Source organism: Isoptericola cucumis (genome assembly GCF_014635665.1).
Taxonomy (GTDB): domain Bacteria; phylum Actinomycetota; class Actinomycetes; order Actinomycetales; family Cellulomonadaceae; genus Isoptericola; species Isoptericola cucumis.
The window spans coordinates 57,672-114,410 of sequence record NZ_BMDG01000009.1; the positions used below are offsets into that span (position 1 = coordinate 57,672).

Below are 56,739 nucleotides of genomic sequence, written 5' to 3' on the forward strand. Positions count from 1 at the left end.
CCGGAGGAGGGCCCGGACTACGAGGTCTCCTACGACCAGCTGGTCGTCGGGCTCGGCTCCGTCTCCCGCACGCTGCCCATCCCGGGCCTCGCGGAGAACGGGATCGGCTTCAAGAACGTCGAGGAGGCCATCGCCGTCCGCAACCACGTGCTCAACAAGATGGACGTCGCGTCGTCCACCTGGGACGCCGAGGCGCGCAAGCGGATGCTGACCTTCACGTTCGTGGGCGGCGGCTTCGCCGGCATCGAGGCGCTCGCCGAGATCGAGGACATGGCGCGCTACGCGACGCGCAACTACCCGACGATCGACGCCGAGGACCTGCGCTTCGTGATGATCGAGGGCGCCGGCCGCATCCTGCCCGAGGTCTCCGAGCCCATGGGCCTGTGGGCGCTCGAGGAGATGAAGAAGCGCGGCATCGAGTTCCACCTCAGCACGTTCCTGTCGTCCTGCGTGGACGGGCACGTGGTGACCTCCACGGGCGTCGAGTTCGACACCGACACGATCGTCTGGACCGCGGGCGTCAAGGCGAACCCGGTCATCAAGGAGCGCTCGGACCTGCCCTTCGACCGGATGGGCCGCGTCACGGTGCTGCCGACGCTGCAGGTCGCGACCATGGACGACGACGGCAACGGCGAGGTCGTGCCCGACGCCTGGGCCGCCGGCGACTGCGCCGCCGTGCCGGACCTGCTGAACCCGGGCGGCTTCTGCCCGCCGAACGCCCAGCACGCGATCCGTGAGGCCACCCGGCTGGCGGACAACATCGTCGCCCAGTACCAGGGGCAGCCGATGGTCGAGTACAAGCACAAGAGCGTCGGCGTCGTGGCGTCGCTCGGCATGTACAAGGGCGTGGCGGAGCTGTTCGGCTTCCTCAAGCTGCGCGGGCCGCTGGCCTGGCTGGCGCACCGCGGCTACCACGTGATGGCGATGCCGACCGGCAACCGCAAGCTGCGGATCATGATCGGTTGGATCGGCCAGTTCATCATGGGCCGGGAGATCGTCTCGCTCGGTTCGCTGCACGACCCGCGCGACGAGTTCCGCAAGGCGTCCGTGCCGCCGAAGCCCGCGGGGGAGAAGGTCGAGCAGAAGGCCGAGTCGTCGGCCGCGCGCGCCGAGAAGGGCTGACCGGCCACCGGTACCGTGAGCGGGCGCCGGGTCGACCTCCACCGAGGCCGACCGGGCGCCCGCTCTCGTGTCCTGGCCCCACCAGCGCCCCCGTAGCCCAACTGGCAGAGGCAGCCGGCTTAAACCCGGTCCAGTCCCGGTTCGAATCCGGGCGGGGGCACCTTGCCTGAGGTCACGCCGTGTGCTGTCGTGTCACGGCGTCCGCCGCGCGGACGAAGGCGTCGACGACGCGGCGCACGGCGAGGCGCTCGGCCCGGTCGGGGCGCAGGACGGCGGAGACGTGCCGCGCGGACGCGACGCCGGCGAGCTCGCGCAGGGTGAGCCGGTCGCCGGTCGGGGTGGTGAAGCGGGGGAGCACGGCGACGTGCCGGCTGGAGGACACCAGGGCCTCGATGAGGCGGTTGTCGCGCAGCCGCTGGTCGATGCGCAGCCGGGTGCCGGTGACCCGCTCGAGTGTCTGCAGCACGGTGTCGAACGGGAAGCCGGGCGGCACGCCGATCCAGTCGCAGTCGGCGAGGTCGGCGGGGTGCACGACCTCGCCGGCCGCGAGCGGGTGGTCGGTGGCCATCGCGATGTCGAGCGGCTCGCGCGCCAGGGGGACCACCACCAGGCCGTCGGTGCCGGCGGGACGGACGCTGGTGAGGCTGTGCGCGACCACGACGTCGTGGTCGGCGGTGAGCCCGCCGTACTCGGCCTCGGCGATGTCGGTGTCGGTCAGGCGCAGCGTGATCGAGGTGCCGGCGAGGTCGCGCACCACCCCGGGCAGCAGGAAGGTCGCGGCGCTCGGCAGGGCGGCGACGCTGACCGTGCCGGACGGCTCGCCGTGGAACGCGTCCCAGCGGGCCTGCACCTGCTCGACGGCGGCGGCGACGTCTGCCGCGCCCTCCGCCAGCAGCCGCCCCGCCTCGGTGAGCCGCAGCCCGCGACCGGCCGGTTCGACGAGCGCCGTGTGCAGCTCGCGCTGCGCGGTGCGCAGCTGCTGCGAGACGGCGGACGGCGTGCGGTGCGTGGCCCGCGCGACCGCGGTGACGCTCCCGCGGTCGGCCAGCTCGCGGAGCAGCTCGAGGTGCCTCACGTCCATGAAGGCAACCTACAGCGTCGGTGAACCAATCATCGCTTGTCCTTCAGCATGTTCGTGGCGACGCTGGACGCATGCCCGTCCGCCACCGGCTGCTCGCCGTCCTCGTCGCCCTCATGTGGGGGCTGAACTTCATCGCCATCGACGTCTCCCTCGGGCACTTCCCGCCGTTCTTCCTCGTCGCGCTGCGCTTCGGGCTCATCGCCGTGCCGACGGTGCTGCTGGTGCCGTGGCCCGGGGTGCCGGTGCGCTGGCTGGTGGGCTACGGCCTCGGCTTCGGCACCCTGCAGTTCCTGTTCCTGTACTGGGGCATGGCGGCCGGGATGCCCGCCGGGCTCGCGTCCCTCGTGCTGCAGATGTCGGGCCCGTTCACGGTGGTGCTCGGCGCGACGTTCCTGCGCGAACGGGTGAGCGGACGGCAGGTGGCCGGCGTCCTGGTCGCCGTCGGCGGCCTCACGCTCGTCGCCTGGCAGCGGGCCGAGCACGCGAGCCTCGTCCCCCTCCTGCTGACCCTGGCGGGTGCGTTCGGCTGGGCGATCGGCAACGTCTGCAGCCGGCAGGCCCGGCCCGCCAGCCCGCTGCGCCTCACGCTGTGGATGTCGGTCGTGCCGCCGCTGCCGATGCTGGCCCTGTCGCTGGCCGTGGAGGGCCCGGACCGCATCGCGACCTCGCTCACCTCGTTCGACCAGCCCGGTGCCGTCGCCGCGCTGCTGGGGCTGGCGTACACGGTGCTGGTGGCGACGGTGCTCGGGTCGGGCGTGTGGACGTGGCTCATGACGCGGCACCCCGCCGGCGTGGTGGCGCCGTTCTCGATGCTCGTGCCCGTCGTGGGGATGACGGCGGCGTGGCTCGTGCTCGGAGAGCGCGTCACCGCCGGCGAGGGCGTGGGGGCCGCGCTCGTGGTCGGAGGAGTGCTGCTGGGCAGCAGCCGGGCGGGCGGCCTGCGACGCCTTCTGCCGACAGCGGAACGACGACGTCCGACGCCCGTCGCGCAGCCGTCGGGCGCCGGACGCGGGTAGCGTCGTCGGCATGACGACCGCGATGCGAGCCCCCACGGGCACGGAGCAGGTGCGTGAACCGCTGCTGCGCCACCTGGTGGGAGCGATCCTGCGTCGCGCGCGGCTGCGGCAGGGACGCACCCTGCAGGAGGTCGCGTCCGCGGCCCGCATGTCGACCGCGTACCTGTCGGAGGTGGAGCGGGGCCGCAAGGAGGCGTCGTCGGAGATGCTGGCCGCCGTGTGCACGGCGCTCGGCATCCGGCTCGTCGACCTGGTCGCCCAGGCCCACGACGCCCTCGCCGCGAGCGTGGAGCAGCAGCAGGTCCGCGTGCTCACGTCCACGCGCGACCGGTCGACACCGGTCCGCCACGTCCGCTCGGTCCCGACGTCGGGCACGGTCACCACGTCGGACACGGTCACCCTCGCCGCCTGAGCACCCGCCGCCGCAACGTGCGTGCTGACATGATCCTCAAACAGAGGTCTTAAGGATCATGTCAGCACGCACGTCGGTCGCTCAGGCCGCGGCGGGCGCCGTCAGCTTGCGCGAGGTGACGACGGCGTCCGCGACCCCGTAGTCCACGGCCTCGCGGGCCGACAGCAGCAGGTCGCGGTCGGTGTCCGCGCGCAGCCGTTCCACGGACTGCCCGGTGTGCCGCGCGAGCAGCGACTCCGTCTCGGCGCGCAGCCGCAGCACCTCGCGCGCCTGGATCGCCAGGTCGGACACCGTCCCCTGTCCCTGGGTGGACGGCTGGTGCAGCAGCACCCGGGAGTGCTCCAGGACGGTCCGCTTGCCGGGGGTGCCCGCGGCGAGCAGCACGGCCGCCGCCGACGCCGCCTGCCCCATGCAGGTGGTGGCCACGTCGGAGCGCACGAACTGCATGGTGTCGTAGATGGCCGTCATCGCCGTGGCCGAGCCGCCGGGGGAGTTGATGTACAGGCCGATCTCCGTCTCCGGCGACTCCGACTCCAGGTGCAGCAGCTGGGCCATGACGACGTTCGCCACGCCGTCGTCGATCTCCGTCCCCAGGAAGATGATGCGGTCCCGCAGCAGCCGGCTGAAGACGTCGGAGTAGCGCTCGCCGAGCGGGGTGCGCTCGACGACGTTCGGGATCGTGTAGCTCGACATGCGCTCCTGCATCACAGCCCCGCCCTCCGGCCGGCGGCCGCGGGACGCACGTCCTCGACCGACTCCACGATCCGGTCGACCAGGCCGTACTCGAGCGCCTCGGACGCGGTGAACCAGCGGTCGCGGTCGGCGTCGGCGGCGATCTGCTCGACGGTGCGACCGGTGTGCTTCGCGGTCAGCTCGTGCATGACGCGCTTGGTGTGCTCCAGGTTCTCGGCCTGGATCGCGATGTCGACGGCGGTGCCGCCGATGCCGGCCGAGGGCTGGTGCATCATCACGCGGGTGTGGGGCAGCACGTAGCGCTTGCCCTTCGCGCCGGCGGTGAGCAGGAACTGGCCCATGCTCGCGGCGAAGCCGAAGCCCACCGTCACGACGTCGTTCGGCAGCAGCCGCATCGTGTCGTAGACGCCGAGGCCCGCGGTCACGGACCCCCCGGGCGAGTTGACGTAGAGGGCGACGTCGGCCACGGGGTCCTCGGCCGACAGCAGCAGGAGCTGGGCCGTGACGCGGTTGGCCACCGCGTCGTCGATCTCGGTGCCGACGACGACGATGCGCTGGTGCAGCAGTCGCGCGGCGAGCTGGTCGTCGAATCCTGGAGGGGACGTGAGGGGTGTGCTCATGCCTCCACGGTGCGCTCACCGGCCCGGCGGTGGGAGGGGTATCTGCCCGCAGCGCATCTGCCGTGGGCAGAGGGACCCCTCCGCGGGCGGTCAGCGACCGCCCGTCCACCGCCGTCGCACCAGCACCAGCGCGAGCCCGGCGAGCACGAGCACCAGGGCCGCGGGGACCAGCCAGGCGTCGCCGAAGCCGGTCGCCGGCATCGGCCCGGAGCTCGGGACCACGTCGGACGGCGGGGCCTCGGCGCGCGAAGGGCCGTCGGCACGCGACGGCAGAGAGTCGCGCCCACCGCCGCCCGCGTCGTCGTCGCCCGCGCCGCCGCCGGGGCCGCCGTCGTTCCCGCCCGGCCCGCCGCCGTTCCCGCCGCCGTTCCCGTCGCCTGGCCCGCCGCCGCCGCCGTCGCCGTCACCCGGCGGGTCGGTCGGGTCGGGGCCCGGCTCCTCGGCCTGCAGGGGCGTGCCGCCGCCGAGCCAGGCGACGGTCTCCGCGCCCTCGGCCAGCGTGCCGACCGCGTCCTGCGGCTGCGCCTCGACGGGGACGCGACCCGTGTCGTGGCGCGCCCGCTGGACGGTGCGCGGGAGCTTGGGGTGGTCGCGCTCGAACTCGGCCTTCGGCGTCTGGTCGCGCGGGGCGTCGGGCAGCTCGATGCCACCCATCACCTCGACGTAGTACTCGGCGCTGCCGTGCTCGTACTCGTACCGGTACTGCACGGTCTGGAGCACGTCCATGAGCTCGTCGAAGACGTCCTGCGGGTCGTAGTCCGTCCGTGCCGGCCAGGCCGAGACGTCGCCGGAGCCGATGACGTCGTGGAACGCGCCGGGGCGCTTCGCGTCGCGGTCCTTGATCCACTCCGCCGCCACGCGGGCGGTGTAGACGCGCCGCAGGTCGGCGAACTCCGGGGCGGTGTTGACGTAGTCCTCGAGCGGCTGCTCGAAGTCGTCGACGATGCGCTGGGTGTTGCGCTCGACCATGTCCTTCGGGGCGGTCTCGGTGCAGGGCTCCTCGCCGGGCACCGTCCAGTCGATCTCGAACGGCTCGATCTGCACCTGCAGCGGGGCGTCGAGGATGTAGAGCTGGTCGCCGTCCGTGCGGACCTTCGCGGGCTGCGGCTCGATCCACAGCCGGGTCCAGTCGTAGCAGATCACCCCGTCCTCGGTGCGCTCCAGGGAGTCCCAGTGCTTCTTGCCCAGCTCCGTCTCGGGGTTCGACAGGTCGGTCAGCGACTTCTTCATCTCGAGGTCGGCCTCGAGGAGCACCCGACCGGCGTCCGTCGTGCCGAACTCCTTGTCGACGATGGTCTCCGGGGTGTCCGGGTTGAGGTTCACCCAGAACTGGCTGGAGTCGAGCGCGAGCCACGTGAACAGGGCGTCGGACGACAGGTCGAGCGCCGCCTCGCCGCCGAAGCCGGGCTCGGCCTCGCCGTCGTCGGGCAGCTCGTCGGCCGAGAAGGCGTAGCTGTAGTCGTCGTTCTTCGGGTCGTCGGAGACGTACTTCAGCTCGAGCGACCTCCAGTCGATGCCTCCCGGCCGCTGCGCGCCGAAGCCCGGTCGCCGCAGGTCCCGCGAGAGGTCGTTGCGGATCCGCTGGGCCTCGCGGGCGTCGGCGGCGTTGCGGCCCGACTCGGTCGCGAGCTGCTTCGCGGGTCCTGCGGTCGAGCGCCGGGGGCAGGCCGCGGCCGACGTCGACAGCGTCGACGGCTGGGCGCCGGGCTTGCACGGGGGGTTCATCGCGTTGCTCGGCGACTTCTGCGGATTCCTGGGCACGGCCGAGGAGTGCAGCTTGGTGTGCTCGATGCCGTACTGCTGGAGCAGCCGGAGCTGGCCGGGCTTCGGCTCCTTGCTGAAGATGTACACGACGCGCCAGCCCTGGGCCCGCAGCGCGCGGTCGGCCCGCAGCTGGTCCATGTTGAGCTGGGAGTTTCCCGACTTGAGCTCGTAGGCGATCTTGTGCTGGCGGTTCACCGAGTCGTACCGGCGCTCGTAGCCGAGGTTCTTCTCCTTCCAGAGCTTGTTGTCCTCGCACATCCAGTCGGCGCCGCCGAGCTTGAGCCGCTTGGCGACGTTCTTGTGGAAGCCGTCGCCCCGGGAGTCGTTGGAGATGGCGGGGATGTAGGTGTTCCGCCACCGCTCCCAGCCCCACTCGCCGTCGTAGGCCTTCCACCGGCGCAGCAGGTGGTCCTCGGTGCCCGGGTCGAAGTCCTCGTAGCTGCCCTTCAGCGCGTCGAGCTCCGCCTGGGTCGGTGCCTTGCGGTCCCGGAACTGCTCGGCGGGATTCTTGTACTCGTAGTCGTCGATCTTCTCGTCGTACGCGTCGGGCAGGCCGCCGCCCGGCAGGTCCGCGAGGTCGGCGACGCCCTCGATCCCGTCGACGAGCTCGTCGCAGCGCACGTTGAACTTCGGCGCGCCCTCGCTGTCGGGGACGAGGACGAGCGAGACGGCGAGCGCCATCGCCAGGGCGACGACGACGGCCACGGCGCGGTGGACCACGGTGCGCCTGCCCTGCTGCGGGGCGGGCGATTCGGTGTGAGGCTCGGGCAGCGTCACAACGGCTCCTCCTTGAGGCGTCGGTCGGGGTGAGTCGTGCCACGGGCACCGCGATCGACGGTAGCCCGGGGCACCGGGGCGCGCGACCGGTGCGCCCCGGACGTCATCGCCGGGTCAGCCAGCGCCGTCGGACCAGCATCAGAGCGAGCCCGGCGAGCAGGAGAGCGAGGGCCGCGTAGACCAGCCGGACGTCGTCGAAACCGGTCGCCGGCATGGGGTCCGAGTCGGGGACGACCTCCGACGACGGGCTGTCGGCGCGCGAGGGCAGGGACTCCCGCCCGCCGCCGCTCCCGGAGCCGTCGCCCGCCCCGTCACCGGATCCGGAGCCCCCGTCGCCCGAACCGCCGCCGGGGCTGCCGCCACCCCCGTCGCCGGGGTTGCCGCCACCCCCGTCGCCGGCGTTGCCGCCACCCCCGCCGCCGGGGTTGCCTCCGCCTCCGCCTCCGCCTTCGTCGCCGTCGTCCGGCGGGTCGGTCGGGTCGGGCCCCGGCGCCTCGTCGAACGTGCCGCCGCCGAGCCACGCGGTTCCGGTCGGCTCGTCGTCGAGCGTGGTGACGTCGTCCTGCGCGCTGACCTGCGGCGGCTCGCTCACGGCGTCGAAGCGCGCGTCCTGGACGGTCCGCGCCAGTCTCGGGTGGTCGCGCTCGAACTCCTTCTTGGAGGTCTGGTCGCGCGGGGCGTCGGGGAGCTCGATGCCGCCCATCACGTCGAGCGTGTACTCGAGGTCGCCGTGCTCGTACTCGTAGGTGTACTGCACGGTCTGCAGCTGCTCCATGAGGTCGTCGAAGACGTCCTGCGGGTCGTAGTCGATCCGGGCGGGCCAGGCGGAGACGTCGCCGGAGCCGATGATGTCGTGGAACGCGCCGGGGCGCTTCGCGTCGCGGTCCTTGATCCACTCCGCCGCCACGCGAGTGGTGTAGACGCGCCGCATGTCGGCGAACTCCGGGGCGGTGTTGACGTAGTCCTCGAGCGGCTGCTCGAAGTCGTCGACGATGCGCTGGGTGTTGCGCTCGACGATGTCCTTGGGTGCGGTCTCGAGGCAGGTCTCCTCGCCGGGCGGGGTCCAGTCGATGTCCATCTGCTCGATCTGCACCTGCAGGGGCGCGTCGAGGATGTAGAGCTGGTCGCCGTCGGTGCGGACCTTCGCCGGCTGCGGCTCGATCCACAGCCGGGTCCAGTCGTAGCAGATCCCGCCGTCCGGGCTCCGTTCCAGCGAGTCCCAGTGCTTCTTGCCCAGCTCCGTGTCCGGGTTCGAGAGCTTGGCGAAGGCCGCCTTCATGTCGTAGTCCGCCTGGAGCAGGACGCGCCCGGCGTCGGTGCTGCCGAACTGCTCGTCGACGATGGTCTCCGGGGTGTCCGGGTTGAGGTTCACCCAGAACTGGCCGGGGTCCAGCGCGAGCCAGGTGAACAGTGCGTCCGAGGACAGGTTGAGAGACGCCTCGCCGCCGTACCCCGGCTCGTCGGCGTCCTCGGGCAGCGTGTCCGCGGAGAAGGCGTACCCGTAGTCGTCGTCCTTCGGGGAGTCCGTGACGTACTTCAGCTCGAGCGACGTCCAGTCGATACCGCCGGGTGAGCGTGGGATCACGACCCCGCGGGGAGAGCGTCCCGTGAGCTGTCGTTCGATGCTCCGGGCCTCGGCAGCCTGGGCAGGGTTCTTCCCCGACCGTTGCGCCATGTACTCCACCACGCTCGTGGTCTTGGCGGACCCGGGCTTCATGGCAGACGTGGTCGAGGTCCGAGGGTTGGTCTGGACACCGCGGGCCTGGTGCGTCGAGTGGCTCGCGCCGAGTGCCCTCAGCCGCTGCGGGAGGCCGGGCGTCGGCCGCGCCCCTTTCATCGTCACGTGGGTGCGGTACCCGGCGCGGCGGTCCTGCAGGATCCGCTGCTCGAGATCCTTGCCGAGCGTGTTGCCCGTCATCGTGCGGATCGTCCGTCGCTGCGACTCGCTGAACGCCGTAGGCCGGTTGGGGTTGTCCCGGCGTTGTTCGAGCGGCGGGCACGCCCAGTCCCCGAGGTCGGCGCTCACCGGGAGACTGCGCAGGGCGGACTTCTCGAAGGCCGCGAGCTCCTGCACGCTGACCGCCCAGGACTGGTAGTGCGGCTTGTAGGCCTTCCAGTCCACGGGGTCGCGTGGGCGCGGACCCACCTGGCCGCCCTGCTCCCACTCGGTGATCTCGGAGAGTCGCTGCTGGTAGTAGTCGCGGTACGCCCACTTGGCGTGGTGCTCGGTACCGACAGGCTCCTCCAGCCATGCGTCCTTGTACTTCTCGAACTCGCCCTGGTGGGCGCCCTTCATGTCGTTGAGGATCTCTGACGCGGTGTCCTCCCACGTGTAGTCCTCGCCCTGGGTGGCGACGCCCTCCTCGTCCGGGGACGGCAGCGTGTCGAGGTAGCTGTTCGCCTGGTTCACGAGCTCTTTGCAGAAGGTCACGACGTCGGCGGAGGCCGGCGGGGCGGTCACGACGGTCACGACGGGCACGACGACGCCGGCGGCAGCGGTGGCCAGCGCGGCGCCGGCGGCGGCGAACCGCCGTCGTGCGACACGGCGGACGCCGGCCGGGGTGCGGGGCGGGCGGGGTGCGGGGTTCGAGATGGGCGCGGTCACGGACGGTCCTCCAGACGGCGATGTCTTCAGCAGTGGTGCGTCCTTCGTGCGGTGCCGCCTCCGCCGCGGATCGTTCGCCGGGCGGACTGTGAGGCGAGGCACACGTCTCAGGGACGCACGGGAGGCCCGTCCGTGACATCGGTTGCTAGAGGCAACTAAGGAGGCGTAACGTACCGACGTCCCCACCGCCCGCCCCGAGGAGAAAGGCCGCCCGTGTCCGGCGCCCGCAACGAACCGAACAAGACCGCCATCTACGCCACCGCGCTCACCGCGTTCTTCGCGATCGCCGGCATCGCCGTCGTCGACCCGATCCTCCCGGTCATCGGTGACGAGATCGGCGCGACCACGTGGCAGATCGAGCTGCTGTTCACCGCCTACATCGCCGTGATGGCGGTCGGGATGATCCCCGCGGTCCTCGCCACCGGGAGGTTCGGGTACAAGAAGATCCTGGGCGCGGGCGTCTCCCTCGTGGCCGTCGCCGCGATCCTGGCGGCACTGAGCACCTCCATCGGCCAGCTCGCCGCCCTGCGCGGCCTGTGGGGCCTCGGCAACGCGATGTTCTTCGCCACCGCGATGGTGCTGCTCGTCTCGCTCGCGAACGACCGCGAGTGGGTGGTCGGCATCTTCGAGACCTGCGTCGGCCTCGGGTTCGCCGTCGGGCCGCTCATCGGCGGGCTGCTCGGCAGCATCAGCTGGCGCGTGCCCTTCCTCGCGTGCGGACTGTTCATGATCGTCGCGCTGGCGATGTCCGTGACCAAGCTCAAGGACCCGGCGACCAAGCCCACCCCGCTGCGCGTCGGCCAGGTCTTCGCGCTCTTCCGCCGGCCCGCGTTCCTCGCGCTCGCCGTCGTGACCGCCACCTACAACTTCGTGTTCTTCGTCATCCTCGGCTACACGCCGATCTTCCTCGGCCTGGACGTCGTGCCGCTGGGCCTGGTCTTCACCGCCTGGGGCCTGGGCCTCGCGTTCGGCATCCTCGTCGTCGGGCACAAGCTGGCCCACACGATCGGGGCGGTGCAGACGCTCGGGGTTGCCGTCGGCGGCGTCCTCGTCATGACCGTGCTGCTCGCTCTCGGCCTGCCGACGGCGGCGTCGGTCGCCGTGCTGGTCGTCGCGGGCGTGTTCATGGGCATCGCCAACGCCATCCTCACCGACCTCTCCCTGGCGCTCGGCGATCCCGACCGCCGCGTCACGACCGGGGCCTTCAACCTCGTGCGCTGGGGCTTCGCCGCGCCCGCCCCCGTGATCGCCGGCCTGCTGCACCCGGTCGGGGAATCGGTGCCGTACTGGGTCGCGGCCGCGGTGCTGCTCGTCGGCGTCGTCGTCTTCGCCGTGACCGCGCACCGGATGGCCGGCCCGCTGGCCGAGCGCGTGCTGTGGTCGCGCTGGAACCGCCGGGCACGCGCGGTCGAGGGCACGCCCGAGGAGGCGATGGCGGAGCTGTGACGACCGGCGCGGTGCCGGGGCGGGTCGGGGACGCGGGTCCGTCTTTCGGACGATGCCGGCGGGAACCGCGAGCGAGTATCGTCCGTTCAGCCGTGCGTCACGACAGCGGAGTCGTGCCCGACCTTGCCGACCGCTGTCTGGAGTGAGCGTGTTCCGACTTGCCCGCCTGTCCCTGGCGAACCGCGCCGTCGTCGCCCTGGCGACGCTCGCGATCTTCGTCTTCGGGATCATGAGCCTGGGTTCCCTCAAGCAGGAGCTCATCCCGTCGCTCGAGCTCCCCGCCGGGGCCGTGGTCGCCACCTACCCGGGCGCGTCCCCGGAGGTCGTCGAGGAGCGCGTCACCGAGCCGCTCGAGGCCGCCGCCCAGGGCGTCGAGGGGATCGAGTCCGTCGGATCCACGGCCTCGACCGGCAGCTCCGTCACGACGGTGCAGTTCGTGTACGGCACCGACATGGACGCCGCCACCCAGCGCCTGCAGACGGCCGTGACCCGCACCCAGCAGCAGCTGCCCGAGGACGTCGAGCCGCAGGTGATCACGGGGTCGCTCGACGACCTGCCCGTCATCCAGCTCGCGGCCGCCGGCTCCGAGGGCTCGGGCGACCCGGTGGACGCCGCGGCGCTCGCGGACACCGTCGAGTCCGTCGTCGTCCCCGCGCTCGAGGACGTCGACGACGTGCGCTCGGTCGCCGTCACCGGCGGCGAGACCGACCAGGTGCTGGTCGACGTCGACACCGAGAAGGTGGCGGCCGCGGGCCTGACGACGCAGGACGTCGCCGACGTCCTCAAGGACAACGGCGTCGTGCTGCCCGCCGGCACCATCACCGACGACGACGTGACGTACTCGGTCCAGACCGGGTCGGGCATCGACAGCGTCAAGCAGCTCCGGCAGCTGCCGCTGGTCGCGGACCCGGCCGCGGCCGCGGCGCCGGGCGCGACGAGCACCGGCGACCCGACCGGCGGCACCACCGGGGAGATCGGCGACGGCACCGGCGCCCCGCCCACCGGGGCCACCGGGGCTGCCGAGGCCCCGCAGGCCCCACAGGCTCCCGAGCCCGTCGCGCTCGCCGACGTCGCGAGCGTCGAGGTCGTCCCCGTCGAGCCCACCTCCCTCTCCCGCCTCGACGGCGAGCCCTCGCTCGGCGTCGCCATCACCAAGACCCCCGACGGCAACACCGTCGACGTCTCGCACGCTGTCCAGGAGACCCTGGACGACCTCGGGCCGGAGCTGGAGGCGGACGGCGTGACCACCGCCGTCGTCTTCGACCAGGCGCCGTTCATCGAAGAGTCCATCGAGGGGCTCGCCACCGAGGGCGGGCTGGGTCTCGTCTTCGCCGTCCTCGTGATCCTCGTCTTCCTGCTCTCGGTGCGCTCCACGCTCGTGTCGGCCGTGTCGATCCCGCTGTCGCTGGCGGCGACCTTCCTGGTCATGAACGCCACGGGCTACACGCTGAACATCCTCACGCTCGGCGCCCTGACCATCTCGATCGGCCGCGTCGTCGACGACGCGATCGTCGTCATCGAGAACATCAAGAGACACCTGTCCTACGGCGAGGAGAAGAAGGCCGCGATCCTCACCGCCGTGCGCGAGGTGGGCGGCGCGATCGCGGCGTCGACCATCTGCACGGTCGCCGTCTTCGCCCCGATCGCGCTCGTGGGCGGCATGGTGGGCGAGCTGTTCCGGCCGTTCGCCATGACCGTGGCGATCGCCATGCTGGCCTCCCTGGTCGTGGCGCTGACGATCGTGCCGGTGCTGGCGTACTGGTTCGTCAAGACGCCCGCCGTCGCCGGCACCCCGGAGGAGGCCGAGCAGGTGCGCGAGGCCGCCGAGGCCAAGGAGCGCCGCGGCCTCTGGCAGCGTGCGTACGTGCCGAGCCTCGGCGCCGCGCTGCGCCACCCGTGGGTGACGCTCGTCGTGGCGGTCGCCGTCCTGGGCGGCACGCTCGCGCTGGTGCCGCGCCTGGAGACCAACTTCATCGGCGACTCCGGCCAGGACACCGTCACCGTCACGCAGACGTTCACGACGGGCGCGTCGCTCGAGGCGCAGGACGCCGCGGCCACCGAGGTCGAGGACGCGCTCGCCGGGGTCGACGCCGTCGAGAGCGTGCAGACGACCGTCGGCGAGGGCGACGCCGCGCAGGCCGCCTTCATGGGCGGCGGGTCGGCGCCGCAGGCGACGTTCGCGATCACGCTCGACCCCGAGGCGGACGGCGTCGCCGCGCAGGACGAGATCCGCGACGCGGTCGAGCCGCTCACCGACGGCGTCACCGACGAGGTGAGCGTCTCCGGCGGCGACTCCGGGTTCGGCTCCACCACCGTGGACCTCGTGGTGCAGGCGAACGACGAGGACGACCTGCGGGCCGCGGCCGGGCAGGTCACCGACGCCGTCTCCGACCTGGACGGCGTGGCCGAGGTCAGCAACGACCTCGCCGCCGCGCAGCAGGTCGTGCAGGTCTCCGTCGACCGCGAGAAGGCGGCCGAGCTGGGCCTGACCGAGACGCAGGTCTCGGGCCTCGTCGCCGGGGCCATGGAGCCGGAGCAGACCGTCGGCGAGGTCGACCTGGGGGACGGCCCGACCGACGTCGTCGTGAAGACCGGCGACGCGCCCGCGACCCAGGGCGAGATCTCCGACCTCGAGATCCCGACGGCGGCGGGCACCGTGCCGCTGACCGACGTCGCCACGGTCGAGAAGGTCGACGTCCCGACGTCGATCTCCCGCACCGACGGCGAGCGTTCCGCGACCGTCTCGGTCACGCCGCAGACGCAGGACGTGGGCACGCTCAGCACCGAGATCACGACCGCGACCGACGCCCTCGACCTGCCCGCGGGCGCGAGCGTCGAGGTGGGCGGCGTCGCGGCGGACCAGGCCGACGCCTTCGCCGACCTGGGGCTGGCTCTCGTCGCGGCGATCGCGATCGTCTACCTCGTCATGGTGGCGACGTTCGGGTCGCTGGTGCAGCCGCTGATCTTGCTCGTGTCGGTGCCGTTCTCGGCGACCGGCGCGCTGCTGGCCCTGCTCGTCTCCGGCACGCCGCTGGGCGTGCCGGCGCTCATCGGCGTGCTCATGCTGGTCGGCATCGTGGTGTCGAACGCCATCGTGCTCATCGACCTCATCAACCAGTACCGCGAGCGCGGACGAGGACTGGACGAGGCGGTGCGCGAGGGCGCCCGCAAGCGGCTGCGGCCCATCGTCATGACGGCGCTGGCCACCATCTTCGCGCTGACGCCGATGGCGATCGGCCTCACCGGGGGCGGGGCGTTCATCAGCCAGCCGCTGGCGCTGGTGGTCATCGGCGGCCTGATCTCCTCGACGCTGCTCACGCTGTTCGTGGTGCCGGTGCTGTACGAGCTCATCGAGCGGCGCAAGGAGCGTCGTCGCAGCCGGCGGGACACGCGCGCGGTGCGGCGGGCCGAGAAGGCCGCGGCGCGGGCGAAGGAGAAGGCGGAGAAGGCCGCGGCTCTCGCCCGGATGTCCGAGGGCTCGGCCTCCGGGTCGCCCGACCCCGCCTGACAGGCGCTGCCTGACGGACCCTGCCTGACCGGGCCCGTCGGTCCACCGGTCGGTGGACCGACGGGCCCACCGGCCGGTGGTCGACGCCCCACCGCCCGGTGGATGTGGGGAGCTCGCCCGGCTCCGTAGCGTCGGGGCATGAGCAGCCCGAGCACGGTCGCCGCGGCGACGCCCGCCCCGCCCGACGGCACGTCCCGCGCACCGGTCCCGGACGTGGCCCGGGGCCTCATGCTGGCCCTTGATCGCGCTCGCCAACGTGATGATCTACCTGCACGACCGGCCGTACGGGCTGCGCCAGCACGTCGTGGAGGACGGCACGGCGGACAACGTGACGACCGCGCTGCTGGTCACGTTCGTGGACGGCCGTGCGTACCCGCTGTTCGCCGCGCTCTTCGGCTACGGCCTGGTGCGTATCGCCGACCGCGCCCGGGCGCGGGGCGTCGACGAGCGCGGGGTGACGTCGGTCGTGCGCCGGCGCTCGGCCTGGCTCGTCGTCTTCGGCCTCGTCCACGCGCTGCTCGCCTTCTCCGGGGACGTCCTGGGCTGGTACGGGCTGCTGGGCGTGGTCCTCGCCGCGAGGACGCGGGCGAGCGACCGCGTGCTGCTGTGGTGGGCCGCGGTGTGGCTCGTCGTGGCGTCGGCGGTGCAGGGGCTGCTCTACGCCGACCCGCGGATCACCGACCAGCGGGGCTTCCTGTGGTCGTTCGCCATCGCCGACCCCTTCGAGGCGCTCGGGTGGCGAGCCGTCGAGTGGCTGATGACCCCGGTGGGGCTGCTGTCCGTCGTGAGTGCGGTGCTCGTCGGGATGTGGGCCGGGAAACGGCGCCTGCTCGAGCGGCCGGAGCGCCACCGGCCGCTGCTGCGCCGCGTCGCCGCGTGGGGGATCCCCCTGGGCGTGCTGGGCGGGGTCGGCACCGCGCTCGCGACGGTCCGGGTGTGGGAGCCCGCCGCCCCGGTGGTCGCGCTGCTGGCGTGGGCGCACGTGCTCACGGGCGTGCTGGGCGGCCTGGGGTACCTCGCGGCGATCGCCCTGGTCGTCTCGCGGCACGACCGCGGTCCCGTGGTGCTCGCGCTGCGGGCCACGGGGGAGCGGTCGCTGAGCGCCTACCTGTTCCAGACCGTGGTCTTCGCGTCACTGCTGCCCGCGCACGCCCTCGCGCTGGGCGCGACCATGGGCACCTTCGAGGCCGCGGTCCTGGCGGTCGGCACCTGGCTGGCCACCGTGCTCCTGGCCGTGCTGCTCGCGAGGCGCGGGCGGCCGGGGCCGGCCGAGGCCCTGCTGCGCCGGCTGCGCGGACGGGAGCCCGGTGGCCGGGAGCTCAGGCGTCCCGGCGCTTGAGGGTCACCGCCGCCGCGACGAGCAGCACGACCGTGTACCCGGCGAGCACGGAGTACCCGACCCACGGATCCAGCAGGACGTCGGACGACGGCCCGGTGGAGATGATCCGCTCGCCCGCGACGCTGGGCAGCAGCTTGTTCACCCAGTCGGTCCACGCGGCGTCGGAGGCGGCGACGACGATCGAGAAGATGATCGGCAGCACGAAGAAGATCGCCACCAGGGTGAAGATGGCGCCCGCGCTGTGCCGCATCAGCGCCCCCACGGCCAGGGAGAACGCGGCGACGGTCGCGAGGTAGAGCACGCAGCCGCCCAGGGCGCGCACCTGCTCGGGGTCGGACAGGTCCACCGTCAGGTTCGCCGCGTCGAGGATCGGCAGGGTCACCAGGTAGGCGACGCCGAGCGCGAGCGCGATCACCACCACGGTGGTGAGCACGATGACCACGAGCTTGGCCCACAGCGCGGGCAGCCGCTTCGGCACGGCCGCGAAGGTCGAGCGGATCATCCCCGTCGAGTACTCGTTGGTCACGATCAGCGCGGCGAGCACCGCGACGGCGAGCTGGGCGAACGAGTAGCCCAGCGTGATCACCGTGGTGCCGGACATGCCCAGGGACTGGAAGCCGGGGTCGTTGTTCATCCCCTCGGCCATCTCGGGGGTGTCGGCGGCGAGGCGCATCAGCGACGCCATCATGAGCGCGAACCCGATCATGACCAGCGCCGTGATGACGACCGTCCACACGGTGGAGCGCAGGGTGCGGAACTTGATCCACTCGGCGCGCAGCACGCGGGCGAACGTCACGCGGTGCACGACGACGGCCGGCGGCGTGGCGGCGGACGTCGTGGGGGTCGCGGCGGTCATCGGGCCTCTCCCTCGCTCGTGGCGGCCTGCTCGCGCGTGCGGGACGGCTCGGCGGCGGAGACCGCCGCGACGTCTTCGGCGTGGTACTCGACGGAGTCGGCGGTGAGGGCCATGTAGGCCTCCTCCAGCGTGGACGCCTGCGGCGTGAGCTCGTGCAGGACGACGCCGGCCGCGGCCGCGGCCTCGCCGATGCGCGCCGCCTCCAGCCCGGCGACGTCGAGGGCGCCGTCGTCACCGGCCGTCACCTCGGCACCGTCGCGCCGCAGCGCGTCGGCGAGCGCGGTGGCCTGCGGCGAGCGGACGCGCACCGTGCGCCGCGACGCGCCGTCGAGCAGCTCCTGCACGGACATGTCGGCGAGGATCCGGCCCCTGCCGATGACGATCACGTGGTCGGCGGTGAGCGCCACCTCGCTCATGAGGTGGCTGGACAGGAACACCGTGCGGCCCTGCCCGGCGAGGTACTTCGCGAGGTTGCGCACCCACAGCACACCCTCGGGGTCGAGCCCGTTGACCGGCTCGTCGAGGATGAGGGTGCGGGGGTCCCCGAGCAGCGCGACGGCGACCCCGAGGCGCTGCCCCATGCCGAGGGAGAACCCGCCGACCCGCTTGCGCGCGACCGGGGTGAGGCCGGTCAGCTCGATCACCTCGTCCACCCGGGCGGTCGCGATGCCGTGCGTCGCGGCGAGGGCCTGCAGGTGCTGGCGTGCCGTGCGCCCGGGGTGCACCGCCTTCGCCTCGAGCAGCGCGCCCACCTCCGCCAGCGGGGCGCGGTGCTGCGCGTACGGGCGGCCGTTGACGGTGACCGTCCCCGCCGTCGGCCGGTCGAGGCCGGTGATCATGCGCATCGTGGTGGACTTCCCCGCCCCGTTGGGGCCCAGGAACCCCGTCACGACGCCGGGTCGCACGGTGAACGTCACGTCGTCGACGGCGAGCTTCGGTCCGTAGCGCTTGGTCAGGCCGTGTGCTTCGATCATGTCGCCCCTCGGGGTGCGTCGTCGCGGGAGCACGGGTCGGAACGAGCCTACGGGCTGCTCGTGCGCGCCGTCACGGGCGAAAGTCCGATCACCGTCGGTGGGATCTGCGGGAACGTATCGCGGCGCCCGCGCGTTCCGTACGATGGATCGCAAGGCCAGCGACCCGGCTCTGCACGACCGACGACCCGTCGTCGGCACCCGGCAGCCGCGACCAGGAGGAGTTCATGAGCAACCCCGTCTTCTCGAACAGCGCCGTCTTCGGCGAGCCCCGCCGCACGGGCGCGCGCCGCGGGGGCACCGCCACCGCGCCGCAGCAGCCCCAGTACGGGCAGGTCGCCTACGGTGCCGGGGTCGGCACCACCGGCGCCCAGGCGGCCGACGCCGCGTCGCTCGAGAACATGTACCAGTCGCCGTCGGCCACGACGGCGGACACCAAGCGCCTCACCTACGACGACGTCATCATCAAGACGGGCGGGCTGCTGGCCCTGCTGGTCGTCGTCGCGGCGGCGACGTGGAACTTCGCGCCGCAGCTGTGGCCGATCGGCATGATCGCCGGCCTCGTGCTCGGCCTGGTCAACGCGTTCAAGAAGAAGCCCAGCCCCGCGCTCATCACGCTGTACACCGTCGCGGAGGGTGTGTTCCTCGGCGGCATCTCGCTGGCGTTCGGGTCCATCGCGGTGGGCGACTCCGGCACGTCCGCGTCGGTGATCGTGCTGCAGGCCGTCGTGGCCACCATGGCGACGTTCGCGGCCGCGCTGTTCCTCTTCAAGTCGGGCAAGGTGCGCGTCACCCCCAAGTTCACGCGCTGGCTGCTCGTGGCGATGGTCGGCTACCTGGCCTTCTCGCTGGTGAACGTCGTCCTCATGTGGACCGGCGTCGCCGGCGGCGAGTGGGGCCTGCGCTCCGGCCCGTTCGGGATCATCATCGGGCTCGTCGCCGTCGGGCTCGCGGCCCTGTCGCTGATCATGGACTTCGACTCGATCAAGCGCGGCGTCGAGCAGGGCGTGCCGGCCCAGTACGCCTGGTCGGCGGCCTTCGGTCTCATCGTCACCCTGGTGTGGCTGTACCTGGAGATCCTGCGCCTCCTCGCCATCTTCAACAGCGGCGACTGACGTCCGGGCCTCACCCCGGATCACGCGGCCGGTCACCCTTCGGGGTGGCCGGCCGTCGTCGTGCGGGACCGGGTGACGGCCCACGCCACGAGCAGCAGGCCGACGGCGGCCAGCACGCCGTGGGAGATGCGGACGGCGGGGGTGCCGAAGAACTGCGGCAGGTACAGCACGAGGCCTGCGGCCGTCACCAGGCCCGCCCGGCGGCCGCCCGTGCGCCACAGCGCGACGGCCACGAGCACGCCCGCCGCCGCCACGAGGGCCAGCCCGAGCGCGAACACGACCACGGCCGCGGGCTGGTAGCGCAGCACCTCGACGTCCGCGAGCAGGGCGGGGTCGCCCGTGCGCACCGCGGCCTGCGCGATCGTGCGGATGCCGAAGATCTCCGCGCCGTAGTGCAGCGCGCACAGGCCCGCGCCCAGCCAGGCGGTCACGACGGCCGCCGTCGCCGCCCGGGTGCCGTGCCGGCCGCCGGCCGGCGGGGTCCGGTCGCGCAGGACGGTGCGCAGCCCCAGGAAGGTCGGGGCGAGCAGGCCGAGCCCGGCGATGCCGCACAGGTGGGCGATCACCCAGCGGTCGGACGCGAGGTCGGCGGCGAGCGCGAGGCTCGGGACGGTCTCGTCCGGCCACGGCCGCAGGAGGGGAAAGGCCAGGAGGAGGAGCGCGGCGCCGACGGCGCCGAGCGCGGTCCAGCGGACGGCCCGGCGACCGGCCCGGCCGGCCTCGGTCGAGGGGCGGGTGGTGACGGCGGGCGTGGTCATGACCGCTCCTCGCGGGCGGTGGAGGCGGGCGCGTCGCCGAGGTCGGCGACGCCGGAGACGAGCATGTCGACCAGCACGTCGAAGCTGCGGTCGAGGTCCTCGGGCAGCCGGAATCCGGCGGCGAGCTCGAGCGTGACGAAGCCGTGGATGCCGGCGCGCACCGCGCGGACGGCGTCGACCGTGCGCGCCTCGGGGAGCCCGAAGCCGCGCAGGACGGCGCCGACGATCGCGACCACGCGGGCGCCCGCCGCGCGGTGCTCGGCCTCCTCCGGGGCGTCGGGGTCGGGGGCGAGCTGGGTGGCGGCGTACCGGCCGGGGTGCTCGCGGGCGTAGTCGCGCCAGGCCCCGGCCAGGGCGCGCAGGGCGTCGGGGCCGGAGCGGCCGACGGTCGCCGCGGCGCTCGTCGCCGCCATCTCCTCCAGCGTGACGACCGCGACGTGCCGCCGCAGCGCCGCCAGGGAGCCGACGTGCTTGTACAGGCTCGGCGTCGCGACGCCGGCCGTGGCGGCGACCTTGGCGAGCGTGAGGTCCGCGAGGCCGCGCGGGCCGCCGGCGTCCACCAGGTCGAGGGCGATGCCGACCACCGCGTCGCGGGAGAGGCCGGCCCTAGGCACGGGGGCCCCGCTCGTCGGCACCGTCGGCGTCCGCCGCCGGGAGCCCGGCGAGGAACTCGAGGACGACGGGCGCCACGACCTCCGGTGCCTGGTGCTGGGGGTAGTGACCGACGCCGGGCACGAGCAGCGCGCGGGCGTCGAGGGCGTCGCGCATGTCGGCGAGCGCGGCGCCGGCGTCCTTGTAGTCCGGGTCCAGCGCGCCGACGACGACGAGCGACGGCGCCTGGACCCGGGGGACGGCGGGCTCGACGACGGAGTGGTCGAGCGCGACGGCGAGGTCGCGGAACGAGCGCAGGTGCGCCGGGTCGGCCATGCTGCGGCGGATCGCGGCGACGTGCTGGTCGTGGCGCGGCGACCGGCGTCCCTTGGAGAACATCGACGTGTAGAGCCACGCCCAGGCGGCGGCGCCCCAGGGGCGCGCGAACGCGGCCCGGTACAGCAGGCGGTAGACCCGCTGCTGGGCGGGGGAGGCGGCCTCGCGCAGGTGCGGGGCGAGCAGCGCCAGCCCGCGGACGAGGTCGGGGCGCTCCGCGGCGGCCCACACGGCGGCCGACCCGCCCATGGAGCTGCCCAGCAGGACGGCGGGCCCGGCGTCGAGGTGCTCGACCAGCGCGACGAGGTCGGCGCCGGTGACGTCGTCGCCGTGGGCGGTGAACGTGGTGTCGGAGTCGCCGTGGCCGCGCAGGTCGGTGACGACCACGCGGTAGCCGGCGTCCGTGAGCTCCGGGACGAGGTCGTCGTAGGTGGAGCGCAGGTCGCCCATGCCGGGGACGGCGACCACGAGCGGGCCGGAGCCCGTGTCGGTGAAGGCGATGCGCCCCTCGGGGCGGCGGAGGTGCCGGAGGGTCCCACTCTGCTGAGTAGCCATAGCCCGTAAGCTACGCCCATTAGCCAGACGAGTCAAGGAAGGAATGGCGAAAAAAGTTCGAGGCGGTGTCGATCCCACGGTTCCCCGTTCGACCTGGGGATGAGAAGGTCACCACGAGGGTGACCGTCATCACACGAGGAGCAGGACGATGAGCAAGTACATGCTGATCATGCGGGGCACCGACGAGGGCCAGGCCGCCTACGAGCAGATCGACTTCGCGAAGGTCATGGAGGACATGGGCCGGTACAACGAGTCGATGATGGACGCCGGCGTCCTCGCCGCCGGGGAGGGGCTCTCCGACGCCTCCGAGGGGTCGGTGGTCGACTTCTCCTCCGAGACGCCGGTCGTCACCGACGGCCCCTACGGCGAGACGAAGGAGCTGTTCAACGGCTTCTGGATCGTCGACGTCGCGTCGAAGGAGGAGGCCATCGAGTGGGCCAAGCGTGCCCCCCTCAACGGCCCCGGCACGAAGCTCGAGGTGCGCCGCGTGCACGGGCCCGAGGACTTCCCGCAGGACAACGAGTGGGTGCAGAAGGAGGAGGGGTGGCGCGAGCAGCAGGCCGCCCGGTGAGCGAGCTCGTCCCCGAGCTCGCGGGCCAGGCGGGGGGCCGCGCCGACGACGGCGCGGCCTCCCGCCGCACGGTCGAGGCGGTCTGGCGGATCGAGTCCAGCCGCATCGTCGGCGCGCTCGCGCGGTACACGAACGACTTCGCGCTCGCGGAGGACGTCGCCTCCGAGGCGCTCGCGGAGGCGCTCGTGTCGTGGCCGCGCGACGGGATCCCCCGCGACCCGACGGCGTGGCTGCTCGCGACGGGCCGGCGGCGCGCGATCGACGCCTTCCGCCGCCGGTCCGGCCGGGACGAGCGGTACGCCGTCCTGGCCCGCGACCTCGGCGACGGCGGGGCCGTCACGGGCGGGCCCGGCACGCAGCGTGAGCCCGGCCCCGACGCCGACCTGCTGTGGGACCCCGACCGGATCGACGACGACCGCCTCGCGCTGCTGTTCGTCGCCTGCCACCCGGTGCTGTCCAAGGAGGCGCGGGTGGCCCTGACGCTGCGGGTGGTCGGCGGCCTGACCAGCGAGGAGATCGCCCGCGCGTTCCTGGTGCCCGTGCCGACGGTGCAGGCGCGCATCACGCGGGCGAAGAAGACGCTCGCCGCGGCCCGCGTGCCCTTCGAGGTCCCGGCGGCCGCCGACCGCACCGCACGGCTCGCGTCGGTGCTGAACGTCGTCTATCTGATCTTCTCCGAGGGGTCGTCGGCGTCGGCCGGCGAGGACTGGATGCGTCCCGATCTCGCGTACGAGGCCGTGCGCCTGGCGCGCGTCCTGACGCGGCTCGTACCCGACGAGCCCGAGGCGCACGGGCTCCTGGCGCTGCTGGAGCTGACCGCGGCCCGGTTCGCGGCCCGGACCGGCCCCGACGGCGAGCCGGTGCTGCTGGAGGACCAGGACCGGCGCCGGTGGGACACGTCGGCGATCCGCCGCGGCCGGGAGGCGCTGTCGCGCGCCGTGGCGGTGGGGCGCGGGCTCGGCCCCTACGGGCTGCAGGCCGCGATCGCGGAGCAGCACGACGTCGCGCCGTCCGTGGCCGCGACCGACTGGGAGCGGATCGTGCTGCTGTACGAGGCGCTCGGCCGGGTGGCGCCGTCGCCGGTCGTCGAGCTCAACCGGGCCGTGGCCGTCTCGATGGCCGCCGGTCCCGCCGCCGCGCTGCCGCTCGTCGACGAGCTGGTCGCGACCGACGTCCTGCGCGGCTCCTACCTGCTGCCGAGCGTGCGCGGCGAGCTGCTGGCGCGGCTCGGGCGCGCCGCCGAGGCCCGCGCGGAGCTGGAGCTGGCCGCGCGGCTGTGCGGCAACGTCCGCGAGCGCGGCGTCCTCGAGCGCAAGGCCGCGGCCCTCTGAGGGGGCGTGGCCCCGCGGGCCCGCGACGGCGGCGTCACGACCGAGGGGATCCGGCCGCCAGCACGGCCGCGAGGCCGTCCCGCAGGTCCGCGACGAAGTGTCCGGGGACCTCCAGCGACGGGAAGTGCCCCCCGGCGTCGGGCGTCGCCCACCGGGCGATCTGCCGGTACCGCTCCTGCGCCCAGGGGCGCGGGCACTTCTCGATGTCGCGGGGATACATGGTGATCGCCGCCGGGACGTCGACCCGCAGCCCGGGGTCCATCGAGGCGTGGCTCTCGGCGTAGATGCGGGCGGCCGAGGCGCCGGTCCGCGTCACCCAGTACAGGGTGACGTCGTCGAGCACGGCGTCCACGGGGATGGTCTCGAACGGGCTGTCGGCCGTGTCCGACCACTCGGCGAACTTGTCGAGGATCCAGGCGAGGAGCCCGACCGGCGAGTCGACGAGCGAGTAGCCGATGGTCTGCGGCCGGGCCGCCTGCTGCTTCGCGTACGCCCCTCGGGGGCCTTCGTAGAAGGCGCGGGTCTCGGCGGCCCACCGGCGCTCGTCGTCGGTCAGCCCGTCCAGGGGCAGCCCGGGCGGGGCGTCCGCGAACGTCGTGTGGATGCCGATGACGTGCTGCGGGAACCGGCCGGCGAGCACCGTGGTGATGTTGCCGCCCCAGTCGCCGCCGTGGGCGAGGAAGCGGTCGTAGCCGATCCTGCCCATGAGCGCCACCCAGGCGGCCGCGATCTTCTCGGTGCCCCACCCGGTGGTGGCCGGCCGGTCGCTGAAGCCGAAGCCCGGCAGCGACGGGACCACGACGTGGAACGCCGGCGCCTCGGCGTCCCGCGGGTCGGCCAGCTCCTCGACGACGTCCGTGAACTCGCGGACGCTGCCCGGCCAGCCGTGCGTGAGGACCAGCGGGGTGGCGTCGGCGCGGGCGGACCGGCGGTGCAGGAAGTGGATCCCCAGGCCGTCGACGGTCGTGCGGAACTGGCCGATCTCCTCGAGCCGGGCCTCGAACCTCCGCCAGTCGTACCCGGTGCGCCAGTGGTCGACGACGTCGACGAGGTCGCCGAGCGGAACCCCCTGGTCCCACCGGCGGGGGCCGGGCGGCGCGCCGTGGACCGTCTCCGGTTCGGGCAGTCGCGCCGCGGCCAGCCGCGCGCGGAGGTCGTCGAGCTCGGCGTCGGTCGTGCGGGCGGTGAACGCCTGCACGTCGCTGGTGGTGGGGCGGGGCATGGGGGCCTCCTCGTCGTGGACCGGCTCGTCCCTCGTCCACGCACCGAACCGGCTTAGACGGTTCTAGCAGCCGTCGGAGCGAGTCCGCAACCGGCTATGGTGGTTCCATGCCCGACCGGTTCCCCGACTTCCGCCTCGGCACGGTGCTGGCGACCAGCTTCACGGCGACCCTGACGGAGCGCCGTGGTGACGCGGTGGAGCGGATCCCCACGCCGGCCCGGCTCGTCGACTGGCTCGCGGTGAGCGGCCTCGCCGTGGAGTCGTGCACCCCGGCCCAGCTCGACCGCGCCCGGGAGCTGCGGGAGGCGATCCACGCCGCCGCCACGGCGGCAGCGCTCGACGACCCGCTCCCGGCGTCCGCCGTCGCGGTCATCAACGACCGCAGCACGCAGGGCCGGGCCTCGGCGGTCCTGACCCCCGAGGGCGACAGGCGATGGCGGCTGAGCCAGGGGTCCGCGCTGGAGGACGCCCTGGGCGTCATCGCCGCCGACGCGATCAGCGTCGTCTCCGGCGAGCGGGACGGCCGGCTGGCCCTGTGCGCGTCGCCGACCTGCCGGGCGGCCTTCTTCGACACCAGCCGGAGCCGCACGCGCCGCTGGTGCGACATGAACACGTGCGGCAACCGCGAGAAGAAGGCGCGGTTCCGCGCGGCCAGGCCGGCCGGCCCCGGACCGGGGACGCGGTCGAGCTAGCTGCGGCGGAAGCGGGGGAACGTCGCGACGGCGACGCCCGCCAGGGCGAGTGCGCCGCCCACCAGCGCCGCCGGCGCGGGAATCTCCGCCAGCAGCAGCCAGGACATCAGCACGACCAGCGGCGGCACGGCGTAGGTCGATGCCGCGGTGCGCCCGGCGCTCGCGCGCGACAGCGCGTACCCCCAGGTGGTGAAGGCGATCGCCGTCGGGAAGATGCCCAGGTAGACGACGCCGAGGACGGACGACGTCGGCGCGGCCGCGAGCTGTGTCACGAGGGCGGGCAGGAAGGGCAGGGAGGCGACCGTCCCCGCGAGGCAGCCCAGCCAGGTCATGGTGAGGGAGTCGACCTGGGGCAGCAGGCGCTTCTGCAGCGTGGCGGCCCCGGCGTACAGGACGGCGGAGGCCAGGCCGAGGACGACGCCCACGGCGTCGAACTGCCCCGCGGAGGTCGCGAGCGCGATGACGACGACGCCGGTGAACGCCACCGCGATCCCGACGAGCAGCCGGCGGGGGAACCCCTCGCCGAGCAGGGAGCCGGCGAGCACGGCGACCAGCATCGGCGCGAGGTTGACGAGCAGGGCGGTGGTCCCGGCGTCGAGGTGCTGCTCGGCGGCGTTGAGGGTCAGGTTGTACCCGCCGAACCACGCCACGCCCCAGACGGCGACGAGCACCAGCAGCCGACCTCGCGGCAGGCGCACCGGCGTCCGGCGCCGCACGCGGGCCACGCCGAGCAGCACGGAGAGGGCCGCCGTGCCGACCGCGATGCGGCCGAGCGTGAGAGCGCCCGCGTCCAGGTCGTGGCCGACGGCGCGGACGCCGACGAACGCGGACGCCCAGAGCACGACGGTCACGGCCATGGCGACGCCGGTGAGCGCGCCGCCCGCGGTGCGCGGGCGCGTCGGCGGCGCGGTGGTGGGGGAGGTCTCCAGGCTCATGCCGACGATCGTCTCCTGACACCAGGCGACAGCACCAGTTCACGTTTCTTCCGCATCGTTCAGTCTCGCTGTAGCGTGGTGGCCATGCTCGACGTCCACCGGCTCCGCATCTTCCGCTCCGTCGTGGCCAGCGGCTCCGTCGCCGCCGCGGCCGCCAACCTCGGGTACACGCCGTCCGCCGTGAGCCAGCACGTGTCCGCGCTGCAGCGCGAGACGGGCCTGCAGCTGCTCGCCCGCCACGGCCGCGGCGTGCGCCCCACCGCCGCCGGCCAGGCGCTCGCCGACCAGGCGGACGGGCTCCTCGCGCGGCTGGGGCAGGTGGAGACGTTCGTCGCCGACCTGCGCTCGGGCCGCTCGGGCAGCCTCGCGATCGCGTACTTCGCGTCGGTCGGCGCCGCGTGGCTGCCGTCCGTGGTCAGCTCGCTCACCGCCGCCTACCCGGGGGTGCGGCTCGACCTCGAGCTGACCGAGGAGATCCCCACCGACCCGTCCCGGCGCGCCGACCTGCAGCTCGCCGTCGCGCAGCCGAACTTCACGCCGGGCGCCGGGACCACGGCCCACCACCTGCTCGACGACCCGTACGTCGCCGTCATCCCCGAGTCGCACCCGCTGGCCGGGCGGGACGAGATCGAGCTCGTCGAGCTGGTGGGGGAGCGGTGGATCGACAACGACTTCGCGCGCGGCTGGTGCCGGCGCAACCTCCTCGAGGCGTGCCGCGCGGCCGGCTTCGCGCCGTCGTTCGCCGTCGAGGCCCACGACTACCAGACCGCGGTCTCCTTCGTCGGGGCGGGCATCGGCATCACCGTGCTCCCGGCGCTCGGTACCGCGCACCCGGTGCCGGGGACGGTGGCGGTGCCCGTCGTGCGCCCGGTGCCCGTGCGGTCGATCTACGCGCTGGTGCAGGACGCCGTCGCCGACACCCCGCCCGTGGTCACCGCGCTCGAGGCGCTCCGGGCCGTGGCGGCGGCGTCGGTGCGCGAGCCTGCTCCCGCGTAGGCTGGACGCGCAACTCCGCCGGGAGGCCCCGGCGGTTCCCGACGAATTCGAGGTACCCCGTGACCACGCTCCCCACCGCCACCGGCGGCTTCGGCGACAAGCCGGAGATCACGTTCCCCGCCGGCGACGCCCCCGCAGGCCTGCAGGTGCAGGTGCTCGCCGAGGGCACCGGCCCGGTCGTCGACTCGGGCCGCACCATCGTCGTCAACTACCTCGGCCAGACCTGGGGCGGCAGCGTCTTCGACAACTCGTACGACCGCGGCCAGACCATCGACTTCCCGATCGGCGTCGGCGCCGTCATCGGCGGCTGGGACAAGGGCCTCGTGGGCCGCAGCGTCGGCGACCGCGTGCTGCTGTCCATCCCGTCCGAGCACGGCTACGGCCAGCGCGGCGTGCCGCAGGCCGGCATCCCCGGCGGCGCGACCCTCGTCTTCGTGGTGGACGTCGTCGACGTGCGCTGACCTGACGCGCCGAGCCCCGTCGCCCTCGCCGGGCGGCGGGGCTCCGTCGTGTCAGCTCCGTCGTGTCAGCTCCGTCGTGTCACCGCCGGCGGGACCGGGTGACGGTGAACTTCGGGTTCTGCTCGATGTGCACGGTGGGCCCGACGGAACGGGTCAGCGCCTGCTTGTAGTGCAGCGCCGTGTTGAACACGCACCACAGCTCGCCGCCCTGCCGCAGCGCGCGGCCCGCCGCGGTGAACATCCGGTGCGCGGCGTCGGTGCGCACGGCGGCGCGGTCGTGGAACGGCGGGTTGAGCAGGATGAGGTCGACGCTCGCGGGCTCCAGGTCCTCGCCGGCGTCGCCCCGCAGGACCACGACGCGCTCGCCGACGCCGTTCGCCTCCGCCGTCGCGCGGGTCGACGCGACGGCCGCGGCCGACCGGTCCGTGCCGACCACCCGGGCGTCCGGGTAGCGCAGCGCGAGGACCGTCGCGAGCAGGCCGGTGCCGCTGCCGAGGTCCAGCGCGTCGTGCACGCGGTCGGGGGCGGGCCACTTGCCCGCCGTCGTGAGGAGGAAGCGGGTGCCGAGGTCCAGCGCGGGGCCGGCGAACGTGCCGCCGTGCGCGACGACGGTGACGCCCTCCGGCGGCGTCCCGCCCGCCGGCGTCGCGGCGGTCACCAGCTCGGCGTCCCGCAGGTCGGCGCGCGCAGGGCAGGACGGCGCGGCGTCGCGCGCCTCCGGCCGGACGCCGGTCGCGACGAGCACCCGGGACTTCTGCCGGGCCAGGCTGGCGCGGACGTCGGTGAACGACGCGGCCAGCACCTCGTTCATCGACCGCGTCATGTGCTTGACCCGGCCGCCGGCCAGGACGGTGACGTCGTCGGCGGCGTGCCGCGCGATCGCCTCCGCGATCTCCGTGAGCTCCGCGAGCGACGGCGGGAGCTGCAGCAGCACGAGGCGGGCGCCGCCCAGCAGGTGCTCGTCCAGCTCCTCGCGCAACGTGATCCGCAGGGTCGCGCGGTCGTCGCGGACCACGTCGAGCCGGCCGGCCTCGCGCACGTTCTGCTCGACCGCCGCCTCGGCCGTGACCGTGTCGACGTGCGCGCGGACGTCGGGCGCCCCGAGCGTGAGCGCCCCGAGCGTGAGCGCGCCGAACCGGTCGCCGAGGACGACGACGTGGCCCGGCCCGGCCTGGGCGAGCAGGGGCGTGGCCTCGTCGAGGAGCAGGCGGTCGGTGGCGTCGACCGCGACGGGGCCGTCGGGGCGGGAGCCGTCCTCGGGCCAGGGGGTCAGCCCGGCCAGGACCGTCGCCAGTCGTGCGGCGGGGTCGCCGAGGGCCGCGGGATCGGGCGTGGGGTCGGGCTCAGGGGTCAGGTGCACCCGACCAGTGTCCCCGACGCCGGCCGGATCATCCGCCCGGCCTGCTCGAAACGGCAGGACGCCGGTGGCCAGCAGCACTGCCCGGCCCCGCGTCCGCCATGGCCGGCGCGGAGCTGGCCGTCGACGGCGGGAGGTTCAGCGCTCGGTACGGCGCCGGGCCTCCCGCTCCGCCTTCTCGGCGGTCTTGGCCTTGACGCGGTCCTCCTCCTCGCGCACCGCGGCCGCCGTCGTCCGCTCGTCGACCAGCCACTGGGGCGGGTCCTCGCGCAACTCGTCGATCTGCTCCGTGGTGAGGGGCTCGGTGACGCCGCCGCGGGCGAGCCCGGCGATCGAGATGCCCAGGCGTCCCGCGACGACGGGCCGCGGGTGCGGGCCGTGACGACGCAGGTCGGAGAGCCACTCGGGCGGGTTCTTCTCGAGCTCCTCGAGCTCGGCACGGGTGATGCCGTGCTCCTGGAACTCGGGCGGGGTGGCGGGCAGGTACACCCCGAGCTTCTTCGCCGCGTTCATCGGCTTGAGGACCTGCTGGGAGAAGGGGGTTCCGGCCATGGGTACCAGGGTAGTCGCGACGACCGGCCGGTGACGCCCGCGGGTGACACCGGCCGGCGCCGCCCCCGTAGCCTGATGCCGTGAGCGAGCAGCCGGGCAGCGGCCCCGACGACGTCCCCGGGACGACCACCGACGACGGCGGGGGTGCGCGCTTCCGGCTCGGGTACGTGCCGGGCGCCACGCCCGGCAAGTGGGCGCGCACGTGGCGCGACCGGTTGCCGGACGTCCGGCTGGAGCTCGTGCTCCTCGAGGCCGCCGACACCGCGGCCGCGCTGGTCGAGCGGCGCGTGGACGCCGCGATCGCACGGCTGCCGGTCGACCCCGACGTGCTGCACGCCATCCCGCTGTACACGGAGCTGCCGGTGGTGGTCGTGTCGCGCGACCACCTGCTGGCCGCCACGACCGAGGAGGAGGTCGTGACCGCCGACGACCTCGCGGACGACGTCGTGTGGCTGGCCGCCGACGACGTGCTCTACCCGGGCGGCGACGGCGTCCCCGGCCGCGCGCCCGAGGCGTACGACGACGGTGCGGGCGGTGTCGTCGAGCCCGAGCGCCCGGCCACCGCGGCCGACGCGGTCGCGCTGGTGGCCACCGGTGCGGGAGTCACCGTGGTCCCGATGTCGCTCGCCCGGCTGCACCACCGCAAGGACGTCACGGCCCGGGTGCTCGACGGCGGCCCAGGCGCGCCGGTCGGGCTGGCCTGGCCGGTGGACGTGCCCGAGGACGTCGCGCCGCTGGTGGAGGAGATCGTCGGCATCGTGCGCGGCCGCACCGCGAACAGCTCGCGCGGCCGCGGCGCGCCGGACGAGGGCGCCGGCACCCGCGAGGAGCGCCGGGCCCGCCGGCGGGAGGCGCAGCGCGAGGCCAAGGCCGCCGGCGACCCCGCGCGCCGGACCCCGGACGCCGGGCGCCGCACCGGCCGCCCCGGCGCCGGCGGGCGGTCGCGCGGGCGGCCCGGTGGCGGCGGCCGGCCCGGTGGCGGCGGGCGCCCGGGCCCCCGGGGACGCCGGTAGCCCGGGCCCCGAGAGCCTCGGGAGAGTCAGCGGTCGCGGCGTGCGGCGAGCCGCTCGGCGCCCTTCCACGCGAGGGGCAGCAGCCCGGCGACGACCGCCGCCTTGACGATCCCCGGCACCACGAACGGGTACAGGCCGTTCGCGAGCGCCGCGGGCAGGTCGAGCCCGGCGACGGCGGCCAGCCACGGCACACCGACGAGGAACGTGACGCCGGTGCCGGCGAGGAAGGTCAGCAGAGCCTTGAGGAAGGTGCGCTCCCAGGCGCGCTGCGCCAGCCAGCCCACCAGGGCGGCCGCGCCGACGAACCCGACGATGTAGCCGCCGGTCGCGCCGAGCACGACGTCCATGCCGCCCGCGCCGTCGGAGTAGACCGGCAGCCCGACCATCCCGAGCAGCGCGTACAGGCTCATCGACGCCGCACCGCGCGCCGCGCCGAGCGACGCCCCGACGAGCAGCACCGCCATCGTCTGGCCGGTGATCGGCACCAGCGGCAGCGGGACGTAGAGCTGGGCCATCAGGGCGGTGAGCAGCGCGCCGCCCACGACGAGCCCGACGTCGGTGGCGAGGCTGCGGGGGAGCGCGCGGTCGGCGAGCAGGGCGGGCGCGGCGGGCTGGGCGATCGTGGACACGACGTGGCCTCTCGGTCGGTGACGTGCGGACCCCTCGACGCTACCGAGCAGGTCCGCGCAGGTCATCGGTGGGAAACCTCCTCGGTTCCGCCCGGTGGGTTGTGGAGGATCTCAGCGCAGCGCCCGCACCGCGTCGACGGTGTCGGCCTCGGCGGCGGTCTTGTCGTCGCGGTAGCGCACCACCCGCGCGAAGCGCAGCGCCATCCCGCCGGGGTAGCGCGTGGAGCGCTGCACGCCGTCGAAGGCGATCTCGACGACCTGCACGGGCCGCACGTACACGACGTGGCCCTCCCGCCCGGTCTCCAGGGCGAGGAACCGCTCCGTCTGCCAGGTGAGCATCGCGTCGGTCATGCCCTTGAAGGTCTTGCCGAGCATGACGAAGTCGCCGGTGGCGGGGTCGCGCGCGCCGAGGTGGATGTTGGACAGCATGCCGCGGCGCCGGCCGGAGCCCCACTCGACGGCCAGCACGACGAGGTCGAGGGTGTGCCGCGGCTTCACCTTCACCCAGGCCGCCCCGCGCCGCCCGGCCGCGTACGGGGCGTCGAGCGCCTTGACGACGAGCCCCTCGTTCCCGGAGGCGACCGTGTCGGCGAAGAACGTGGCGACCTCGTCGGGGTCGGTGGTCACGACCCGCGGGACCACCGCCTGCGGGGGCAGCACGCGGTCCAGGGTCGCGAGGCGCTCGGCTGCCGGTGCGTCGACGAGGTCGGTGCCGTCGTGGTGCAGGACGTCGAAGAACCGCACGGTGAGCGGCAGGCGGCCGCCCTCGCCGTCGGCCTCGTGGGTGCCGGTGCGCGACGCGGTCTCCTGGAAGGGCAGCGGGCGCCCGGCGTCGTCGAGCAGCAGGGCCTCGCCGTCGAGCACCACGGAACGCACGTCGAGCGACCGTGCGAGGGCGACCACCTCGGGGAGGCGGTCGGTGATGTCGTCCAGCGAGCGGGTGAAGACGACGACCTCGTCGCCGTCGCGGTGCACCTGGACGCGGATGCCGTCGAGCTTGGTGTCGGCGGCGACGGGAGCGCCGGCGAACCGTTCCATCGCGGCCGCGACGTCCGGGGCGGACGACGCCAGCATGGGGCGGACCGGCCGCCCGGGCACGAGGCGGAACGACTCGAGGGCCGGCTCGCCGCCCGTGAGCGCGGCCCGGGCGAGCGGCCCGGACAGCGCGCTGAACATCGCGGCGCGCCGGACGACGGCGAGGGGGACGTCGGCGGCCGCCGCGATGGCGTCCAGCAGCAGGGAGTCGAGCGCCCCCTGGCGCAGCTCGCCGAGGATCAGGCGGCGCACGAAGTCCTGCTCGTGGGCGGTCGCGCGGGAGAACAGCTCGTCCACCGCGGCGGCGCGGGCGGCCTGCGACCCGGAGCCGGCGAACGCCGCGAACCGGTCGAGCGCCGCGTCGACCTCGAGCGGTGTCAGCGACGGCTCGACCGCCGGAGCCGGGAGCCGGGCCAGCGTGCGCCAGCCGAGCCCGGTGCGGCGCTGCCGCGGGCGCCCGGACAGGAACGCCGCGACGACCTCCACCTCGTCGCCGGGCTCCGCCGTCCGCAGCGCCTGCGCGAGCAGCTCGCGCTTGCGCAGCCGCGAGCGCGTGGCGGCGACGGCGCCGTGGGTGGTGACCAGCTCGGTGAGCAGCACCCGTCGATACTGCCAGGGGCCACCGACGTCCGCGCGCGGTCGCTCAGACGCCGGCGTGCCGGGCGTCGTACTCGGCCCGGGCCCCGAGGACGGTCGCCGCATGCCGCCGGGCCCAGGCCTCGAGGGCCTGCATGGGCTCGTGCGCGGCGCGGCCGGCGGGCGTGAGGGCGTACTCGACGCGGGGCGGGACCTCGGCGTGCACCGTGCGGGCGACCAGGCCGTCGCGCTCCAGGCCGCGCAGGGTCTGGGTAAGCATCTTCTGCGAGACGCCGTCGACGCGGTGCGCGAGCGCGGAGTACCGCAGGGGACCGTCGGCGAGGGCGCCCACCACGAGCACGGCCCAGCGGTCGGCGACCCGGTCGAGCACGGTCCGGCTGGGGCACGCGCGCTGGTAGGGGTCGAACGGGATGTTCGTCACGGTCACTCCTCCTTGCCGGGGGTCGATCCTACGACCTATTCTCTCCGACGGATAGCCACTCTCCATCGGAGAGTATCGACGAGAGGAAGCAGCGCACCATGGCACGCATCACCGTGATCGGCGGCACCGGCTACGCAGGCACGCACATCGTCCGGGAGGCCGCCCGCCGCGGCCACGACGTCACGTCCGTCAGCCGGTCCCTCCCGGCCGAGCCCGTCGACGGGGTCCGCTACGACACGGGGTCCGTGCTCGAGGACGACACGCTGAGGGCGGCGGCCGCCGGTGCGGACGCCGTCGTCGCGACGGTCTCGCCGCGCGGCGAGATGGCCGGCGAGGTCGCCCCGGCCTACGCGCGGCTCGCCGACGTCGCCCGGGAGCACGGCGTGCGGCTCGGCGTGGTGGGCGGCGCCGGCTCCCTGCTGGTCGCGCCCGGCGGCCCGCGGCTCGTCGACACCCCGGAGTTCCCCGAGGCCTTCCAGGCGGAGGCGCGCGAGTTCGCCGGCATCCTCGACGACCTGCGGGAGCAGCCCGACGGCCTCGACTGGTTCTACCTGAGCCCGGCCGCGACGTTCGGCGCCTACGCCCCGGGTGAGGCCACCGGCACGTACCGCACCGGTGGCGACGTGCTCGTCACCGACGACTCCGGGCAGTCGGCCATCTCCGGCCCGGACTTCGCGGCGGCGCTCGTCGACGAGATCGAGAACCCCGCCCACCGCCGGGAGCGGTTCACCGTCGCGTCGTGACGCGCCCGCTCAGCGTGAGCGCGTGTGCCGGGGCGGCTGCGTCGCGCGGCGGGTGACGACCGCGTGCAGGACGTACCAGGCGACGAGGACGCCCACCACGACGACCACGCCCGACTGGTAGTTGCCCATGACGCCCTCGACGGCGTGCCACTGCTCGCCCAGCACGTACCCGAGCAGCACCAGCGTGCTGTTCCACACGGCGCTGCCGATCGCCGTGAGCGCCACGAACCGGCCGAGCCGCATCCGCTCCACGCCGGCGGGCACGGAGATCAGGCTCCGCACGATGGGGATCAGACGGCCGAGCAGGACGGCCAGCGTGCCGTGCCTGGCGAACCAGGTCTCCGCGCGGTCGAGGTCCTCGAGGCGGGCGAGTGGCGTGCGGACGACGATCCGGCGCAGGCGCTCGCGGCCGATCGCCGCACCGACCAGGTAGAGCCCGAGCGCCCCGACGACCGAGCCCGCGGTGGTCCACAGGACGACGGACAGCAGCCCGAGGCTCCCCTGGCTGGCGGTGAACCCGGCGAGCGGCAGGATCACCTCGCTGGGGATGGGCGGGAAGAGGTTCTCGAGGGCGACGGCGAGCCCGGCCCCGGGGCCGCCGAGGGTCTCCATGAGGCTCACGGCCCAGTCCGTGAGGCGGTTGACGATCCCGGGGTCGTCCGCGCCTGCCGTCGTGCCGGCCGAGATGCTCGTCAGGGGTCCTGTGGTCATGCCGTCGACGCTAGGGACGGCGAGGGCGGTGCCACATCGGGGCTTCGCGCACCGATCCCGCCGGAGAACCGCAGGTCGGCAGTGCGGTTCACCGCAGTACGGTGCGCCTGCCGGCTGGCTAGGGTGGGCCGGGTGGCCATCCCCAGCTCTGCCGCCCGGGCGACGTGCGGGGTCGTGCTGGGTGGGTGCCTCGTCCCGCTCGACGCCGCCGCGCTCTTCGCCGTCGGCGGGGCGTGGGCGGTCGGCGGGCTCGTCTCCGGCGCCCGCGCCTGGCGCGACCGTCTGCTCGACTCCGTGGTGCGGGTCCACGTCCGGCGCCTGGAGCGGTGGCTCGACCGGCCCGTCGGCCTCCCCGTCGCGCCCGCGCGCCGTGCCCGCTACCTGGCGGTGCGCCTCGTCGTCGGGCTCACGAGCCTCGGCGTCGTGCTGCTGCTCGCCTACGGCGTCCTCGCCGCGGTGCTCATGATCGCGTCGTGGGCGTTCGACGCGCGGGTCCCGGCCCTGTCGAACGACGAGGGGGAGCCCACGACGGGCCTCACGATCCTGTCGGCCGCCGTCCCCGGCGTCCTCCTGCTCTACCTGGCGGTGATGGGGCTGGTCGGCGCGGCCGCGCTCGAGCGGGCGGCCGCGGCCCGCTACCTGGGGACCGACGACCGGGCGGAGCTGGTCTCGCGCATCGAGTCGCTCGTGGCGTCCCGCGCCGGCATCGTCGCGGCCGTGGAGGCGGAGCGGCGCCGGATCGAGCGGGACCTGCACGACGGCGCCCAGCAGCACGTCGTCGCACTCGGCATGCTGGTCGACCGCAGCCGCCGAGCCGCGGACGACGGCGCGCGCGAGGCCCTGCTCGCGCAGGCGGCGGACGAGACGGACCGGCTCCTCGCGTCGGTCCGGGACGTCGCCTGGAGCGTGCACCCGACGGTGATCGACACGCAGGGCCTGCGCCCGGTGCTCGGCCGGCTGGCGGCGCGCGCCGCGCCCCGCGCGAGGCTCGACTTCCGCCTGGCCGGCCGGGTTCCGGCGGCGGTCGAGGCCTGCGTCTACTACGTCGTCGCGGAGTCGCTGACGAACGTCGCGAAGCACGCCCGCGCGTCGTGCGCCGACGTCGTCGTGACGCCCGGGGACGGGGAGGTGTCCGTGACCGTCTCGGACGACGGCGTCGGGGGAGCCGGCATGGGCGCGGGCCGGGGGCTCGCCGGGCTGGCGGCGCGCGCCGGGGCGCTCGGCGGGACGTTCGAGGTGCGGAGCCCCGCCGGCGGGCCGACGGTCGTGCGTGCGGTGCTGCCGTGCGGGTGATGATCGCGGAGGACTCCGCCTTGCTGCGGGAAGGGCTGCGCGCCCTCCTCACCGACGAGGGCGTCGTGGTCGACGCGGCGGTAGGCGACGGGGACGAGCTCCTCGCGCTGCTGGGTCGCAGCGCGCGCCCCGACGTCGTGCTCGTGGACGTGCGGATGCCGCCCACGCACACGGACGAGGGCATCCGGGCGGCGGTGGAGATCCGCCGCCGGTGGCCGACGGTCGCGGTCCTCGTGCTCTCCCAGCACGTCGAGAGCGAGCCCGCCCGCGAGCTCGTCACGGGCGAGGGCGCCGGCGTCGGGTACCTGCTCAAGGACCGGGTCATGCGGGTCTCGGAGCTGCTCGACGCGCTGCACCGGGTCGCGCGCGGCGAGGTCGTCGTCGACCCCGAGGTGGTGCGCCAGCTCTTCGCCGGCTCGCGACGCGCCGACCCCCTCGAGCGCCTCACCCCGCGCGAGAGCGACGTCCTCGGCCTCATGGCGGAGGGCCGGACGAACGCCGGGATCGGGGCCGTGCTGCACCTGTCGCTGTCCGCCGTGGAGAAGCACGGCAACGCGATCTTCACGAAGCTCGGCCTCGACGCCTCCGACGGCTACAGCCGCCGCGTGCTCGCGGTGCTGCAGTACCTGCAGGGCTGACGCCCCTGCCCTCGACCGGGGACGCCCCGGGTGGGACGATCGCGAGGTGCGGCCGGACGGCGCGGTGCCCGGCGACGTCGACGTTCCCGCCCGGGCGACCCGGAGGCCGGAGCTCGACGCGCTGCGTCTCGCCGTCGTGCTGGGGCTGGTGCTGTTCCACTCGGCCCTGGTCTTCGACGCCAGCGACCCGGACTTCTACGTGAAGAACGAGACCACGACCGAGGTCACGACCGTGCTCGCGGGGCTCGCCGTCGTGTGGGCGATGCCCGCGCTGTTCACCGTGTCCGGCTGGGCGGCGCGGCGGTCGCTGGCGCGCCGGTCGGTCGGGCGGTTCGTCCGTGAGCGGCTGCTGCGCCTCGGCGTGCCGCTGCTGGTCGCGACCGTGCTGCTGCTGCCGTTCCCCGTCTGGGTGCGGGAACGCACGCGCGCGGGGTCCGACCTGTCGTACGCCGAGTTCTACCCGCGGTTCTTCGACGTGCGGCTCGACCTGGCCGAGGCGCCGTTCGTCGTGCAGGGCGAGCACTTCGAGTCCGGTCACCTGTGGTTCGTCGTCCTGCTCCTCGCCTGGTCCCTGGTCCTGGCGCTCGCGGCGGCCGTCGCGCCGGGGGTGCTGGCGCCGGGCGGGCTCGACCGGGTCGCGCGGGCCGCGCAGGCCCGCGGCGCGGTGCTCGTCCCCGCGGTCCTGACCGGCGCCCTGTGCGGGATGCTCGGCCTGGAGCAGGAGTACGCCGGGTGGAACCGCTGGGCGTACCTCGTCTTCTACCTCGCGGGGGTGGTGCTCGGCGCCGACGAGCGGCTGCGCGCCGCCGTCCGGCGGGACGCGGCCCTCGCCGGTGCGGTCGGCGGCGTCGTCTTCGCCGGCGGCATGACGGCGTTCCTCGTGGCGGACGGCGCGGGTGACGACCCGTTCGTCGGCGGCGGGGCCACCGGCCTGGCGTTCCGCGTGCTCTTCGGGGCCGGCGGGTGGCTCCTGGTCGTCGCGCTCCTCGGCGGCCTCGACCGGTGGGCCGCGCGGCGGGCCGCCCGCCGCGACCCGGCGACCGCTACCGGCGACGGCCCCGACCCGTGGCGTGTGCGGGCCTACGCCTACCTCCTGGCCGCCGTCCTGCCCCTGTACGTGCTGCACCAGCCGGTCGTCGTCGGGGTCGCCGCGGCGGTGGTGCCGTGGCGCGCGCCCGTCGTCGTCGAGCTGGCCGTGGTCGTCGCGGCGTCGGCGGCGGTGCTCCTCGTCGTCTACGACCTGGGCGTGCGGCGCTGGCGCGTCACGCGACGCGCCTTCGGCATGCGGCCCTGACCCGACCGCGTCCTGCGGCCGGGCCAGGCCGCCGTGCGGGCGTCATGCGGCGTCGGGGAAGGGCACGCCCGTCGTCGCGTGGCAGCGGTACCCGTGCGGGTTCTTCGCGTCGGACAGGTACTCCTGGTGATAGTCCTCGGCGTAGTAGAACGGCCCCGCCTCTGCCGCGGGCCGCATCTCGGTCGTGATCGGGTCGTAGCCCTTGGCGGCCAGCACCTCGCCGTACCGCTCGGCGGTCTCGCGCACCGCCTGCTCCTGCTCCGGCGTCGTCCAGTACACGGCGGACCGGTACTGCGTGCCGACGTCGTTGCCCTGCCGGTAGCCCTGGGTCGGGTCGTGCCGCTCCCAGAAGGTCCGCAGCAGCTCGGCCTCGGAGACCTGCGCCGGGTCGTACGCGACCATCGTGGTCTCGGTGTGACCGGTGCGGGCGCTGCAGACCTCCTCGTACGTGGGGTTCGGCGTGGCGCCGCCCATGTATCCGACGGCGGTGCTCACGACCCCGGGCACCTGCCAGTAGATCTCCTCGGCGCCCCAGAAACAGCCCATCGCCAGGTACAGCACCCGCGTGCCCTCGGGCCACGGGCCCACCAGAGACGTGCCGAGCACCGTGTGCGGGCGCGGCGCGGGCAGCACCGGGGACTCGCGGCCCGGCAGCGCGTCCTCGGGCGCGATCATCGTGGTCCTGCCGGAACGGCCGAGCAGCTGGTCGAAGATCGAGTTCATCGCTTTACCTCCTGACACGGGGCCGGGCGCGGCCCCGACAGTCGGAACGGCTCGAGCGACGCGGATGTTCCGTCGTGGGGCGGGAGCTCATGGACGAGCCCTCTCAGCGGGAGAGGCCGACGTCGCCTGCGCCGCTGCTGCTGTCCCGGACGATCAGCTCCGGGCGGATGAGCCGTCGGAGCGGCTCCCCGGACCCGCCGGCGACCCGTTGCAGAAGGGCGGCCACCGCCAGCTCACCGACGAGCCGGGTCGGGAGGCGCACCGACGTGAGCGACGGGGTGGTCCAGTCGGCGAAGGACAGGTCGCCGTACCCCACGACCTTGACGTCGGACGGAACGGCGCGGCCACGTTCGTGCAGGGCCCGCAACGCTCCGAGCGCGAAGAAGTCGTCGCCGGTCACGAGCGCGTCGAAAGGCCGCGACGCGCTCAGCTGTTCGGCGACGACCCGGTAGCCCTCCTGCGCGCGCCACTGGGGGCCGGTGCCCTCGAACCGCCGGGTGGGGATCAGCAGGGTCTCGGCGGAGAGGTCCGACGCCATGGCCAGCGCCCTCTCGACGCCGGCCCGCCGCCGTTCGATCGTCGTGATCGCGAGGTCCTCCTCGACGTACAACAGGCGGCGGGCACCGGCGCCGATGAGGTGCCGCGCAGCGGCGTAGGTCCCGGCCTCGCTGTCCACCCCGACGAAGTCGGCGGGGGTGTCCGCGATCTCGCGCGACGTCGCCACGACCGGGATGCCCGCCGCGTGGACCCGCTCCCAGCAGTGCCCGGCCCCTTGGACGGGGATCGCGATCACACCGGCCGGCCGTGCACGGAGGATCTGCTCGGCGATCGCCTCCTCCTGCTCGGTGCTCTCTTCGGTCGCGTACAGGTCGAGCGCGTACCCAGCCGCTCGCACGCCCGTCTCGATGGCGGCGAGCAGCTGGGAGGCGAAGGGGTGGGTGACGGACGGCACGGTGATGGCGATCGTCTCCACCCCGGCGTGGACCGAGGCGGCCGGTGGGAGCACGTACCCCACCCGGACGGCCTCGTTCAGGACGAGCTGCCGGGTGCGTTCGCTGACACCGTCCCTGCCGCGCAGCGCCCGCGAGACGGTGTTCGGGGACAGGCCGAGTGCGGACGCAAGATCGTCCAACGTGTGACGAGTTCTTGCCATGCCCTCGTGCGCCCTTTCGTGTGTCGCCCTGACCGTGCGCGAGCCCGGCCTACTCCTTGAGGGCAAGGTACACGCGGGCGAGAGACGACGGGTCGCCGCTGCTCGGTGTGACGACCAGCCGGAGCCAGTGCCCGAAGTCGGAGACGGGAACCGTCATCACCCCGCGCATGGGTCCGGACAGTGCGGGCGACTCGTGGTCGACCCAGACGAGACCGTCGGCGGAGACCTGCGTACGCACCGACACCTCTCCGGCACCCTCGGACAGGAACTGGAGGAACCACCGGGCTTCGCCGGCCCAGGCGACCTCGAAGGGTTCGGTGGCGAACTCGTCCTCCACCACGATGCCGCGTTCGAGGACTGCGGTCTGAGATTCACGCACGGAGCTTCACCAATCTGCCGAGATGACGACGGAGTCGAGGTACAGGAAGTTGCGCTGGCCGCTCAGCGAGCGCACGGAGAAGTAGAAGTTGAGCAGGTTCTCGAGAGAGCCGTACCGCTCCTCGTAGATCGGCACGGGGACGTCGGACCAGTCCATGAGCCGATCATTGAGCTGGAGCTCGACGTTGCGCCGGGTCCGGGTGTCGATGACCCAGCGGAGGTAGTGCCAGTTGACCTTGGTGGGGACCTCGTTCATGCACAGCTCCTGCGGCTCCCCGTACACCTGCCAGTCGTCCGGGTCCGGCGCCGTGAAGTCGGCGGCGTAGGGGAGGTCCACCTTCCCCTCATAGTGCTCGCGGGGCGTCGGCTCCGGGACGGTCGGGTACTTCCACTGCCGCAGCATGTTCCCGTTCTCGTCCGCGTTCTGGTAGCGAGCGACGGTGTGGTACCGGATTCCGTCGTCACCACAGAGGTCCGTGGCCACGGTGAAGGCCCCGAACTGCGCCTCGGACGGATGGCTGTTCCCGTCCCAGGCCATGTCCCCGAACCCGTTCTCGGCCGCCGGGTCGACCACGGCCTCGGCCTTGTAGGCCAGATAGGCCTCGATCTGCAGGAGGCCCCGGCCGCTCATCGTGAGCCGTCGGATCCCCGTGGCCGTGTGCCCCGGGTAGGGGCGGGTGGCGAGCTTCAGCGCGTAGGTCCCGGACATGGCTCCGTGCGTGCCGACGTCGAAGAAGTCGCAGCTGGAGAGCTGCGGCGGACGGAAGTCGCGGAAGTGCCGGTCCAGCGAGGAGTACTCGCCCTTGCCGTTGTAGTTGCCGCCGAGCTCCACCCATCCGTGCAGGCCGGAGTTGAAGTCGTCGTGGGCAAGGATCCGCGGCAGCGGATCGAACTTCGAGAGCTGGGGGTCGGCGCTCCGCAGCGCGGTGCGCAGCGTCGACGCGAGGTCGTGGTCAGGCGAGCGGTCGATGGTCGGCATGACGATCACGTTAGGACAATCATGAAAAAAGTACAAGACTGTTGATTAATCGCCACGCGTGGCTAGGATGCCTGTGACCTGGACCACGTGGAAGGAACGACATGGCGACAACTCGCAGGCTCTCGCGAGCCACACTGGCCTCGACCGTGGGGACAGCCCTGGAGTGGTACGACTTCTCCCTGTACGGCACCGCCGCGGCGCTGGTGCTCCCGCACGTGTTCTTCCCCGGCGGGGACCCCGCGGTCGCGGTGCTCGCGTCGCTCGCCACCTTTGCCGTCGGCTTCTTCGCCCGGCCGATCGGCGGCGTCGTCATCGGGTTGCTGGGTGACCGCTTCGGCCGGCGTCAGATGCTGTTCGTGACGCTCTTGCTGATGGCCGCCTCGTCGACGCTGATCGGCTGTCTCCCGACGTATCAGCAGGTCGGGGTCTGGGCCCCGATCATGCTCGTGGTGCTGCGTGTCCTGCAGGGGCTCGGTGCCGGCGGGGAGTACGCGGGAGCGATGCTGCTCTCCGCGGAGCACGCCACGCAGGCCCGTCGAGGACTCAACGCGGCCGTGCCGAGCGCGGGCAACGCCCTGGGGGCGCTCCTTGCCACGGGCGTCTATTTCGTGGTGCAGGCCGTCGTGCCCCACGAGGCGTTCCTGGCCTGGGGCTGGCGGATCCCGTTCCTGCTCAGCGTTGTCCTCGCCGTGGCGGCGTTCGTCATCCGCCTGCGGGTCTCCGAGAGCCCGGAGTTCACCGGCGCCGGCGCGCAGGCCGTGCCGGTGCGAGACCGGTTCCGCGACGTGTTCCGTCTCGGCGGACGCCGCATCCCGCTCGCGATGCTCATGAGCATCGCCCCCAACGTGCTCTCCTACCTGCCGTCCGTGTACGCGCTCACCTACCTGTCCGCGACCGTGGGCGCGCCGGAGTGGATCGGGCTGGTCGGGATCATCATCGCGAACCTCCTGAAGCTCGTGACCATCCCCGTCGCGGGCTGGCTGTGCGACCGCTTCGGGGGGCGGCTGATCATGATCATCGGCAGCGTCGCCGGCGCGGTGCTCTTCTACCCGTTCTTCTGGCTGCTCGACACCGGTACGCCTCTCGCCGTCTGGGCCGGGCTGGTCATGATCTTCACGCTGTGCTGCGACCTGACGCTCGCCTCGCAGGCCACCATGCTTTCCACGCTCTTCGACGTGCGCGTGCGCTACACCTCCGTCACCTTCAGCCGCGAGATCACCGGTGCCGTCGTCGGCGGCACCATCCCGTTCGTCGCCGCAGCGCTCACGGCCGCGTTCGACGGGCTCCCGTGGCTCGTCGCCCTGTACTGCTCCGTGCTCTGCCTCGTGTGCGCCGTGGCCACGGCCTTCCTGCCCCGAAACCGACCGGTCGCCGCGGAGCAGGTCGCTCCGGGCGCGATCGCCGCGACCCACCACTGACGCGACCCGCCACTGACATCCATCCCAGGAGGAGAACCATGGGCAACCTTGCCGCCGTCATGACCCGCCCCGGCGCGATCGAGATCCGGGAACGACCGGACCCCGTCCCCGCACCGGGTCAGGCAGTCATCGCGCCTCGCGCCGTCGGGGTGTGCGGTTCCGACGTGTCGTACTTCCTCGACGGCCGCGTGGGCCCGTTCGTGGTCGACGGGGACTTCGTGCTCGGCCACGAGGTCTCGGCTGACGTCGTCGCCGTGGGCGAGGGCGTCACGAACGTCCAGGTCGGGGACCGTGTCGCCGTCGAGCCCAGCGTGCCCGACCGGGACTGCGAGCAGTGCCGGGCGGGGCGATACCACCTGTGCCCCCGGCTCGAGTTCCTCGCCACGCCCCCGGTGGACGGCGCCCTGATCCAGCGGCTCGCCATCGACGCCCGGACGCTCTTCGTGATGCCCGACTCGATGAGCTATGAGGCGGGGGCGCTGCTGGAGCCGCTCTCCGTGGGCCTGTGGGGCTGCCGTCGGGCGGCACTGGTGCCGGGGGACCGCGTCCTGGTCACCGGTGCCGGGCCCGTCGGCTTGCTGGCCGCGGAGGCGGCGCGGGCGGAGGGCGCGCTCTCGGTGACGATGTCCGACGTGTCGACGGAGCGGCTCGCACTCGCGTCTCGACACGGGTTCGAGACGTCGACCAGCGAGGAGCTGTCCGGCCAGGGGCAGGGTTACGACGTGCTGCTGGAGTGCAGCGGCGCTCCAGGTGTGCTCCGTCAAGGTCTCGAGCGGCTGCGACAAGGTGGCCGGGCGGCGTCGATCGGGATCGGCAAGCACGACGTCGACCTGCCCTTGCACACGCTCAACTGGAACGAGATCACCCTCGCGACCGTCAACCGCTACAAGGACACCTGGCCCCTGGCCATGGCCCTGGTCGCCTCAGGGCGCGTCAGCCTGGACGGCCTCCACACCCACAGCTTCCCCCTCGCCCGCACGGCCGACGCACTCCAGGTGGGGCGCACGGACCCGACGGCGGTCAAGTCGATCATCTACCCGCAGGAGGTGTGAGCGACCGATGACACCGTTCCGTCGCATCGCCGCCGTGGCCGTCGGAGCAGCCCTGGCGCTGGGTGTCGCGCCGGCGCAAGGACTGCCGTCCGGTCCGGTTCCGGGCCACGAGTTCATCCCCCCGGACAAGGCCCCGGAGACGCCCTGCGCCGAGGCGCCCTCCGTCACCGTACGGACCGGTGCTGTGTTCTCCGATCCCCTGCACGACCGCGCCGGCGCCGTGGCCGAACGGTTGTGCTCGTACTTCAAGCAGGCGGACGCCGGCTCCACCATCTCGCTCGCGGCGTTCGTCATCTCGGGCGAGGCGGGGGAGGACTACGTGGACCAGCTCCTCGCGGCCCACCGCCGGGGTGTGCACGTCCAGGTCGTGATGGACGGCTGGCAGGTCGAGAAACCGCCGGCCGCCCGGCTGATCTCGACGCTCGGCACCGACACGTCCGCCGGGTCGTGGGTGACCGTCTGCGCGCACGCCTCTCCGGAGGGCAACACGAGCTCGTGCCAGGGGACGAAGGGCATGCACAACAAGTTCGCCCTCTTCTCCTCGGTGTCCGGGCGCGAGGACGTGGTCGTCCAGTCGTCAGCCAACGTCACCGACGTCAACCACGTCAGCTATTGGAACAACGCCGTCACGGTCACCGGGGACCGGGGGCTGTATCGCGCCTACCGGGAGTACCACGCGGATCTCGTCCGCATGGAGCAGGACCCCGACTATCACCGCACGGTCCGCTCCCGGGGTCCCGCCGGGGTCTCCGTCGCCCGCTTCTTCCCCGCGGCGACCGCGGACCCCGTCGAGGAACGCCTGTCCCTCCTGGGCTGCGTCCCCGGCCGCACCCGCGTCGCCTTGGGCATGAGCGAGTGGGACGACACCCGGATCGGCGTGGCGCACGAGATCGCGCGGCTCGAGCACACCGGGTGCGACGTCACGGTCGTCGCTGGCCCGGTTGGTGAGCAGGTCGCGGCGGCGCTCGACTCCGCGGGCGTGCCCCGCAAGACCCTCGAGGACGTCGAGGCCACGGGGCGCCTGCACTCCAAGTACCTCGTGGTCTCCGGTGCGCGGGACGCGGGTCCGGCGCACGCGCGGGGAGGCGCGGCGTCCTTCGTCCTCACGGGCAGCCACAACTACAACACGACCAGCCTGCGCCGGAACGACGAGGCGATCCTCGAGCTGCACCATCAGCCCGCGGTGAACCAGTATCTCGACAACGCCCGGCGGCTCTGGGAGGTGGCCCTCGAGAAGCGCTAGCCGGCGCACGAGGGGCCCCGCCCGACGGACGGGGCCCCGGCACCGTGCGGAGGCGGTGTGCCGGCTACTGCTCGCAGGACCCGGCGAACGTGCTGCGGGTGACGACGTCCGTGTCGGCGGCCGACGTGTCGAGCCACACGGCACGCTGGCCGTCACCCAGGGACGGGGCCAGCTGGGCACCGGTCGAGCAGGTCACGGCGCCCCACGTGGCCGTGCCGGCCACGACGTCGGCCGTCGGCGCGACCCGCACCTTCGGCGGCGTGGACCACGAGCCGAGCGAGCCCCAGATGTCGTACGTCGAGTAGGCGAGGTACGAGTCCGTCACGGAGAGCTGCGCCAGGTAGGTGGACGACTCCAGCTTCAGGCGGGCCGCCTGGTCCAGGTCGCCGAGCGGCGCGGACGAGAAGTGCGTCGAGGTGAACAGGAGGCTCTGGTTCTCGCTCCAGAACACCCTGTCGGAGGTGAGCTGGACGTCCACGACCTGGCCGAAGAGGAAGCCGGTGATGCGCTTCTTCTGCGTCTCGCCCGACGCGACGTCGTGGACGTGCACCCACGTCCCGTCGTCGCCGACCCACGCGACGGTGCCCTGGCGCATGGTCAGCGTGCTGGCCACGGTGCCGGCCTCCGGGGTGAGGTTGGTCGTGGTCCCGTCGGCGGAGCGCACCATGACGTCCGTCTCGCCGTCCGGCGTGGTGCGCAGCCAGGCGAGGGCGCCGTCGTCGGTCACGGGCTCGGTCTCGTCGGCGCCCGCCTCGTCGACCACCTTCTTGATCGATCCCTGCCCTTTGTCGCCGACGGCGTAGACCCCGACGCCGTCGGGCGTGACCCGGGTGAAGACCACCCGCCGGGAGTCGACCGCCGGGTCGAGGAGGAACGCGCCGTCCTCGGCCACCACGTGCCCGCTGTCGGCGTTCTTGCCGACCCGGCCCACGGTGAGGGCGAACTTGTTCGCCCCCTGGTCCCAGGCGATCGCGTCGCCGTGGCTGATGACGTACGTGTCGCCGGAGACCTGCGCGGCCTCCTGGTCGACACCGGCGTACAGCTCGTAGGCCGGGACCACGTGCGCCGCGAGGACGGTGCCGTCCTGGGTGCCGGCGCGCTGCTCCCAGCCGTCCGCGATGCCGTGCGCGTCGAAGGCCGCGCCGATCGCGCCGAGGACGTCGGCGGGGACGTCGAGCGACTCGGCCGCCAGCGTGACCGCGTGCCGCATGTCGGTGAACCCCGACAGGGGCGTGAGGTAGTTCTGCGCCGTCCGGTACACGATCTGGTCGGCGAGCTGCGGGTCGATCTTCTTGCGCAGGTCCCACAGGGCGCCGCCGACGATGGTCGAGTTGTAGTGCACCCCGCCGTTGTCGACGTCGAGGGTGATCATCTCGTAGTCGTCGAGCGTGGTGCGCCCGTCGTTCAGATCGCGCAGCGCGCAGTCGGTGAGCGTGCCCTCGCCGTTGCACAGGTGCTCGCCGACGAGGCCCGACGTCGGGTCGTCCATCGCGACCCCCTTGTCGGCGGTCTCCATCGCGTTGCCGAAGTAGTCCGAGATCGCCTCGTTGAGGGCGCCGGACTGGTTGAGGTAGACGAGGCCCGCCGAGTGCTCGGTCACGCCGTGCGTCATCTCGTGGCCCACGACGTCGAGACCGACCGAGAGCGGCACGCCCTCCATGTGGCCGTAGACCATCTTGGTGCCGTCCCAGAACGCGTTCGCGTAGTCGGCGCCGTTGGCGGAGACGTTGACGACCGAGTGCACGGTCCCGCCCGCGCCGTCGATGCTGTCCCGGCCGATCTGCTCGGCGTAGTACTCGTAGACCTTCGCGGCGTTGGCATGCGCGTCCACGGCGCCGGAGGTGGTGTCCGCGCCCTCGAAGCGGTCGGTGCCGGACGCGACGAGCGGCACGTCCTCGGGCACCGGCCCGCCCACGAGGTCGAGGTAGCCGGCGCGTTCGGCGTCGTAAGTGCGGATCTGGCCGCCGGTCTCGGCGAACATGTCCCGGCTCGAGTCCGCGAGCGTGTACGTCCCGTCGGCCTCGCGGTTCGCCTGCAGCGTGGTCTCGGCGCCGTCGACGAGCACCCCGGTCGCCTCGACCGGGTCGGCGGCGGACGGCGCCGTCGCGGCGTCGACGTTGTTGTACGACAGGACGATGCCTCCCACGTGCGCGTCGACGAAGACCTCCTGGCGCAGCGGAGCGCCGTCCGGTGTCGCGCCGCGCACCGTGAAGTGCCAGGCCAGGACGCCGCCCGCAGCGTCCGGGAGCACGGTGAGGCCGTGGCGTTCCGTCCGCGGGTCGACGGCGCGGCGCAGGGTCGCGTCGAGCGTGGCGATCCGCGCCTCGGCCGTGGCCTCGTCGACGTCGGGCGTGGTGCTCACGGACAGGTCGGTGTACAGCGTGCCGGTCGCGGACGTGACGGTTCGCCGTGGCTCGCCCGTCGCGCGGGACCGCGGCGCCTCCTCGGTCTGCACGGCGTACTGCGCGCCGAAGACGGGCACGCCTCCGTGCTGCTGCTGCAGCCGGACCGCGGTCTGCGTGCCGTCCGTCGTGGTGCGGACGGGCTCGAGGTCGTCGGCCGGGACGTCGTACACGTCGTCGTGGGCGGCCATGTAGGCACGCGCGACCTGCTGGGGAGTGCCGGTGCGGGGCGCGTCGTCGAGCCCCTGCGTGATCGTCGGGGCCACCGCCGCCCGGGGCGCGGCCTCGGGTGCCGGTGCGGGGTCGTCGTCGGCCCAGGCGGGCGCGGCCAGCATGGTGCTGGTCGTCGCCACGGCCAGGCCGGCGGCCAGGAGGCGTCCTGCTCGTCGGGTCGGCATGCGAACCTTCTCTCACGAAGTGGCTCGAACGGTGCGGCGCGAGCTGCGCCACGCGGACCTTCGAAGGCTCGCCGCGCGCCCACGGGCAGACAAGGACCCCGGCCGTGCGTGATTGCGCCACGGCACAAAGCCGCCAGCTCAGGACGGGTCGTCGTCGAGCCAGCCCGCGACGGCCGCGTGCCAGCCGAGCTGGAAGCGCGTCGCCGCGCCGACCGACGTCATGAGGTCGTGCAGGCGGCGCTGCACCGTGCGGTGCCCCATGCCCACGTACCGGGCGATCGCCGCGTCCGTCATCCCCACGCGCAGCAGCGTCAGGATCTGCCGGTCGACGGCGTCGGGCACGGTCGGCCGCGGGCTGCCGGGGCGGGCGCCGGCGTCGGGGGCGGCACCGCCGGTGCCCAGCAGCCAGCCGCCTTCGAAGGACTGCTCGAAGAGGGTGATGAGGGCGGTCAGCAGGCCGCTGCGGTGCACGACGAGGGAGACCGGCTCGTCGGCCTCGTGGTGCGCGGGGTCGAGCGGGAGGACCGCGACGTCGTCGTCCGCGATGACGAGCTTGATGGAGAGCCCGTCGGCCACCGAGAGCTGCTGACCGGCCTCGACGAACCCGGTGAGGGCGTCACGGTGTCGGGGGTCGTCGAGCCAGCCCCGGTCCATGACGGTGCGGATGCGGACGCCGCGCCGCATCGCCTCCCGCTCGGCCTCCTCGAAGTTGTCCTCGAGGGAGATCACGGTCGTGGGGGAGCGGGACGGCATGATGGTGCGGATCTGCTGCCGCGCCTCGTGCTGCAGGGCGATGAGCCGGTGGCGGATCACCCGGGCACCGACCATCACCTCGACGGGCCCGCCGCCCGTCCGTGACTGCGCCGCGCGGTGCCGGTCCGTCAGCGCCGCGACGGCGTTCTCGACCTCCCGCAACGCCGCCCGCTGGGCGTCCAGGACCGGGCCGAGCGCCACGGCGGGCGACGCCGCGCGGTACCGCGGGGACGCGGCGGTGCGTCCGCCGTCGGGGCCGGCGTCGTCGTGCCGCGGTCGTTCGACGACGGCGAGCCCGCGCGCGACGAGGTCGTCGAGCACCGCCGCGACGTCCGCGGCGCCTCCGGGCCCGCCGGCGGCGAGGCCCGCCGCGGTGCTGGCGGGCGCGTCGAGCAGCGACCGGTACACGGCGTCCGCGCCGGGGTCCAGCCCGATCAGCGGCGCGAGCGGGGCGGGGTCGTCGCCGGGCTCGTCCCCGGCGACCGTGCTCCGTGGCGCGGCCTGCGACATGCCGGACATTCTGTCCCGACGCCCGTGACCCGGCGGAGGTGACGCGCCGCGCGCGGCCCGTCGCACGACCCGGCCTCCGGTCGTAGGGTCCTGATCATGACCGACCTCCGTCCCGACCGGCCCGACCAGCTCGCGCTGCCCGACCCGGCGGCGTGGCGGTCGTGGCTGGACGAGCACGAGGAGACCTGCCCCGACGGGGCGTGGCTGGTGCTGGCGAAGAAGGGCCGCCCGGCCCCGACCACGCTCACCCACGCCACGGCGCTGGAGGAGGCGCTGTGCAGCGGGTGGATCGACGCGCAGATGCGCAGCCTGGGCGCGGACACGATGCTCCAGCGGTTCTGCCCCCGCCGCCCTCGCAGCCGCTGGTCGGTGCGCAACCAGGAGATCGTCGCGCGGCTGACCGCCGAGGGGCGGATGCGGCCGCGGGGCCAGGCGGAGATCGACGCCGCCAAGGCCGACGGCCGGTGGGACGCCGCGTACGAGGGCCCGGCGCGCGCCGAGGTGCCGCCCGACCTCGCGGCGGCGCTCGGGGCCAGCCCCGACGCCCAGGCGATGTTCGACGTCCTCACGTCGCAGAACCGGTACGCGATCCTGCACCGGCTCGGGGCGCTCAAGACGGCCGATGCCCGGGAGCGCAACGTCGCGAGGTTCGTCGCGATGCTGGAGCGCGGCGAGACGCTCCACCCGCAGCGCAGGCGCCGGGCCGACTGAGGCGCCGGGCGGACCGACCACGCGCACCCGGCGCTCGCGCCCGCGGGGGTCAGCCCCGCAGGTCCTGCGCGACCGAGACGAGTGCCGCGCTCGCCAGGTTGCGACGTCCCTCGGACGCGACGTCGCCCGCGGCGTCGGCGAACCGCGCCAGCGCCTTGTCGGCGGGCCGGGGCGGCACCTGGCCGGCCACCCGCAGGTGGGCCAGCAGCGCGCCCCGCTCGCCGCGGGTGAGCACGCCCTGGGCGGCGTAGGCCTCCACGAGGGCGGACGCGGTGTCCAGGGTCACCTCCAGGTCGTCGTGCGTGACGGTCACGGTGGTGGTCGCCGTGACGTCCGGGTCGGACTCGCTGGTCGCGGTGATCGTCACCGTGGCCTCGTCGGCCGCGCCGTCCCCGGCCGTGGCGTACGCCTGGACGGGCAGGGCGTCGCCCGCCTCGACGGCGGTCACCTCGTACGGCAGGTGGGCGTCCCAGCCCTCGCCGTCGACCGTAGCCTCCAGGCGGTACACGTCGGAGCCGTGCACGCCGTCGCCCGCCTCGCCGGTGTTGGCCAGCGGTGCCGTGAGCAGCGCCGTGCCGTCGCCGACGGGCGCCGCCTCGGTAGTGCCCAGCTCGCCGTCGCGCTCCTGGTCGCCGGAACCCTCGAGGGACCGGGCGGCGACGTCGTAGGACAGGACGCCGTCCGCGTCACGGTGCGTGTCGAGCACGTACAGGTGCAGCCCGTTCGGCTCGTCCACCCACTCCGACACGCTGCCCGACGCGGTCCCCGCCTGGAAGGTCGCGTCGTCGAGCTGGCGCGGGTCGCCCCGCACCACCGGCACGGCCTCACCGTCCGGGCGCTCGTAGTCGACCCGGTCGATGTCCTGCGGGTTGGCGTCGACCAGCCACTCGCGCGGGGTGCCGCGGTCGCGGTTCTGCGCCAGGAGCACGCCGTGGCCGGGCACGAAGGAGTCGTTGCTGACCCGGTCCACGACCTCCATCGTGTAGTCCTGCCAGCTGTCGCCGTCCGGGCACCAGAAGTCCGGGTCCTCGGGGACCTGGGCCGCGCACGCCCCGGCGGTCCAGCCGCCGTCGACGTCGAGGTCGAGCGCGACCTTGTCGCCCTCGCCCGGCACGTGCTCACGGGCGCGCAGCGTGGTCACGGCCACGCCGTCCTGCGCGAGCCCGCTGCGGGTGAGCTGCACGGTCGCCTCGTCCGGCAGGACGCCGAGCTGCTGCTTGTAGTGCACCATGTGGTGCGGGCCGAGCCCCGAGCCGCCCGCGTTCGGCACCTGCCAGCGGTTGTGGGTGCCACCGGGGCCGTTGAACGTGCCGCGGCTCATCATCTCCCAGTACCCGGTGTAGTTGCGGGTGTCGTCGGCGAACGGGTTGTTGTAGTTGTCGGGCAGCCCGCGCAGGTGGCTGAACTCGTGCGCGAACACGCTCAGCCCCGAGCTCTCCGCCTGTGTGGAGATCCCGCCGCTCGCGTTCGGCCAGTGGTTGGCCGCCGCCCGCCACGACGTCCAGTCGACGTACCGGGTGCTGGCCCAGTTCGTCATCGGCTCGCCCAGCTGGTTGAGCACCGGGCTGCCGTCCGCGTTGCGCGGCGGGCCCAGCTCGTCGGGCACGTCCTCGCGGTCGGCGAAGCGCATCTGGCCGAACTCCTCCCACGTGGAGGACTCGTCGTGCCCGGCGGTGACGATGAACGCGTTGTCGAAGTCGCACAGGCCCTCGGCGCAGCCGACGTCGTCGCGCCACAGGGCCATCCCGTCGGCGCGCAGGTCCTTGCCGCACTCGTCGCCCATCGGGCAGTACTTCTCGATCGGCCCGTTCATCCGGTCGTCGATGCCGTACTCGTGCAGCTTGCCGGGCAGCTCGTACGGCCCGAAGACCTCCACGTCGACGCCGATCTTCCCGTGGCTCGTCTCCATCCAGTACGAGTGCAGCGTCTGGCCGGCGTTGAACTCGTTCGGCGTCGCGTAGTAGTCCTCGTACCAGTCGGCCACCTGGTCGCGCGGGACCGGCGACCAGCCGTCCTGCGGGTTGCCGAACGGGTGGGCGCCCGCCTCCTGCGTCACGAGGAACGGCTGGTCGCTGAACTCGAGCAGCACCACGGCCGTGCGGTACTGCGACTGGGAACCGGTGGATGTCTCCGCCGACGCCCACTCGTCGGGCCGCACGCCGTCGTAGTCGTCCCAGGTCATGTCCGCCTGGTCGGTCCACTGCTGCGGGTCGGCCGGCACGACCGGGCCGGCGGCGTCGTCGGCGGCGGCGTCCGGGCCGGCGACGCCGGGCGCCGCGGCGAGCGGCAGCGCCACCAGGGCGGCGGCGCTCGCGGCCACGAGCCGCCAGGCGCCCCGGGCGCGGTGCGGGTCGTGGCGGGTCGTGCGGGGTCGTGTCCTGCCGGGTTCTCGCGCTGGAGCTCTCACGTCCGTGCTACCTCCTGGCTCAGGTCGGGCACGGCCCGGGCGGCGGTGCCCGAGGCGAACGTAGCGGCAGGCGACGGCCAGCGCCTCTGGAGGCTGCCTCGACCGCGCCCACACCCGACCTGTACGGGACCTGCACGTGCGCCGTCAGGCGACGCCCTGACCAGCGGCCTAGGGTGTGGACGTGAGTGATCAGACCTCCCCCGACGGCGCCGACGCGGTCCCTCTGAGCGTGCGGGCCGCAGCGTCCTGGTCGTGGCGCCTGCTGCTCATCGCGGCGGCCGTCGCCGGCTTCCTGTGGCTGCTCGCGGCGCTGAAGACCATCGTCGTGCCGGTCGCCATCGCGCTGCTGGTGACGATCCTGCTCGCGCCGGCGCGCCGGACGCTCGAGCGCTGGCACCTGCGCCGCGGGCTCGCCACCGCCGTGTCGATCGTGGGCCTGATCGTGCTGGTCGGCGCGCTGGTCACGCTCGCCGGCCGGTCCATCGTCGCCGGCTTCCAGGACCTTGCCGACCAGGCCGTCGCCGGCTTCCAGCAGTTCACGACCTGGCTCGCGGAGGGGCCGCTGAGCCTCGACGCCGAGCAGCTCTCCCGGTACGGGCAGCAGCTGCAGGAGTCCGTCGTCGCGAGCTCGGGCCTCGTCTCCGGGGCGCTGGGGGCGGCCACCACGGTCGGCCACGTGCTGGTCGGTGCGCTCATCGCGCTGTTCTGCACGATCTTCTTCCTGCTCGACGGGCGCACGATCTGGACCTGGCTGGTCAACCTGCTGCCCGTGCGGGCGCGCGAGCCCGTGCACCAGGCGGGCCGCCGCGGCCTGGTCACCCTGTCCGCGTACGTCCGCACGCAGATACTCGTGGCGTTCGTCGACGCCGTCGGCATCGGCGTGGGCTCGGCGTTCTTCGTGCCGGCGCTGGCGCTGCCGATCGGCATCCTCGTCTTCATCGGCTCGTTCGTGCCGATCATCGGCGCCATCGTCACGGGGGCGATCGCGACCGCCGTGGTGCTGGTGGCGAACGGCTGGGTCGCGGCCCTCATCATGCTCGGCATCGTGCTGCTGGTGCAGCAGGCCGAGAGCCACATCCTGCAGCCGTTCCTCATGGGCCACGCGGTGTCGCTGCACCCGGTGGCCGTGGTGCTCGTGGTGGCGGCCGGCAGCCTCGCCGCGGGGATCGTCGGGGCGCTGTTCGCGGTGCCGCTCGCCGCCGTCCTCAACACGATCCTGCTGTACCTGCACGGGCACGACAAGTTCCCCGAGCTCGGCACCGAGGACCATCTCCCGCTGCTGCGCAGACGCCCTCAGCTGCCCGGTACCCTGCTCTGGTCAGGGCGAGGGGCGTCCCAGGACGCCGCGCAGGACGGCACGCAGGCCACGACGGCCGGCGACACCGGCGCCGCTCCTGGCTCGCCCGCCACCGAGGCGGGCGACCGCTGAACGACGCAGGAGAGCACCGGTAGTGACACCCCCCGAGATCGAGCGCGTCACCCTCGAGGACGTCCGGGCGGCCGCGCGGCTGCTGGACGGCGTCGTCACCCGCACCCCGGTGCAGCCGTTCCGTGCGATGTCGGAGGTCGCGGGCGCGCCCGTCGTCCTCAAGTGCGAGAACCTGCAGCGCGCCGGCTCGTTCAAGATCCGCGGCGCGTACACGCGCCTGTCGCGGATGCCGGACGAGGAGAAGGCGCGCGGCGTCGTCGCGGCCAGCGCCGGCAACCACGCGCAGGGCGTCGCGCTCGCCGCGCAGATGCTCGGCATCGACGCCGTCGTGTACATGCCCGTGGACGCGTCGGTCCCCAAGCTGGCGGCCACCCGCGGGTACGGCGCCCAGGTGCGGCAGGTGGGCACCTCCGTCGACGAGGCGCTCGTCGCGGCGCGCGCCGAGGCGGCCCGCTCCGGGCGCACGCTCATCCACCCCTTCGACCACCTGGACGTCGTGACGGGGCAGGGCACGGTTGCCCTGGAGCTCCTCGAGCAGGTGCCCGACGTCGGCACGGTGGTCGTGCCGCTGGGCGGCGGCGGGCTCGTGGCCGGGATCGCCACCGTGCTCGCCGAGGCGGCGCCGCACGTGCGCGTCATCGGGGTGCAGGCGGAGACCGCGGCCGCCTACCCGGCCTCCCTCGCCGCCGGGCGCCCGGTGCCCGGCACGCTCGGCACGACCATGGCGGACGGCATCGCCATCGGCACGCCCGGCGACGTGCCCTTCGAGGTGCTGGCGCGGCTGGGGGTCGAGGTGCGCACCGTCTCCGAGGAGGGGATGTCGCGCGCGCTGCTGCTGGTCGCCGAGCGCGGCAAGCAGATCGTCGAGCCCTCCGGAGCCGCCGGCGTGGCCGCGGTCCTGGGTGCCGAGCCCGGGTCCCTGCCGGGGACGGTCGTGCCGGTCCTCACGGGCGGCAACATCGACCCGCTGCTGCTGGTGCGCGTCGTGCAGCACGGCCTCGTCGCCGCGGGCCGGTACCTGCAGCTGCGCGTGTGCATCGACGACAAGCCGGGCTCGCTCGCGGAGCTGCTCGACGCCATCGCCGCCGCCGGCGCCAACATCGTCCAGGTGGAGCACACCCGCACGGACACGTCGCTGACCGTCTCCCAGGTGCTCGTCAACGTGCAGCTCGAGACCAAGGGGCACGAGCACTGCACCGCCGTCGTCGACCGCCTGCGGGCCGCCGGGTACGCCGTCGCCTGACGGTTGATCTCGTCCCACCACGTCAGGGGTGTCGATCGGGGGCCGTCCCGTTCGTCGTCCTCATGACACGGCCGCCCGGGCCGTGCACGATGTGGAGGCGACGGGTTCGCCCGCACCCACGAGGAGGCCTGATGCGGTACCTGATGCTGGTCATGAGCACGCCGGAGGACCCGGACCTGAGGCCCGAGGACGCGGCGGGCGCACCGCCGATCGAGGCGTGGGTCGAGCGGCACTACGGCAGCGGCGCCGCCGTCCTGGGCGACCGGCTGCGCCCGCCGCAGGACGCCGTCGGGGTGCGGGTGCGCGGCGGGCGGGCGCTCGTCACGGACGGCCCGTTCTCGGAGACGAAGGAGACGATCGCCGGGTTCGACGTGCTCGACGCGCCGGACCTCGACACCGCGATCGCCATTGCCGCGGAGCACCCGATGGCGTACGAGGGTGCGATCGAGCTGCGGCCCTTCTGGCCGCTCGGGCTCGACGACGCCCCGGACGGCGCCGTCGCCGCTGCCGACGCCCACGCGGACGGGGGTGCGTGATGCGCTACCTGCTGCTCGTGATCGAGCCCGACCTGCCCGACCGCGGCCCGGACGCGGCCATCGAGGACTGGGTGCGCCGCCACGACGCGGACGGCACGCGCGTGCTGGGGGAGCGGCTGCGGCCGGCGGCCGACGTGCGGCGCGTGCGGGTGACGGGCGGCCGCACCGTCGTGACCGACGGGCCCTTCACGGAGTCGAAGGAGGTGATCGGCGGGTTCGACGTCATCGAGGCGCCCGACCTCGACGCCGCGCTCGCCGTCGCCGCGGAGCACCCCGGGTCCCGGGACGGCGGGACGGTCGAGGTGCACCCGTTCTGGCCCACCGACGGCTCCTGAGGCGATGACGACGCCGGCCGCCGCGGTCGAGGACGCGTTCCGCACCGAGTGGGGGCGCGTCCTCGGCGCGGTGGCGCGCCACGTGGGCGACCTGGACCTGGCCGAGGAGTCGACGCAGGAGGCGTTCGCCACGGCGCTGCGCACCTGGGGCCGGGACGGGGTCCCCGAGCGGCCCGGCGCCTGGCTCACGACGACCGCCAGGCGGCACGCGATCGACGTGCTGCGCCGCCGGCGGACCGAGGCGGACCGGACCGCCACCGCGGTCCGGCTCGCGGCGCCGCTGGAGGGCGCGGCCACCGACGTCGGCCCGACGGGCCACGACCCCGACGACCTCGACGGTCTCGGCGACCTCGACGACCCGGACGGCGACCTGCTGCGCCTGCTGTACACGTGCTGCCACCCGGCGCTGCCGCTGGAGGGCCGGATCGCCCTGACGCTCCGCTCGCTCACCGGGATGACGACTGCCCAGGTGGCGCGGGCGTTCCTCGTCCCCGAGGCGACGATGGCGCAGCGGCTGGTGCGGGCCAAGCGGCGGATCAAGGCGACCGGGATCACGTTCCGGGTGCCGCCGGCGGCGCTGCGCGCGGAGCGCACCGGCGACGTCCTCACCGTGCTGTACCTGTTGTTCACCGAGGGGTACGACGCCTGGGCGGAGCCCGCGACGGACGTCGCCGGCGGCACGGACCGCCGGGCGCTGGCCGGCGACGCGGTGCGGCTGGCCCGGCTGGCGGCGCGGCTGCTGCCCGACGAGCCGGAGGCCGGCGGGCTGCTCGCCCTGCTGCTCCTGCAGCACGCCCGCCGGGACGCCCGCAACGGCCCCGACGGCGTCACGCGCACGCTCGCCGAGCAGGACCGGTCGCTGTGGCGGCGCGACGAGATCGCGGAAGGGCTGCGGGTGCTGGACGACGCGCTCGCCGTCCGCCGCCCGGGCCCGTACCAGGTGCAGGCGGCGATCGCCGCGCTGCACGCCCGCGCCGCCTCGGCTCCGGAGACGGACCGGGACGAGGTGCTCG

At 74.0% G+C, this 56,739-nt stretch carries 51 protein-coding genes and 1 tRNA gene (2 of these 52 running past the window's edge); 27 read left to right on the top strand and 25 right to left on the bottom strand.

Going from position 1 to position 56,739, the window contains the following annotated elements:
• Both IEW03_RS13600 and IEW03_RS13605 read left to right on the top strand, forming a co-directional pair.
• A protein-coding gene (locus IEW03_RS13600) for an NAD(P)/FAD-dependent oxidoreductase (protein ID WP_188524245.1) crosses the window boundary here: on the top strand, window positions 1-1,122 show its 3' portion. Its footprint begins 342 nt before the window's first position; the window shows 1,122 of its 1,464 coding nt (coding positions 343-1,464); the start codon falls outside the window, past its left edge; its stop codon occupies window positions 1,120-1,122.
• Between the two features lie 86 nt (window positions 1,123-1,208).
• A tRNA-Leu gene (locus IEW03_RS13605) sits at window positions 1,209-1,282 on the top strand.
• 12 nt (window positions 1,283-1,294) lie between these two features.
• Here IEW03_RS13605 and IEW03_RS13610 read toward each other — a convergent pair.
• Window positions 1,295-2,203 (bottom strand): LysR family transcriptional regulator, encoded by a 909-nt coding sequence (locus IEW03_RS13610; RefSeq protein WP_188524246.1) that lies wholly within the window; start codon window positions 2,201-2,203, stop codon window positions 1,295-1,297.
• A gap of 71 nt (window positions 2,204-2,274) precedes the next feature.
• Between IEW03_RS13610 and IEW03_RS13615 the strand changes: the two genes are divergently transcribed.
• Window positions 2,275-3,219, top strand: coding sequence for an EamA family transporter (locus IEW03_RS13615; protein WP_188524247.1), 945 nt, complete (start codon window positions 2,275-2,277; stop codon window positions 3,217-3,219).
• 10 nt (window positions 3,220-3,229) lie between these two features.
• The gene (locus tag IEW03_RS13620; RefSeq protein WP_229738025.1) at window positions 3,230-3,631 is read left to right on the top strand and encodes a helix-turn-helix domain-containing protein; all 402 of its coding nucleotides are present in this window, start codon (window positions 3,230-3,232) and stop codon (window positions 3,629-3,631) included.
• Between the two features lie 81 nt (window positions 3,632-3,712).
• On the opposite strand, the gene IEW03_RS13625 is transcribed toward IEW03_RS13620, so the two are convergent.
• From IEW03_RS13625 to IEW03_RS13640, 4 genes are all read right to left on the bottom strand, one after another.
• Entirely contained in the window at window positions 3,713-4,324 is a 612-nt protein-coding gene (locus tag IEW03_RS13625) for a ClpP family protease (RefSeq protein ID WP_188524248.1), read from the bottom strand.
• A gap of 11 nt (window positions 4,325-4,335) precedes the next feature.
• Complete coding sequence (locus IEW03_RS13630) at window positions 4,336-4,944, bottom strand: ClpP family protease (protein WP_188524249.1); 609 nt, start codon at window positions 4,942-4,944, stop codon at window positions 4,336-4,338.
• Window positions 4,945-5,034: 90 nt separating this feature from the next.
• On the bottom strand, window positions 5,035-7,485 hold the full coding sequence (locus IEW03_RS13635) for a hypothetical protein (RefSeq protein ID WP_188524250.1): 2,451 nt from the start codon (window positions 7,483-7,485) through the stop codon (window positions 5,035-5,037).
• Window positions 7,486-7,588: 103 nt separating this feature from the next.
• Window positions 7,589-10,090, bottom strand: a complete 2,502-nt coding sequence (locus tag IEW03_RS13640; RefSeq protein ID WP_188524251.1) for a hypothetical protein — start codon at window positions 10,088-10,090, stop codon at window positions 7,589-7,591.
• A 213-nt stretch (window positions 10,091-10,303) separates the two neighbouring features.
• Between IEW03_RS13640 and IEW03_RS13645 the strand changes: the two genes are divergently transcribed.
• The 3 genes from IEW03_RS13645 to IEW03_RS13655 all read left to right on the top strand — a co-directional run bounded on the left by IEW03_RS13645 (window position 10,304) and on the right by IEW03_RS13655 (window position 16,383).
• Window positions 10,304-11,536 (top strand): MFS transporter, encoded by a 1,233-nt coding sequence (locus IEW03_RS13645; RefSeq protein WP_188524252.1) that lies wholly within the window; start codon window positions 10,304-10,306, stop codon window positions 11,534-11,536.
• A gap of 148 nt (window positions 11,537-11,684) precedes the next feature.
• Window positions 11,685-15,044, top strand: coding sequence for an efflux RND transporter permease subunit (locus IEW03_RS13650; RefSeq protein WP_188524253.1), 3,360 nt, complete (start codon window positions 11,685-11,687; stop codon window positions 15,042-15,044).
• A gap of 238 nt (window positions 15,045-15,282) precedes the next feature.
• A complete protein-coding gene (locus tag IEW03_RS13655; RefSeq protein ID WP_229738027.1) occupies window positions 15,283-16,383 on the top strand; it encodes a DUF418 domain-containing protein in 1,101 nt (366 codons plus the stop codon).
• Here IEW03_RS13655 and IEW03_RS13660 read toward each other — a convergent pair.
• Entirely contained in the window at window positions 16,364-17,239 is an 876-nt protein-coding gene (locus IEW03_RS13660) for a DUF2705 family protein (RefSeq protein ID WP_188524254.1), read from the bottom strand. The two genes, IEW03_RS13655 and IEW03_RS13660, sit on opposite strands and share 20 nt — an antisense overlap.
• Window positions 17,236-18,213, bottom strand: a complete 978-nt coding sequence (locus IEW03_RS13665) for an ABC transporter ATP-binding protein (protein ID WP_188524255.1) — start codon at window positions 18,211-18,213, stop codon at window positions 17,236-17,238. The genes IEW03_RS13660 and IEW03_RS13665 overlap by 4 nt, the downstream gene beginning before the upstream one ends.
• A 224-nt stretch (window positions 18,214-18,437) precedes the next feature.
• Between IEW03_RS13665 and IEW03_RS13670 the strand changes: the two genes are divergently transcribed.
• The gene (locus tag IEW03_RS13670; protein ID WP_188524256.1) at window positions 18,438-19,325 is read left to right on the top strand and encodes a Bax inhibitor-1/YccA family protein; all 888 of its coding nucleotides are present in this window, start codon (window positions 18,438-18,440) and stop codon (window positions 19,323-19,325) included.
• A 32-nt stretch (window positions 19,326-19,357) separates the two neighbouring features.
• On the opposite strand, the gene IEW03_RS13675 is transcribed toward IEW03_RS13670, so the two are convergent.
• Genes IEW03_RS13675 through IEW03_RS13685 form a run of 3 tightly spaced genes read right to left on the bottom strand, consistent with a single transcriptional unit; the run spans window position 19,358 to window position 21,565 of the window.
• Window positions 19,358-20,083 carry a hypothetical protein gene (locus tag IEW03_RS13675; protein WP_188524257.1) on the bottom strand — a complete coding sequence of 242 codons (726 nt, stop codon included), beginning with the start codon at window positions 20,081-20,083 and terminating at the stop codon, window positions 19,358-19,360.
• A complete protein-coding gene (locus IEW03_RS13680; RefSeq protein WP_188524258.1) occupies window positions 20,080-20,697 on the bottom strand; it encodes a TetR/AcrR family transcriptional regulator in 618 nt (205 codons plus the stop codon). Before IEW03_RS13680 ends, IEW03_RS13675 begins: the two co-directional genes overlap by 4 nt.
• Entirely contained in the window at window positions 20,690-21,565 is an 876-nt protein-coding gene (locus IEW03_RS13685; RefSeq protein WP_188524259.1) for an alpha/beta fold hydrolase, read from the bottom strand. Before IEW03_RS13685 ends, IEW03_RS13680 begins: the two co-directional genes overlap by 8 nt.
• A gap of 148 nt (window positions 21,566-21,713) precedes the next feature.
• Here IEW03_RS13685 and IEW03_RS13690 point away from each other — a divergent pair, with 148 nt between their 5' ends.
• Together IEW03_RS13690 and IEW03_RS13695 are read left to right on the top strand one after the other, a co-directional pair.
• Window positions 21,714-22,136 carry a YciI family protein gene (locus IEW03_RS13690; protein ID WP_229738036.1) on the top strand — a complete coding sequence of 141 codons (423 nt, stop codon included), beginning with the start codon at window positions 21,714-21,716 and terminating at the stop codon, window positions 22,134-22,136.
• An 89-nt stretch (window positions 22,137-22,225) separates the two neighbouring features.
• Window positions 22,226-23,467 carry an RNA polymerase sigma factor gene (locus IEW03_RS13695; protein ID WP_229738119.1) on the top strand — a complete coding sequence of 414 codons (1,242 nt, stop codon included), beginning with the start codon at window positions 22,226-22,228 and terminating at the stop codon, window positions 23,465-23,467.
• A gap of 34 nt (window positions 23,468-23,501) precedes the next feature.
• Here the strand turns inward: IEW03_RS13695 and IEW03_RS13700 are convergent, their stop codons facing one another.
• A complete protein-coding gene (locus IEW03_RS13700; protein WP_188524260.1) occupies window positions 23,502-24,689 on the bottom strand; it encodes an epoxide hydrolase family protein in 1,188 nt (395 codons plus the stop codon).
• 107 nt (window positions 24,690-24,796) lie between these two features.
• Here IEW03_RS13700 and IEW03_RS13705 point away from each other — a divergent pair, with 107 nt between their 5' ends.
• Window positions 24,797-25,381, top strand: coding sequence for a CGNR zinc finger domain-containing protein (locus IEW03_RS13705; RefSeq protein WP_188524261.1), 585 nt, complete (start codon window positions 24,797-24,799; stop codon window positions 25,379-25,381).
• Here the strand turns inward: IEW03_RS13705 and IEW03_RS13710 are convergent.
• Window positions 25,378-26,316, bottom strand: coding sequence for a DMT family transporter (locus IEW03_RS13710; protein ID WP_188524262.1), 939 nt, complete (start codon window positions 26,314-26,316; stop codon window positions 25,378-25,380). The genes IEW03_RS13705 and IEW03_RS13710 overlap by 4 nt on opposite strands.
• Before the next feature lie 84 nt (window positions 26,317-26,400).
• On the opposite strand from IEW03_RS13710, the gene IEW03_RS13715 reads away from it, so the two are divergent.
• Together IEW03_RS13715 and IEW03_RS13720 are read left to right on the top strand one after the other, a co-directional pair.
• A complete protein-coding gene (locus IEW03_RS13715; RefSeq protein ID WP_188524263.1) occupies window positions 26,401-27,312 on the top strand; it encodes a LysR family transcriptional regulator in 912 nt (303 codons plus the stop codon).
• 59 nt (window positions 27,313-27,371) lie between these two features.
• Window positions 27,372-27,773: an FKBP-type peptidyl-prolyl cis-trans isomerase gene (locus tag IEW03_RS13720; RefSeq protein ID WP_188524264.1), complete on the top strand. Its 402-nt coding sequence runs from the start codon at window positions 27,372-27,374 to the stop codon at window positions 27,771-27,773.
• A gap of 79 nt (window positions 27,774-27,852) precedes the next feature.
• On the opposite strand, the gene IEW03_RS13725 is transcribed toward IEW03_RS13720, so the two are convergent.
• Together IEW03_RS13725 and IEW03_RS13730 are read right to left on the bottom strand one after the other, a co-directional pair.
• The gene (locus IEW03_RS13725; RefSeq protein WP_229738044.1) at window positions 27,853-29,133 is read right to left on the bottom strand and encodes a class I SAM-dependent methyltransferase; all 1,281 of its coding nucleotides are present in this window, start codon (window positions 29,131-29,133) and stop codon (window positions 27,853-27,855) included.
• Window positions 29,134-29,268: 135 nt separating this feature from the next.
• Entirely contained in the window at window positions 29,269-29,682 is a 414-nt protein-coding gene (locus tag IEW03_RS13730; protein WP_188524265.1) for a DUF5997 family protein, read from the bottom strand.
• 80 nt (window positions 29,683-29,762) lie between these two features.
• On the opposite strand from IEW03_RS13730, the gene IEW03_RS20575 reads away from it, so the two are divergent.
• Entirely contained in the window at window positions 29,763-30,695 is a 933-nt protein-coding gene (locus tag IEW03_RS20575; RefSeq protein ID WP_188524266.1) for a LysR family substrate-binding domain-containing protein, read from the top strand.
• A 26-nt stretch (window positions 30,696-30,721) separates the two neighbouring features.
• On the opposite strand, the gene IEW03_RS13740 is transcribed toward IEW03_RS20575, so the two are convergent.
• The 3 genes from IEW03_RS13740 to IEW03_RS13750 form a co-directional block, all read right to left on the bottom strand.
• Window positions 30,722-31,324 carry a biotin transporter BioY gene (locus tag IEW03_RS13740; RefSeq protein WP_229738046.1) on the bottom strand — a complete coding sequence of 201 codons (603 nt, stop codon included), beginning with the start codon at window positions 31,322-31,324 and terminating at the stop codon, window positions 30,722-30,724.
• Window positions 31,325-31,435: 111 nt separating this feature from the next.
• On the bottom strand, window positions 31,436-32,959 hold the full coding sequence (locus IEW03_RS13745) for an ATP-dependent DNA ligase (RefSeq protein ID WP_188524268.1): 1,524 nt from the start codon (window positions 32,957-32,959) through the stop codon (window positions 31,436-31,438).
• Between the two features lie 43 nt (window positions 32,960-33,002).
• On the bottom strand, window positions 33,003-33,377 hold the full coding sequence (locus IEW03_RS13750) for a winged helix-turn-helix transcriptional regulator (RefSeq protein WP_229738055.1): 375 nt from the start codon (window positions 33,375-33,377) through the stop codon (window positions 33,003-33,005).
• A gap of 98 nt (window positions 33,378-33,475) precedes the next feature.
• Between IEW03_RS13750 and IEW03_RS13755 the strand changes: the two genes are divergently transcribed.
• A complete protein-coding gene (locus IEW03_RS13755; protein WP_188524270.1) occupies window positions 33,476-34,120 on the top strand; it encodes an NAD(P)-dependent oxidoreductase in 645 nt (214 codons plus the stop codon).
• Window positions 34,121-34,129: 9 nt separating this feature from the next.
• On the opposite strand, the gene IEW03_RS13760 is transcribed toward IEW03_RS13755, so the two are convergent.
• A complete protein-coding gene (locus IEW03_RS13760) occupies window positions 34,130-34,831 on the bottom strand; it encodes a DedA family protein (RefSeq protein ID WP_188524271.1) in 702 nt (233 codons plus the stop codon).
• A 132-nt stretch (window positions 34,832-34,963) separates the two neighbouring features.
• Here IEW03_RS13760 and IEW03_RS13765 point away from each other — a divergent pair, with 132 nt between their 5' ends.
• The 3 genes from IEW03_RS13765 to IEW03_RS13775 are packed head-to-tail and all read left to right on the top strand — an operon-like array spanning window position 34,964 to window position 38,056.
• Window positions 34,964-36,124, top strand: coding sequence for a sensor histidine kinase (locus tag IEW03_RS13765; RefSeq protein WP_188524272.1), 1,161 nt, complete (start codon window positions 34,964-34,966; stop codon window positions 36,122-36,124).
• Window positions 36,124-36,762, top strand: a complete 639-nt coding sequence (locus tag IEW03_RS13770) for a response regulator transcription factor (RefSeq protein WP_308808215.1) — start codon at window positions 36,124-36,126, stop codon at window positions 36,760-36,762. The genes IEW03_RS13765 and IEW03_RS13770 overlap by 1 nt, the downstream gene beginning before the upstream one ends.
• A gap of 46 nt (window positions 36,763-36,808) precedes the next feature.
• On the top strand, window positions 36,809-38,056 hold the full coding sequence (locus tag IEW03_RS13775) for an acyltransferase family protein (RefSeq protein WP_229738057.1): 1,248 nt from the start codon (window positions 36,809-36,811) through the stop codon (window positions 38,054-38,056).
• A gap of 42 nt (window positions 38,057-38,098) precedes the next feature.
• Here the strand turns inward: IEW03_RS13775 and msrA are convergent, their stop codons facing one another.
• From msrA to IEW03_RS13795, 4 genes are all read right to left on the bottom strand, one after another.
• The gene (gene msrA, locus IEW03_RS13780) at window positions 38,099-38,779 is read right to left on the bottom strand and encodes a peptide-methionine (S)-S-oxide reductase MsrA (RefSeq protein WP_188524274.1); all 681 of its coding nucleotides are present in this window, start codon (window positions 38,777-38,779) and stop codon (window positions 38,099-38,101) included.
• Between the two features lie 103 nt (window positions 38,780-38,882).
• Window positions 38,883-39,911, bottom strand: a complete 1,029-nt coding sequence (locus tag IEW03_RS13785; protein ID WP_188524275.1) for a LacI family DNA-binding transcriptional regulator — start codon at window positions 39,909-39,911, stop codon at window positions 38,883-38,885.
• Window positions 39,912-39,981: 70 nt separating this feature from the next.
• A complete protein-coding gene (locus IEW03_RS13790; protein WP_188524276.1) occupies window positions 39,982-40,311 on the bottom strand; it encodes a hypothetical protein in 330 nt (109 codons plus the stop codon).
• A 6-nt stretch (window positions 40,312-40,317) separates the two neighbouring features.
• Complete coding sequence (locus tag IEW03_RS13795) at window positions 40,318-41,289, bottom strand: DUF6772 family protein (protein WP_229738059.1); 972 nt, start codon at window positions 41,287-41,289, stop codon at window positions 40,318-40,320.
• A gap of 146 nt (window positions 41,290-41,435) precedes the next feature.
• Here IEW03_RS13795 and IEW03_RS13800 point away from each other — a divergent pair, with 146 nt between their 5' ends.
• From IEW03_RS13800 to IEW03_RS13810, 3 genes are all read left to right on the top strand, one after another.
• The gene (locus IEW03_RS13800; protein ID WP_229738061.1) at window positions 41,436-42,707 is read left to right on the top strand and encodes an MFS transporter; all 1,272 of its coding nucleotides are present in this window, start codon (window positions 41,436-41,438) and stop codon (window positions 42,705-42,707) included.
• A 38-nt stretch (window positions 42,708-42,745) separates the two neighbouring features.
• Entirely contained in the window at window positions 42,746-43,759 is a 1,014-nt protein-coding gene (locus IEW03_RS13805; RefSeq protein WP_188524278.1) for an NAD(P)-dependent alcohol dehydrogenase, read from the top strand.
• Window positions 43,760-43,943: 184 nt separating this feature from the next.
• Entirely contained in the window at window positions 43,944-45,002 is a 1,059-nt protein-coding gene (locus IEW03_RS13810; RefSeq protein WP_188524279.1) for a phospholipase D-like domain-containing protein, read from the top strand.
• Between the two features lie 64 nt (window positions 45,003-45,066).
• On the opposite strand, the gene IEW03_RS13815 is transcribed toward IEW03_RS13810, so the two are convergent.
• Together IEW03_RS13815 and IEW03_RS13820 are read right to left on the bottom strand one after the other, a co-directional pair.
• Window positions 45,067-47,802, bottom strand: coding sequence for a M4 family metallopeptidase (locus tag IEW03_RS13815; RefSeq protein WP_188524280.1), 2,736 nt, complete (start codon window positions 47,800-47,802; stop codon window positions 45,067-45,069).
• 138 nt (window positions 47,803-47,940) lie between these two features.
• Window positions 47,941-49,065, bottom strand: a complete 1,125-nt coding sequence (locus IEW03_RS13820) for a hypothetical protein (protein ID WP_188524281.1) — start codon at window positions 49,063-49,065, stop codon at window positions 47,941-47,943.
• Window positions 49,066-49,161: 96 nt separating this feature from the next.
• Between IEW03_RS13820 and IEW03_RS13825 the strand changes: the two genes are divergently transcribed.
• On the top strand, window positions 49,162-49,776 hold the full coding sequence (locus IEW03_RS13825) for a YdeI/OmpD-associated family protein (protein ID WP_188524282.1): 615 nt from the start codon (window positions 49,162-49,164) through the stop codon (window positions 49,774-49,776).
• A gap of 49 nt (window positions 49,777-49,825) precedes the next feature.
• Here IEW03_RS13825 and IEW03_RS13830 read toward each other — a convergent pair whose 3' ends face one another.
• Window positions 49,826-52,183, bottom strand: a complete 2,358-nt coding sequence (locus IEW03_RS13830; protein ID WP_229738062.1) for a M6 family metalloprotease domain-containing protein — start codon at window positions 52,181-52,183, stop codon at window positions 49,826-49,828.
• Between the two features lie 181 nt (window positions 52,184-52,364).
• Between IEW03_RS13830 and IEW03_RS13835 the strand changes: the two genes are divergently transcribed.
• The 5 genes from IEW03_RS13835 to IEW03_RS13855 form a co-directional block, all read left to right on the top strand.
• Entirely contained in the window at window positions 52,365-53,612 is a 1,248-nt protein-coding gene (locus tag IEW03_RS13835; RefSeq protein ID WP_188524283.1) for an AI-2E family transporter, read from the top strand.
• Between the two features lie 22 nt (window positions 53,613-53,634).
• Window positions 53,635-54,855, top strand: a complete 1,221-nt coding sequence (gene ilvA, locus IEW03_RS13840) for a threonine ammonia-lyase (protein ID WP_188524284.1) — start codon at window positions 53,635-53,637, stop codon at window positions 54,853-54,855.
• 131 nt (window positions 54,856-54,986) lie between these two features.
• On the top strand, window positions 54,987-55,391 hold the full coding sequence (locus IEW03_RS13845) for a YciI family protein (RefSeq protein ID WP_188524285.1): 405 nt from the start codon (window positions 54,987-54,989) through the stop codon (window positions 55,389-55,391).
• Window positions 55,391-55,726 (top strand): YciI family protein, encoded by a 336-nt coding sequence (locus IEW03_RS13850; RefSeq protein ID WP_188524363.1) that lies wholly within the window; start codon window positions 55,391-55,393, stop codon window positions 55,724-55,726. Before IEW03_RS13845 ends, IEW03_RS13850 begins: the two co-directional genes overlap by 1 nt.
• A 4-nt stretch (window positions 55,727-55,730) precedes the next feature.
• Window positions 55,731-56,739: the 5' portion of an RNA polymerase sigma factor gene (locus IEW03_RS13855; RefSeq protein ID WP_188524286.1), read on the top strand. 311 nt of this gene lie beyond the right edge of the window; 1,009 of the gene's 1,320 nt are visible here — the first part of the coding sequence; the start codon lies at window positions 55,731-55,733; its stop codon lies off the right edge, out of view.

Coding starts and splice junctions, on each gene's coding strand:
- IEW03_RS13760 (WP_188524271.1), bottom strand. CDS start 34,831: ATGACCACAGGACCCCTGACGAGCATCTCGGCCGGCACGACGGCAGGC.
- IEW03_RS13825 (WP_188524282.1), top strand. CDS start 49,162: ATGACCGACCTCCGTCCCGACCGGCCCGACCAGCTCGCGCTGCCCGAC.
- IEW03_RS13805 (WP_188524278.1), top strand. CDS start 42,746: ATGGGCAACCTTGCCGCCGTCATGACCCGCCCCGGCGCGATCGAGATC.
- IEW03_RS13755 (WP_188524270.1), top strand. CDS start 33,476: ATGGCACGCATCACCGTGATCGGCGGCACCGGCTACGCAGGCACGCAC.
- IEW03_RS13665 (WP_188524255.1), bottom strand. CDS start 18,213: ATGATCGAAGCACACGGCCTGACCAAGCGCTACGGACCGAAGCTCGCC.
- IEW03_RS13615 (WP_188524247.1), top strand. CDS start 2,275: ATGCCCGTCCGCCACCGGCTGCTCGCCGTCCTCGTCGCCCTCATGTGG.
- IEW03_RS13815 (WP_188524280.1), bottom strand. CDS start 47,802: ATGCCGACCCGACGAGCAGGACGCCTCCTGGCCGCCGGCCTGGCCGTG.
- IEW03_RS13845 (WP_188524285.1), top strand. CDS start 54,987: ATGCGGTACCTGATGCTGGTCATGAGCACGCCGGAGGACCCGGACCTG.
- IEW03_RS13675 (WP_188524257.1), bottom strand. CDS start 20,083: ATGACCACGCCCGCCGTCACCACCCGCCCCTCGACCGAGGCCGGCCGG.
- IEW03_RS13620 (WP_229738025.1), top strand. CDS start 3,230: ATGACGACCGCGATGCGAGCCCCCACGGGCACGGAGCAGGTGCGTGAA.
- IEW03_RS13700 (WP_188524260.1), bottom strand. CDS start 24,689: ATGCCCCGCCCCACCACCAGCGACGTGCAGGCGTTCACCGCCCGCACG.
- IEW03_RS13685 (WP_188524259.1), bottom strand. CDS start 21,565: ATGGCTACTCAGCAGAGTGGGACCCTCCGGCACCTCCGCCGCCCCGAG.
- IEW03_RS13670 (WP_188524256.1), top strand. CDS start 18,438: ATGAGCAACCCCGTCTTCTCGAACAGCGCCGTCTTCGGCGAGCCCCGC.
- IEW03_RS13715 (WP_188524263.1), top strand. CDS start 26,401: ATGCTCGACGTCCACCGGCTCCGCATCTTCCGCTCCGTCGTGGCCAGC.
- IEW03_RS13690 (WP_229738036.1), top strand. CDS start 21,714: ATGAGCAAGTACATGCTGATCATGCGGGGCACCGACGAGGGCCAGGCC.
- IEW03_RS13625 (WP_188524248.1), bottom strand. CDS start 4,324: ATGTCGAGCTACACGATCCCGAACGTCGTCGAGCGCACCCCGCTCGGC.
- IEW03_RS13660 (WP_188524254.1), bottom strand. CDS start 17,239: ATGACCGCCGCGACCCCCACGACGTCCGCCGCCACGCCGCCGGCCGTC.
- IEW03_RS13770 (WP_308808215.1), top strand. CDS start 36,124: ATGATCGCGGAGGACTCCGCCTTGCTGCGGGAAGGGCTGCGCGCCCTC.
- IEW03_RS13630 (WP_188524249.1), bottom strand. CDS start 4,944: ATGAGCACACCCCTCACGTCCCCTCCAGGATTCGACGACCAGCTCGCC.
- IEW03_RS13850 (WP_188524363.1), top strand. CDS start 55,391: ATGCGCTACCTGCTGCTCGTGATCGAGCCCGACCTGCCCGACCGCGGC.
- IEW03_RS13705 (WP_188524261.1), top strand. CDS start 24,797: ATGCCCGACCGGTTCCCCGACTTCCGCCTCGGCACGGTGCTGGCGACC.
- IEW03_RS13610 (WP_188524246.1), bottom strand. CDS start 2,203: ATGGACGTGAGGCACCTCGAGCTGCTCCGCGAGCTGGCCGACCGCGGG.
- IEW03_RS13795 (WP_229738059.1), bottom strand. CDS start 41,289: ATGCCGACCATCGACCGCTCGCCTGACCACGACCTCGCGTCGACGCTG.
- IEW03_RS13820 (WP_188524281.1), bottom strand. CDS start 49,065: ATGTCGCAGGCCGCGCCACGGAGCACGGTCGCCGGGGACGAGCCCGGC.
- IEW03_RS13710 (WP_188524262.1), bottom strand. CDS start 26,316: ATGAGCCTGGAGACCTCCCCCACCACCGCGCCGCCGACGCGCCCGCGC.
- IEW03_RS13730 (WP_188524265.1), bottom strand. CDS start 29,682: ATGGCCGGAACCCCCTTCTCCCAGCAGGTCCTCAAGCCGATGAACGCG.
- msrA (WP_188524274.1), bottom strand. CDS start 38,779: ATGAACTCGATCTTCGACCAGCTGCTCGGCCGTTCCGGCAGGACCACG.